The sequence below is a fragment of the Flavobacterium sp. YO12 genome (genome assembly GCF_004119495.1).
GTDB lineage: Bacteria > Bacteroidota > Bacteroidia > Flavobacteriales > Flavobacteriaceae > Flavobacterium.
Window position 1 is genome coordinate 1 of sequence record NZ_NRQU01000019.1, and the last position, 57671, is coordinate 57671.

Sequence of the window (57671 nt, forward strand, 5' to 3'; positions counted from 1 at the left end):
ATAATATAGTATTTAGATATAGTTTCTTATTTTTAATTAAAAATTAAAGCTATGGAAATTAATTGGGTTGTAATGGCGGTTGTTGCAGTACTAGTAGTTATTTTAGTTGTACTTACAATCAGAAAAAATCAAAAAGAGAAAAAGAAACTAACAGATTTGTTGAATAATGATTTCAAGAAAGCTGTAAAAGATAGAATAGACGCCGATGACGCGGCAAATGAGAAATAAGAAGAAACTATAAATAAAAAGAGTTCTCGAATTAACAACGAGAACTCTTTTTTGCTTTTGTATTGCTGGTTTTATTTATGGCCTAAAGAATATCCATTTCCAGTTAATTTTTTTATAATGTTCATGGCAGTAACGTCTTGGCTCATTTTGTAACCAATAAAATTTCCTCCGTTATTAAATTCTACTTTAAAAACTTTTCCATCGTAAGTATAAATTTCTTGATTTAAAGCTTTGCTGTAACCTTGAACCATTCCAAACTTTCCATACCAAGTTCCAATTACTTTGTAATCTAGATTTGTTACTTCGTATTTTTCAACAGCACCACTGGTAGTTCCATTGTTTGTAATCATTCTGATATAACCGATTTTTTCTTTTTTACTAAAAACATTTCCGTTATCATCAATTGTTAAGGCCAATGCATCTGTTATTGCTTTTTCTGCACTTTGTTGTTTACACCCGTATTTTTCGCCTAAACCAGTTGGTTCGCCATTTAAAAAAGTGTTTACTTGTTCTAATTGAATTCCGTTTTCTGTAATCATACCTTTTGCAAATAAGGTTTGAATAATGCTTCGGTCAACGTTGAAAGGTGAATATTTTGCAAAATCAAGATCGTTTGCTTTCTTCTCTTCATTAGCAATTTCAATATAAGCTTTTCCAGGTGCAGGATTTTCACAGACTCTCATGTATGCTGTAATTGTATTTGTTCCGTCCAGATTTGAAATTTCATATTGGCGAAGTACTTTAGCTGACATTTTAGCAATAGGTTTACCATCTAGTAAAACTTCACCTTTTTTAACTTTGAACTCTTGTGCAAAAGAGCTTGCGCCAGCTAGAGTAAGTAATGCAATCAGAATGCTTTTTTTCATGGGGTTTTGTGTTGGTTTAAAGTTGATTGTGTTTAAAATAAATCATAAAAAAAAACCGTATTTCAATTAAGTAATACAGTTTTTGTGGAGAATATCGGATTCGAACCGATCACCTCTACGCTGCCAGCGTAGCGCTCTAGCCAAATGAGCTAATCCCCCAAAGTCATAGCAAATAAAGTCAATTAATTTTCAATAAACAAATTTAGAAAAGGATCTGAGTAAAAATAGTTGTCAAAACCGTAACTTTACATTTAAAACTATTTTTATGAGTTTAGAAACAACAAAAGGATCGCTTTCGACTTCTTTTCAAGATACAATTGCAACGGTGCAATTTGGGCATCCTGCAAGTAATTCTTTTCCGCGAGAATTATTAAATAAACTTACATTAGAAATTAATTCATTGAGCCGAAACGATGCAGTTTCCCTTATTGTTTTGAAGAGCGAAGGCGAAAAAGCTTTTTGTTCCGGCGCTTCGTTTGATGAACTTCTGCAGGTAGAAAATGAAGAACAAGGAACAGAATTTTTTTCTGGTTTTGCACATTTGCTAAATGCTATGCGCAGCTGCAGCAAGCTTATAATTGGGCGAGTTCAAGGAAAAGCAGTTGGAGGCGGAGTAGGAATAATTGCGGCGTGCGATTATGTTTTTGCAACTCCTCAAAGTGATATCAAATTATCTGAACTTGCAATTGGTATTGGTCCGTTTGTAATTGAGCCGGCTGTGTCTCGAAAAATCGGAAAAACTGCGATGACAAACATGACATTAGCCGCACATGAATGGAAATCGGCAGATTGGGCTTTTGAAAAAGGGTTATATTCTGTTTTGATTGATTCAGAAAATCTGGATAAAGAAGTAGAAAATTTTGCTCAAAAATTAAGTTCATACAATCCAGAAGCATTGCACGAAATGAAAAAGATCATTTGGGAAAATACTGAAAACTGGGAATCACTGCTTTTTGAACGTGCCGCTATTACAGGTAAATTGGTTCTATCTGATTTTAGCAGAAATGCTTTAATGCAGTTTAAAAAATAGGCATGACATAAGTCATTGATTTTATACAAATAGTAACATAGTTTTGAAAAAGGATTTAAAACCAACTTTTCATCATATAAATTATTGAATATGACTATTATTTCTTTATTCCAAAAGGGTGATGTGGCAGAGAAAATTAAAAACGCTCCAGACAGCGGATATCAAATAGGTGTTGTTATAGGATCGTTTATTCCGTTTGTCGTTTTAGTAGGAATTGCCTATTGGATGTATAACCGTGCTAAAAAAAGAGACGAAAACGGTTATTAATTTGTAAATTTGCAAGCTTAAATTAAAAATCGATGAGTAATATTAGAATTACAAAACAATTTAGTTTCGAAACTGGACATGCATTGTACGGTTACGACGGAAAATGCAAGAACGTTCACGGACACAGTTATAAATTGTCGGTAACTGTTATTGGTTCGCCAATTACAGATCGATCGAATGTGAAATTCGGAATGGTAATTGACTTTTCTGATTTAAAGAAAATTGTAAAAGAAGAAATCGTCGATCAATTTGATCATGCGACTGTATTTAATCAAACAACGCCGCATATCGAATTAGCAAATGAATTGAAAAATCGCGGACATCACGTAATATTGGTTGATTATCAGCCAACAAGCGAAAATATGGTAGTTGATTTTGCTGATAGAATTATCGCAAGACTGCCAAAAGGAATTTCGCTTTTCTCTCTTAAACTTCAAGAAACGGAATCGTCGTTTGCAGAGTGGTATGCAAGTGATAACATTTAATATTCAAAAAAAGAAATTCCAAACTCTTCGACTTCGCTCAGAGAGACAAAAGTCTAAAATTCTAAGAAGTCCAGTAATCTAAAAATCTAAATGAAAAAAGTATATTTTGCTTCAGATCAGCATTTTGGTGCGCCGACTCCTGAATTGAGTCTACCGCGCGAAAAGAAATTTGTGGCTTGGTTAGATGAGGTTAAAGAAGATGCCGAGGCGATTTTTTTACTTGGTGATTTATTTGATTTTTGGTTTGAATATAAAACAGTTGTACCAAAAGGTTTTGTTCGAATTTTAGGAAAATTGGCTGAAATTCGCGACAGCGGTATTCCAATTTACTTTTTTGTTGGAAATCATGATCTTTGGATGAATGATTATTTTGAAACCGAATTGAATATTCCGGTTTATCATGATAACAAAGAATTTACTTTTAACGGGAAAACTTTCCTGATTGGTCATGGTGACGGAAAAGGTCCTGGCGATAAAGGTTATAAAAGAATGAAAAAGGTGTTTACTAACCCGTTTTCAAAATGGCTTTTTCGATGGCTTCATCCTGATGTCGGCGTGAGTTTAGCGCAGTATTTATCGGTTAAAAATAAACTGATTTCTGGTGACGAAGATGTAAAATTTCTTGGTGAAGAAAACGAATGGCTCGTGTTGTACGCCAAGCGCAAACTCGAAACCAAACATTATAATTACTTTATTTTTGGACATCGCCATTTACCAATGATTATTCCTGTTGGCGAAGATTCTAATTATGTAAATCTAGGCGATTGGATTGGTTATTTTACCTATGGCGTTTTTGACGGTGAGAATTTTGAACTTAAAAAATTCGAGAAATAAGTAAGTCAAAAGTCGAAAGTTGCAGGTCGCAAAGTTGAGGCTTAGTGGCTAAAACCAAAAGCTAAAAAATGTCTTATTTTGTACTTGTTGGATAAATCCCAATTTTGTGCGTTCTCAAAATATATTCTGAAAGTTGCTTGCTGTTAGAAAGTTGAAATTTAATTGCTCCTGATGCTTTTTTCGGCATATGACATTCCACACAATTAGCAGCCAGTAATTTTTCAGGCATCGTTTTTAAAGTCGTTTCATTGTGTTTTAAACCTTGATGACAACTCATACAAATTTTAGAATATGATGCCATATTCTTAGAAGCATTTTCATGCGGATTATGGCAAGTTATACAATCCATTTTGTCACTTTTTATAAAACACTTACTTTGCGCCATTAAGCGAAATTGGTTTCCGTGAACATCAAATTTCGCGGTATCAGTTACGCTTCTTGTTTCTCTATAAAAATCAGAAAGATTATCACCCGGTTTGAAGTCAAAGCGAGATTTCATTTTCATTCCGTCATTTCCAGCGTGGCAAAGCGCACAGGCATCTAATTTTTGTTGTCTGTTAAGCGTTTTAAAACTAGTAATGCTATTTGCAACTTTGATATTTGGGTTTTTTAGATGAAAATCAACATGCTTTTTCGCTGGCCCGTGACAGCGTTCACAATCAATTCCGTAAACAATCGTTTTTTTATCAATAATATCTTCAACCTCCATCGATAAAAAGTTTTTATCTGTAGAATTCTGATTAACATTTCTGCTGCTGATGTTTGAACTATGACAAGAATAACAGTCTTTTACGACCATACGGTCAAAATAAGGTTTATCGGCTGGAAATCCTGGACTTGTCGCCCAATTGTTTATTGATCTATAATAAGAAACGGGTAATTCGTAGGTATTGCGATCTCGCCAATATACTGAAGTTTGTGCATGTTTAATTCCAAAAACAATCTCAAAACGATGCGCTTCAACCTCTTTTCCGTTTTTATATAGAACTTGATACAAGCTGTCGTTGCGTTTTTCCATGACAATTTTGGTGTTTTTATCATAGATAAAAGTGTGATTTGCCTTGTCAAAATCACCTAAAATATTTGCCGGAATTGCGGGAGCAGTTGCTTTAAAGTGAGCGCTTTTTACTGCCATGTCATATTGAGTCTGGTGACATTGAATACAGCTTTCAGAGCCTGCATAATCAGTGCCTCGCGGATCAATATACTCTTCAGAAGCGTCTTTGCAGTTTGTAAAAAAGAGTGCTAGAATAGTAAAGGCAATAAGAATGCTTATTTTTTTCATTGCCGTAAATATACTTTTTTTTGAATAAAATCAAAATATATTTCAATAATGAAAAAATGTTGTTAAAATATTTAGAATGTTTCTTAGTTTAATCCAGGACCATAAACATATTCGTCTAATTCGATTTTAAACAAAGAGCCTTCAACTAAATCTTTAATTGATTTTAGTTCTGTCATTGAAACCGCTAAATCTATTGACGAACAAGGAGTTTTTAGTAAAAATTTATGACAAGAATATTTTAACTCACAAGCTTCGCAACAAGCGTTCTCGATAATGCTGTCTTCGATTAAATCGCAAAACATATTCAATTCTGAAACTGTAAAATAGAAGCCTGTTTCTTTAAAAACCAACTGTACTTTGTCAAGAATTGTCTGGCTGTTTTGTTTCCAGTAAAAGGCTATGCCGAAGCTGTTGTGATATATTTGTTGTATTTCTCTCATTGTAAATCCTTTTATTCCAGCAAATATAAATATTATTTATATTAATTCTAAATAAAAAAATCATAAAAATTTGAAAAATGTTTTACCATATAAGTACTATAAGTTCGTAGTAAAGGCTTTCTTGTTTTTGCTGGATGCAAAAATAAAAAGACCTCCAATAAAATGGAGGTCTCTAAAATTAAGATCCATTTTTTAAATGAACTTATATATAATTTATATGGTTTAAAAATTAATTACTCCAATTTGTGATGTTCTTCCATATCTTTATGAAGATCTAAATCTCTAAAAGTTGGAGATATAAAACCAAAACCTAAAACGGTCAAAAGTGTAACGCTTCCGCCAAACACAACAGATGTTACTGCTCCCATTAATTTGGCAGTTGCACCACTCTCAAACGCACCTAATTCATTAGAAGAGCCAACAAAAATCGAATTTACAGCACCAACACGTCCACGCATATGATCAGGAGTTTTAAGCTGTAAAATGGTCTGGCGAATTACTACCGAAATTCCATCAGCAAGTCCGCTCAAGAATAAAGCAAAAACAGAAAGCCAGAATGACGTAGAAAGTCCAAATAAAATAATCGACAATCCAAAAACAAATATGGCTACTAAAAGTTTTTTTCCGGCATTTTTGTATAAAGGGATATACGCCGAAACAATCATCGTAATAAAAGCACCCACGGCAGGCGCGGCTCTTAATATACCAAAACCTTCAGAACCCACTTTTAAAATATCTTGTGCAAAAACAGGTAACAATGCTACTGCACCTCCAAAAAGTACCGCAATCATATCAAGTGACAAAGCACCTAAAACAATTTGGTTTTTAAATACAAAAGTCAAACCTTCTGTAAGACTGTCTTTTATGGATTCTCCGATCTTCGGATTTATGATTGGTTTTTTACTAATTTGTGATAAGGCAATTAAGGAAAGAATTGAGAATCCGAAAACGAGACACATTGACCAGTGAACACCAATCCAGTTAATTGAAAATCCTGCAAGTGCCGGTCCCATAACCGCACCAATCTGCCAAACCGAACTGCTCCAAGTAGCGGCATTTGGATATGCTTTTTTAGGGATAATAAGTGATAGTAGTGAGAAAATAGTAGGGCCAAGAAAAGCACGAACTAATCCGCCAAGAAATACTAAAAAGTAAATGGAGTATAAGATAGACTCTGTCGACCAACCGCTGACAATTTTTGGCCAAGTGAGTAAAAATAATCCAAAACTAATTACTGAAAATCCTAGAATACATTTTACCAATAATCCTTTCTTTTCTCTTTGATCAACAATATGTCCTGCAAACAATGCCATTGAAACCGCTGGAATCACTTCCATTAAACCTATAATTCCTAACGAAAGCGGATTTTTAGTTAAACTGTAAACCTCCCATTCAATAACAATAAACTGCATCGACCAAGCAAAAACCATCGCAAAGCGCAATAGTAAAAATATATTAAACTCTCTATAGCGAAGCGCTTGATACGGATCTGGTTTTGTTGATTTAGTTGTCATTTGTTCTGATGTCTTTCAGCATAAGCTGTGTTGATATGGTTCCGTTCCATTCGTTTTCAGCTAAAGAATAAGCCAGCTGAAACAGATTCTGATTTTGCGCTATACTTAATTTTTTTCCGAGTCCAAAGCCAATTGCTGCAATTCCATCTGAATTAGATTGTTTTACAAAAAGCCTTAGATGTTCTTCCTCAGAACCTAAAGTTTTGGCGTAACCAGTATCTTTTATATTTTTTGTCATGAAAACCGGCGTCATGTTCTGCGGGCCAAAAGGTTCAAATTGTTTAAGAATACGGATGAGTTTTGGAGTAATATCAGAGAAATTAATTTCAGCATCAATTTCGATTTCAGGAGTTTGCATTTCAGGTAGGATAGTTGAGGAAACCTGTTTTTCGAAAGCGTCTTTAAAAATCTGATAATTTTCAGCTTTTAAAGTCATTCCCGCCGCGTACATATGACCTCCAAATTGTTCCAAATGTTCTGCGCAGGCATCTAATGCATTATAAACATCAAATCCTTTTACAGATCGGGCAGAAGCCGCATATTTATCGCCGCTTTTGGTAAAAACTAAAGTTGGTCGATAATAGGTTTCAATTAATCGAGAAGCAACAATTCCAATAACGCCTTTGTGCCAGTCTTCTTGAAAAACAACGGTAGAAAAACGTTCTTCCTCATTGTTTTCTGTAATTTGCAGAAAAGCTTCTTTTGTGATTTTTTTATCGAGATCTTTTCGATCAGCATTATATTGTTCAATTTCAGATGCAAACTGCTGTGCTTGTTCAAAATCAAATTCGGTCAATAACTCAACCGCATGATTTCCGTGTTTGATTCTTCCAGCTGCGTTTATTCTTGGTGAAATAATAAAAACAACATCGGTAATGTCTAAAACTGTCTTCTTAACCTGATGAACCAAAGCTTTAATTCCAGGTCTTGGTTCGCTGTTAATTACTTTTAAACCGAAATAAGCTAAAACACGATTTTCTCCTGTAATAGGAACAATATCTGCAGCAATTGCAGTTGCAACCAAATCTAAATATGGAACTAAATCCTCAATCGTTTCATTTCGGTTTTGGCCTAAAGCCTGAATCAATTTAAAACCAACTCCACAGCCGCATAACTCATCATACGGATAAGAGCAGTCTTCTCTTTTTGGATCAAGAATCGCAACCGCGTCTGGAAGAAATTCACCAGGTCTGTGGTGATCACAAACAATAAAATCGATGTTTTTTGCTTTTGCGTAAGCGATATGATCTATAGATTTTATGCCGCAATCGAGTGCAATAATCAATGAAAAGCCATTATCGTCAGCAAAGTCAATTCCTTTAAAAGAGATTCCGTAACCTTCATCATAACGATCCGGAATATAAGTTGCAATATTTGAATAGTATGATTTTAAATACGAAGAAACCAAAGAAACCGCCGTTGTTCCGTCAACATCATAATCGCCAAAAACTAAAATGTTTTCCTGATTTTCAATTGCCAATTCTATTCTTGCAACCGCTTTCTCCATATCTTTCATCAGATAAGGATCGTGAAGATGTTCTAAAGAGGGACGAAAGAAATTTTTAGCATCTTCAAAAGTTTCAATGCCGCGCTGAATCAAAAGCGTTGCAACAAAATCTTCTACATTTAAGGCTTGCGCCAAATGTTTGATTTTATCCTCAGAAGGTTTTGGTTTTAAAGTCCAACGCATTTTCATTGTAGATTTTAGATCTTAGATTTTAGATTGAAGAAATCGAAAATCGTTTAATCTGGATAGGTAATTTTTTTTGCCACTCACGATAGCTATCGGGATAGAGGACTTAAAAGTTTTTTTAATCTGTGTTAATCAGTGAAATCTGTGGCAGAATATTTTGTGTTATTTCGCTTCTAAAGCATTTCCTTCAAACTTAATTCCGTCCCAGCCTAAGTTGATGAAATTTCTAATATTTTGGTGATTTGTTCCGTTTGGATCTCCTAAAACTTCTTCAAAATAGAAAGCGCCAAAACAAGCCAAAGTTTCTTCTTTGCTTAAGTTTTGCAGTTTTGCAAACGAAAATAATTTACAAGAACCAGAATTTTCTCCGGCAGTGTTATGCTGTGTTCCGTTTTGAAAAGCAGTTGGAGTAAAGCTGTAATTTTCTTCGATTACGGCAATAGTTTCAGGAAATGTGATTTGTGTTGGAGTTTGTTTTACTTTTTCTAAAAAGGCTTGAATGCTCATGATTTGTATTGTTTATCTGCTTTGCAGTTTAGGTTTTTGCCACAGATTAAAATGATTAGAATGATTTTTATTGTTTTTTCGCCACGAATTGCACTAATTTACACTAATTTAATTCGTGCTAATTCGTGGCGACTTAATTTTTAATCTGTGTTAATCTTTTTAATCTGTGGCTTAAATAAATTATTCTTCATCCTTAGAAAACTTACTTTTCTTAGGTTCTTTTGTTATTGTTTTTCCTGCAACCACAACTACGATTTCGCCGCGTGGAGCTGTTTTTTCAAAATGTGCTAAAACTTCTTTCGCTGTTCCGCGTACATTTTCTTCGTGCAATTTTGATAATTCTCTTGAAACGCAAACTTGTCTGTCTTCTCCAAAATATTGAATAAATTCACTTAAGGTTTTAACGAGTTTATGTGGAGAAACGTATAAAATCATTGTTCTGGTTTCTTCGGCTAAAGCCAAAAATCGAGTCTGACGTCCTTTTTTATCAGGAAGAAAACCTTCGAAAACAAACTTGTCATTTGGAAGTCCGCTGTTTACAAGAGCTGGAACAAAAGCCGTTGCGCCCGGAAGACATTCTACTTCAATTTTATTTTCGACACAAGCGCGTGTTAACAAAAATCCAGGATCTGAAATTGCCGGAGTTCCTGCATCAGAAATTAAAGCTATAGTTTCGCCGGCTTTTAAACGGGCAATTAAATTTTCGGTGGTTTTGTGTTCGTTGTGCATATGATGGCTGTGCATGTGCGTGCCAATTTCAAAATGCTTCAACAATTTTCCGCTCGTTCTCGTGTCTTCTGCCAAAATCAAATCGACTTCTTTCAAAACTCTAATAGCTCTGAAAGTCATGTCTTCAAGATTGCCAATTGGCGTTGGAACGATATATAATTTTGACATAGTTGTTTTTAATATTTAAACACAGATTACACGAATTAACACGAATAACTAAAGTGTTGAAATTTAACGAATATAAATTAGTGTAAATCTGTGGAATTCGGGTTTATGCGAATTTCTTCTCGATAATTCCAAGGAAACGTTCTGCATAATCATCTTTTCCGTCCCAATTGTTGTAATCAGGTTTTACCATATCGTCAATAAATTCTTTAGCTTCTGCATAAGAATCAAATGTTAAAAGCTGATTTAGAACACGACTGTAATCTTCAGAACTGTTTCCGAAAAGGTTTTTTGTAAATGCAATTCGATCATTCAAATCAACATGGAAACCTTTTGCCAGTTTTTCGTTTAATGTAACAGTTTTAGGTTCTGCTGGAGTTTCTAAAATGGCTGTTTCCGTATTTTTTTTCTCTTTAGATTCTGTAGTAGTTGTGTTTGCAGAAACATTCTCAAAACTATCAACTTTCACAAATTGAGCATCAGCATAGTTTACGCCTAAAAGCTCTTCTAAAGTCATATGAACTGCTTGAGGTTTTGTCTCTGTTTCGATTTTTGGCTCTTCTTTGATTTCTGCAACTATTTCTTCCGTTTCTAATTCGAAAGCAGGTATGAAATCAGGAATTGGCTTTAAATCGCTGATAGTAGTAAACGAAAGTTCGTCAGCGGCTTCGATATCTTTTTTGGCTTCAAAAATAGGCTCTTCAATTTCTTCCGCTTCAGGTTCTTCATTGATTTCTGCAACAGTTTCAGGAATAGTCTCAACTTCAGTTTCTAAAATGATTTCCTCAGAGATTTCCGCAATAATTTCAGGTACAGTCTCTTCTATAACCTCTTCGGTTTTTGTTTCTTCCGCAATTACGGTTTCAGTTACAGTTTCTTCAACTGCAATTGGTTCTTTGGCTTTAGCTTCTGTAGGAATAATCTCTTCTTTTTCAAAAATAGTTTCGATTTCAGAAGTAATTTCACTGTGGTTTATTGTAGGTTTTAGGCTGTCGAAATTTTCATCAACAAATTTTAACACCGCTAGTTTCTCATATAATTTCTGAGTTTCAAGATATAATTGATTGATATCGGATTTGTTTTTAAGTTTTAAAATTCGATGTGCAATGCTGATTAAGTCGGCTTCCAATTTTTTTTTCATAACTGTTGAAATTATAGTGAATAGGGTAATTTATTATGTTTTGTATCTGAATGTCTTTATTCTGGGAGAAAATCAACGAATTAATTTTTTATTTCTGTTAATAAGCGATTGCGAATCTCCGTTTTGATAAAAATTTTCTACTTTTGAAAAACCGAAAAACAGCAGTTTTTTGCGTCAATTTATTACCAGTACAAAGTAATAAAAACTATTCATTTTTAAAGGTAGAAAAATACAAAATGTTTCTCGAAAATACAGTAAATCACAAAGAACAATTTGGTTGGATTGAAGTTATTTGTGGATCAATGTTTTCGGGTAAGACCGAGGAGTTAATCCGCAGATTAAAACGCGCCCAATTTGCCAAACAAAGAGTCGAAATTTTTAAACCCGCAATCGATACTCGCTATCATGACGAAATGGTGGTGTCTCACGATGCCAACGAAATCCGTTCTACGCCAGTTCCTGCCGCTGCCAATATCTTAATTTTAGCACAAGGCTGCGATGTTATTGGTATTGACGAAGCTCAGTTTTTTGATGATGAAATTATTACGGTTTGTAATGATCTTGCCAATCAGGGAATTCGTGTAATTGTTGCAGGACTTGATATGGATTTTAAAGGAAATCCTTTTGGACCAATGCCGGGGCTTATGGCAACTGCAGAATATGTTACCAAAGTTCATGCGGTTTGTACGAGAACAGGAAATCTTGCCAATTATAGTTTTCGTAAAACAGATAATGATAAGTTAGTAATGCTTGGGGAAACAGAAGAATATGAGCCATTAAGTCGTGCAGCTTATTTTAACGCTATGAAAAAGAGTCAAGAAAAATAGATTTAAAATTCATTTAAGCCTGATAAACCATGCAAGAAAAGCAAAGTAAAAGAAAACAGAATATCATACTATTAGTTATAATTGGAATTGCGATAGCTCTGGCTGTTTATTTTCAATTTTTTCTTTCTGAAAAGGCAGATGAAGTAAATACAGAAATAACAACATTAGTTGAAAAATACAACAAAAACTGTCCGCTGAAAATTCAAGAAGGGATTCGTCTCGACAGCGTAAGTTTGCCTGAAGAGAGAGTTGTTCAGTATAATTTGACACTGTTGAATGTAGAAAAAGTAACTGCTGAAGTCGATGTAATACAAGTAGAAATGGAAAAAAGTCTTTTAAGTACCGCGAAAGCAAATACGGGACTGCAGGTTTTTAGAGATAATGATTATACTTTGATTTACAGCTACAGCGATAAAAAGAAGACGTTTTTATTTAATGTGAAGATATTGCCAGATCAATATAAATAAATTAACGTTCTCTAAGACGTTGTTAAAACGTTTGTCACCCTGAGCGAAGTCGAAGGCTCGATTAATGAAAAAAGGTTTCTCCCGAAGCCTCGGGATCGCTCCGCCTGACAAACTTAATCTTTAGATTGTAAAAATACTTATAAAACAAAACCCGACAAGTGTTAAACCTGTCGGGTTTTGTTTTTTTATACTTTCGTTTTTTAAACTGGATTAAAATCCGGCCCTACAAAATAATTCGTTCCTTCGGAACTAAGAAAGAGCCAAAGGCTGGATCCATATTGTAGAGCTGGACTTCAGTCCAGTTTAATAGTATGAATAAGAAAGGAAAAACAAAACCCGACAGTTTTTTAAACTATCGGGTTTGTTTTTTTAAATGAACTTATATTTCTTATATGGTTTAACAAAAAAAATCTAAATCTTCTTTCTCATTCTTGCCACTGGAATATCTAATTGTTCGCGGTATTTTGCAATTGTTCTTCTTGCAATTGGATATCCTTTTTCTTTTAAGATTTCTGCCAATTGATCGTCCGGAAGTGGTTTCTTTTTGTCTTCTTCTTCAATTGTATTCTTAAGAATCTTTTTGATTTCTAAAGTTGAAACATCTTCTCCTTGGTCATTTTTCATCGCTTCAGAGAAGAATTCTTTAATCAGTTTTGTTCCGTAAGGTGTTTCAACATATTTACTGTTGGCAACACGTGAAATTGTCGAAATATCCAAACCAACCATATCGGCAATGTCTTTTAAGATCATTGGTTTAAGCTTGGTTTCGTCGCCATCAAGGAAATATTCTTCCTGATAATGCATAATCGCATTCATCGTTACAAAAAGTGTTTCCTGACGTTGTCTGATTGCATCGATAAACCATTTTGCCGAATCCAGTTTTTGTTTGATAAACTGAACCGCATCTTTTTGTGCCGACGATTTATCACGAGAATCTTTGTACGTCTGCATCATTTCCTGATAATCTTTAGAAACGTGCAGGGAAGGAGCATTTCTTCCGTTTAAGGTTAATTCTAATTCGCCGTCCACAATTCTGATCGCGAAATCAGGAACTACGTTTTCAGTGACTTTATTATTTCCTGTAAAAGATCCGCCCGGTTTTGGGTTTAATCTTTCGATTTCGTGAATCGCTTTTTTAAGCTGTTCGTTCGAAACACTGTATTTCTGTAAAAGTTTATCGTAATGTTTCTTCGTAAAAGCATCAAACTGATTTTCGATAATATCAATCGCCAAATCAACATATTCGGTTGGTGTTTTATGCTTTAATTGCAGTAATAAACATTCTTGCAAGTCACGCGCTCCAACTCCCGAAGGTTCAAGTTCGTGAATTACAGTCAACATTTTTTCGACCATTGCTTCATCAGTATAAATTCCCTGAGTAAAAGCCATGTCGTCTACAATATCTGGAACGCTTCTGCGGATGTAACCCATATCATCAATACTTCCAACAAGGAATTCGGCGATTTCGCGTTCTTCATCATTCAAAATAAAAGTATTCAACTGATTGATTAAATCCTGATGAAAGCTAATTGGTGAAGCAAAAGGCGTTTCGCGTTCTTCATCGTCACTGTAATTATTCACCTGAGTTTTGTAATCAGGCGTATCGTCGTCGCTTAGATATTCGTCAATGTTAATGTCGTCTGCTTCGATTCTGTCTGATTCTGCATCATCATAATCGTCGTAGTCTTCATTAGCAAATTCATCCGCTTCGTATTCATCTTCTTTTCCAGCTTCAAGAGCTGGATTTTCGTTCATTTCTTCTAATAAACGCTGTTCAAAAGCTTGCGTAGGCAATTGAATTAACTTCATCAGCTGAATTTGCTGTGGAGATAATTTTTGGGATAATTTTAAATTTAAAAATTGCTTTAGCATTTATACTGTTTAATCGTTTATTTGTTTAATCGTTAATTCGTTTAATCGTTAATTCGTTTCTTCGTGAAAATCGGTTAACCGAATGAACGATTAACCGATTAAACTTTTTTAGAATTCTGCGCTACCAGGAGTTCTTGGGAAAGGAATTACGTCTCTAATGTTTGTCATTCCTGTTACAAACAATACCAAACGTTCAAATCCTAAACCGAAACCTGCGTGAGTTGCTGATCCAAATCTTCTGGTGTCTAGATACCAGTATAATTCTTCTTCGTCGATTTCTAAAGCTTTCATTTTTTCGATTAAAACGTCGTAACGCTCTTCTCTTTCAGAACCACCTACGATTTCTCCAATTCCAGGGAAAAGGATATCCATTGCGCGAACGGTTTCTCTTCCTGGTTCAGTGTTGTCGTTCAAACGCATATAAAACGCTTTAATGTTTGCTGGATAATCAAATAAAATTACCGGACATTTAAAGTGTTTTTCAACTAAATAACGCTCGTGTTCTGATTGTAAATCAGCGCCCCATTCGTTAATGATATATTGGAATTTCTTCTTTTTATTTGGCGTTGAATCTCTTAAAATATCAATTGCTTCCGTATAAGAAACACGTTTGAAGTTATTCTCTAAAACAAAGTTCAGTTTCTCTAACAAAGCCATTTCGCTTCTTTCAGCCTGTGGTTTTGATTTTTCTTCTTCAAGAAGTCTTCCTTCTAAGAATTTCAAATCATCTCCACAATTGTCTAAAGCATATTTAATTACATACTGAATAAAATCTTCAGCCAAATCCATGTTGTCATCAAGGTTGTTGAAAGCAACTTCCGGCTCAATCATCCAGAATTCTGCTAAGTGACGAGAAGTGTTTGAGTTCTCAGCTCTAAACGTTGGTCCAAAAGTATAAATCTGACCCAAAGCCATTGCAAAAGTTTCACCTTCTAACTGTCCAGAAACCGTTAAGTTGGTATGTTTTCCGAAGAAATCTTTTTTGAAATCAATGTTTCCTTCTTCGTTTTTTGGAAGATTATCCAAAGGCAATGAAGTTACCTGAAACATTTCTCCAGCACCTTCAGCATCTGCTCCAGTGATAATTGGCGTGTTTACATACACAAAACCTTTTTCCTGAAAATATTTGTGAACTGCAAATGACAATACTGAACGCACACGCATAATCGCACCAAAAGCATTTGTGCGTACACGCAAGTGAGCGTTTTCACGTAAAAACTCTAAAGAGTGTTTTTTAGGCTGCATTGGGAATTTCTCCGCATCAGAATCTCCAAGGATTTCAAGTTTGTTCACCTGAATTTCATATTTCTGACCTGCACCTTTACTTTCAACCAAAGTTCCAATTACAGAAACCGCAGCTCCAGTCGTGATTCTTTTTAAAGTTTCTTCAGGTGTATTTTCAAAATCAACAACACATTGTATATTATTAATGGTAGAACCGTCATTTAGCGCGATGAACTGATTATTTCTAAAAGTTCTCACCCATCCTTTTGCATTCACTTCCTGTAGCGTCGTCGTACTGTTTAATAAGTCTTTAACCTTTGTGTGTTTCATTTTATATAATATTGATATTAAATTATTTGTTTTTCAACAACTGCAAATATAAACGATAATAATTAATTTTTGAAGCTGTTTCCTGCTATCCGCTGTATCTTTATGTTTTTAAAGAAAAAACATAAAGGATGCCGCTTCTATCAGGGCTAGGGCACTCGGTTTCAGGATAGGTAATTCTTTTTATGAATTTATATTTATCCTCATTATTGTCATTTCGACGAAGGAGAAATCTTCGTAAGAAACTCGACAAAGTTTGGAATTGCAGTGCGGAGCTACTTGCGAAGATTTCTCCTTCGTCGAAATGACAAACTGTGTGTCAACCTTTGATAAAGGTTTTTTATTTTTAATTCGTGTTAATTCGTGAAATTTGTGAAATTTGTGGCAAAAAAAATTTTCTTATCCAAATTCTCCAATTCCTCTTTCTTAGTTTTCTTCTTCTCAAAAGTCAAAACCAACGAAGGTAAAACCACCAAATTCGCAAACATTGCAAAAGCCAAAGTACATGAAATTAATCCTCCAAGTGCAATAGTTCCGCTAAAGCTTGATAAAGTAAAAGTTGCAAAACCTAAAATCAAAACTACTGATGTGTAAAAAGTACTAATTCCAGTTTCTCTTAAAGCACTGAAAACTGATTTCTTTACCTTTCCGCCGCTTTGAAGCAGATCATGTTTGTATTTTGCCATAAACTGAATCGCATTATCGACCGAAATTCCAAATGCAATACTGAACACTAAAATTGTTGACGGTTTTAACGGAATTCCGAAATAACCCATCAATCCAGATGTAATGCAAAGCGGTAAAATATTTGTGATTACAGATGCCATTACCATTTTAAATGATCTGAACAAATATAACATCAATATGGCGATAACTGCGATTGCAAAAATCAGTGATTCGATTAAATTATCTACTAAATACGACGTTCCTTTTTGGAAAACCAATGCTTTTCCGGTAACAGTTACTTCATAACGGTCTTTTGGAAAAATTTCATCTATTTTAGTATGAAGTTTTTTCTCCACTTTTGCCATTTCATCCGTACCAATATCTTTCATGAAAGTGGTGATTCGGGCATATTGTCCAGTCGAATCAACGTAAGCTTTCATTAGATTTTCTTTGCTGTTTTTAGTTGCGTTTTTAGCGTAACTTAAAATAAAAGCCTGTTCTTGCGAAGTTGGTAATTGATAATATTCTGGATTTCCGTTGTAGAAAGCCTGTTTCGAATATTTAACTAAATTTACAATTGAAACTGGTTTAGCTAATTCTGGAATCTCTGCAATTGTAGTTTGCAATTCATCCATTTTGCGAATGGTTGATGCTTTCATAACACCTTTTTTCTTTTTGGTGTCAATCATAATTTCCAAAGGCATTACTCCGTTGAATTCTTTTTCGTAGAATAAAATATCTTTAAAGAAAGAAGCGCTTTTTGGCATTTCGCCTATCAAACTTCCCGAAACTTTCATTTGCGAAACTCCAATTACACTGAAAACTAAAAGTAAACCGTAAACAATATATACTATTTTACGTTTTGTTTTAACTAGATTTTCAACAACATTTAAAAGTGTCGAAATATATGTTTTAGTTAAATGATATAAGTGTTTTTCTTTTGGCAATGGCATAAAACTGTATATAATCGGCACAATAAAAAGTGTCAATAAATACACAGAAATTACGTTGATTGAAGTTACCAGACCAAATTCAAAAAGCAAATCATTTCCTGTAATCATAAAGGTTGCGAAACCAATTGCTGTTGTTAAATTCGTCATTAAAGTCGAAACTCCAATTTTTGAAATTACACGCTGCAATGCTTTTGCCTGATTATTATGTAATTTGATTTCCTGCTGGTATTTGTTGATCAGGAAAATACAGTTTGTAATACCAATTACGATAATTAACGGTGGAATAATGGCTGTTAAAATCGTGATTTTATAACCAAATAATCCCAGCGTTCCAAAAGACCAGATTACGCCAACAATTAAAATACAAATTGAAATGAATGTTGCTCTGAACGAACGGAAAAAGAAAAAGAATATTAAAGAAACAGTAAGTAAAGCTGCACCGATAAAAAGACCAATTTCACCTTTCATATTGTCCGCATTGATCGTTCTGATATAAGGCATTCCAGAAACGCGAAGATCAATTCCGGTAGTTTTCTCAAATTTATCGATTTTCGGAACTAAATTTTCTAGGATAAAAGTCTTTCTTTCAGCAGTATTTACTAATGCTTTATTGATATAAATTGCAGAACGAACACTACCGCTTTCTTTATTGAATAAAAGACCTTCGTAAAAAGGTAAATTATGAAATAAATCGTATTGAACTGTTTTTAAATAAGCTGGATCTAAAGCTTTACTTTGATCAATAAACGGTGATAAAACAAATTTTTCGTTAACGGTATCTTTTTCAAGTTTCTTTAAATCATTTAATGAAACTACTAAATCAACTTCCTTAGATTTTTTTAAACCCGTCATAAGCTCATTCCAAGCCGCATAATTTTTTGGAGTAAAAAATTTAGGATCTTTAAAACCAATTACCACAAGATTTCCTTCTTCACCAAACTTGTCTAGAAATTTTTGATAATCTTTATTTGCAATATGGTCTTTCGGAAGCAGATTTGCTTCGGTATAAGTCATTGAAAGATTCTTCCATTGCAAAGCAAGGAAAATGGTTAAAGCAGAAAGTACAATTAGAATTGTTATTCTGTTTTTAAGTATAATTCGGGCCAGTTTCTCCCAAAATCCAACTTGGATAGTGTTTTTCATAAATTCTTTAAAAATGGATGCAAATGTAGTGAAAAGTGCTCAAAATCATAAACAATAGATTGTATTTTACTTAATGTTAACACAAATATTCATATCGTTTTTTGTGATAAATTTCTTTCTTTTCACTGTTTAATCATCAGCTTTTCTCATATTTGCAATTAATTTAAAAGGAAAAGAAAATGAGTTGGATTTTATTAATTATAGCAGGACTTTTTGAAGTTGGCTTCGCATCATGTCTTGGAAAAGCAAAAGAAACAGCAGGAATGGTGTCTACTTACTGGATGATTGGTTTTTTTGTATGCCTTTCGATCAGTATGATTTTATTATATAAAGCGACACAGGTACTGCCAATTGGAACGGCTTATGCGGTTTGGACAGGGATTGGAGCTGTTGGAACTGTTCTGGTTGGAATTTTAATTTTTAAGGAACCAGCTACTTTTTGGAGAATATTTTTCCTTTCAACATTAATTGCCTCAATTATTGGGTTGAAATTCGTTTCTAGTCATTAAAAAAAATAAGCCACAGATTACAGTGATTCTCACAGATTTTTTTAAGTATAGAAAAAAAATCATTTTAATCGTTTTAATCAGTGGCATAAAAACAAATTAACCAATGCAAGAAAACAATACCACAACATTTATTTTTTTAGCGATTCTTTTACTTCTCATCATCATAATTTGTTTTATGATTTACCAATTAATGCAGGCGAAGAAGGCAAAAGACGATGCCGAAAGGAGTTTTTATGCGCTTGAAGTTAAGGTGAATGATTTACAGTTAGAAACATTAGAGTCCAAACTCAATCCGCATTTGTTTAAGAATATTCTAAATTCAATTCAGTCACACGCTTATCAAACCTATTTTGCTTTAGATAAACTGGCGAATGTTTTGGACTATATTTTATACGAAAGCAAAAAGAAATTTGTTACCGCAAAAGAAGAAATTGATTTTGCATTGAATTTAATCGAAATCAATAAAATCAAGATTAGTCCGCTTTTCGAATTGAAGATAAAAACCAACATTAATAAGGAAGATAAATTGTACGATCAGCCTTTGCTGGCGCCTTTAATTTCGATTGACTTAATTGAAAATGCCTTTAAACATGCTGATTTGCAAAGTGCAGATGCTTTTATATCAGTTGTTTTTGAGTTTCGTGATAATGCTTTTTTTATGACGGTTTCAAATAAAATCTCAGATAAAAAAGTACTTAAAAAAGAACGAAGCGGTTTTGGTCATGCTACTTTGGAACATCGTTTACGAATTATCTATAAAAATAATTTCAAACTGGACAGGTTTGTAGAAAACGATATTTATATTGCTCATCTAAAAATTGATCTCCTTGAATACAAAACTGAAATGCTTGCTGCTGGACGATGAGCTTCCCGGATTAACGTACTTAAAAATGCTTTGTGAACAAATTCATGAAGTCGAAATTGTAAAAACGTATAATAATCCTGAGAAACTTTTATCAGATATTCCGAATCTCGATTTTGATCTGTTAATATCAGATATTGAAATGCCGGGGATGGATGGACTTCATTTAGCGGAAATGCTCAGTGATAAAATGGTTATTTTCTGCACGGCTTACAAAGAGTATGCAGCCGACGCTTTTAATATTGATGCGATAGATTATATTACAAAACCTGTAAAATTAGAACGTCTGCAAAAAGCAATTACAAAAGCTGTAGAACATTTCGAAAAGCCTGATGCAGCTAAAAAGTTTATTCAGCTCAATACAGATAAAGGCAAAACACTGCTTTACTTTAATCAAATTCAATATATAAAAACGGCTTCAAGCGATAGTCGTGATAAAACGGTTTTGCTTACAGATGGAAGTTTCTTGAACTTGAAGAATGTTAAATTCGCTACACTTTTAGAGGAGCTGCCTGATGCCGATTTTTGCCGCGCAAATAAAAAAGAAATTGTGGCTGTAAAAGCCATAAAATTCTTTAATCATAATGAAATTGTATTGCATCATACGGATGAAAACAACAAAAATGGCACTATAATTTTAAGTGAAACGTATCGTTCTGATTTTTTGAAAAAAGTAAAACTATAGCCACTTGTAATAAATTGTTTTCTGTAATCCTGAGCATATTCTAAGCCCGATGAAGAGTGTTAAGCCTTCGACTTCGCTCAGGATGACAATCATTTTTATAACTTATTACAAAGTTTTTCCCACTTGTTACATACATTGAAAATTAGGTGTAGTTTTCCTTTTTCACTTAAACCTCAGTTATGATATTTGCTGCAATAAATCAAAAGAACGAGTTATGAATAACATTAAAAACTCTTTATTTTACGTTACAATTATCGGCGGTTTTACAGCGCTGATATATTGGGTAATTTCAAAAGGCGCAGCGCTAGAAGTGGGGCGTAATATCGTTAAGAAAAAGATCGAAAGTAATCATTGGAATGATTTCCTACATTCAATGGTCGAAAACTTGCAGCATCCGTTAGCTATATTATTAGCACAGATCGTTACTATTATTTTAGTAGCACGTTTGTTTGGGTGGGTTTTTAGAAAAATAGGACAGCCATCTGTAATTGGCGAAATGATTGCGGGTATTGTTTTAGGACCGTCACTGGTTGGAATGTATTTTCCAGAGTTTTCGGCAGCTTTATTTCCAAAAGAATCCTTAGGTAATTTACAATTTTTAAGCCAGATTGGTTTAATCCTTTTTATGTTTGTTATAGGTATGGAACTGGATTTAAAGGTTCTAAAAAATAAAGCACATGACGCCGTTGTTATCAGTCACGCAAGTATTGTAATTCCGTTCGCCTTAGGATTAAGTTTAGCCTATTATATTTACCATACGTTTGCGCCAGTTGGTGTTGAGTTCTCTTCTTTTGGACTTTTTATGGGAATTGCCATGAGTATTACTGCGTTTCCAGTTCTAGCTAGAATTGTACAGGAACGCGGAATGCAGAAAACAAAACTAGGAACCATTGCCATAACCTGTGCTGCGGCCGATGATATTACGGCTTGGTGTATTTTGGCAGTTGTAATTGCGATTGTAAAAGCGGGTTCTTTTACCAGTGCTTTATATGTTATTGGACTGGCCATTTTGTACGTAATTATAATGTTGAAAATTGTTCGCCCGTTCCTAAAACGTGTTGGAGATTTAAATTCAACAAGAGAAAGTTTAAATAAACCTGTTGTTGCTATTTTCTTTATTACCCTTCTTATTTCTGCGTATGCAGCAGAGTTAATTGGTATTCATGCTTTATTTGGTGCTTTTTTAGCAGGAGCTATTATGCCAGAAAATAACAAGTTCAGAAATATATTTATCGAAAAAGTTGAAGACGTTTCTATAATTGTATTATTGCCATTATTCTTCGTGTTTACAGGTTTACGTACTCAAATTGGGTTGTTGAACGATCCTGCTTTATGGAAAATTACAGGATTGATTATCGCTGTTGCCGTTGCAGGTAAATTCTTTGGAAGTGCATTGGCTGCAAAGTTCGTAGGACAAAACTGGAAAGATAGTTTAGCTATTGGAGCCTTAATGAATACTCGTGGTTTAATGGAATTGGTCGTGTTAAACATTGGTTACGATCTTGGAGTTTTATCTACAGAGATTTTTACTATGATGGTAATTATGGCTTTAGTAACGACTTTTATGACTGGTCCAGCTTTAGATTTTATCGGATTTATATTTAAAGATAAAGAAACAGTCGTGCCGCAGGAAATAGGAAATAAAAGCAAATACAAGATTTTATTGTCGTTTGCAACTCCTGAAAGAGGTAAGAAACTGTTGAAGATCGCAAATAGTTTGGTTAAAAAACAAGGCGACAATTCGATCGTAACAGCAATGCATTTATCGTTGAGTACAGAAATACATTCGTTTGATATAAAAGATCATGAACGTAAAATGTTGGTGCCTGTTGTTGAAGAATCTCAGCGTTTGAATCAGAACATGGTAAGTGTTTTTAAAGTTACCAATGATATTGATGCCGAAATTATTGATTCAGCAAACCAAGGGGAATATGATTTATTGCTAGTTGGTTTAGGACAATCTATTTTTGAAGGTACATTGCTGGGAAAAATACTTGGGTTTACCACCAGAATAGTAAATCCAGATCGTTTAATAGATAAGTTTACAGGAAAAGAAGGATTGTTCGAAAATTCTCCTTTTGATGAAAGAACGCGTCATATTATTGCCAAAACTAAAATGCCGGTTGGTATACTTATCGATAAAGATTTAGAAGAAGTCAATCAGATTTTTATGCCTGTTTTTAGTAAAGAAGATGCTTTTTTAATTGAATATGCTAAGAAATTAATCAATAATAATGGTTCACAGATTACAGTTTTGGATGCCAGCGGTGATGTAAAAAATACTCGCGAGATTCAAGAAACAATTCGATCTATTGAACAAATTGCCCCAAATCATATTATGATTATGCATGACAGAACAATTAAAAAAGAGTTTATTGAAAGCCAGAATTTAATGATTATTAGTTTAGACAGCTGGAAAAAACTAATAGAATCTCAAAGTACTTGGCTGAATAACACGCCTTCAGTTTTGATTTTGAAGCCATAAATTTTTTAGAAATTACAATTTAGAAATCCCAAACTCCAATTTTACGATTGGAGTTTGGGTTTTTTTCTGTTTTGTCATTTCGACTGAAAGGAGAAATCACACTAGAAATTCCGCAAATAAAATCGCCAATCTTTGTCGAGTTACGAGTGTGATTTCTCCTTCAGTCGAAATGACAAATAATATGTGAAATTAAAATCTTATAACCCTAAATCAATCACATAAGAAATCTTAACGGCTATATTATCTTCAAACTTCATAAGTTGATTTGGTCCATAACGGTAGAATCCGCCTAAACCAAAACCTTTGAAAATTTTATTTAACTCAATTCCCGATTCAAAAAAGCCTTTGTCTAATGTTTTGTAAGTTGGTCCTACGTGTTGTTCGGGATTTTCCATATTTCCCCAAGCCATTCGTGTTACTAAAACCAAAGAAGGACGTACTTTTTTCATAATCTTGATTCTATCAAAACCATGTTTAACTTGAAAGAATACATATTGACTAGAGAAAAACTCATTAAAAAACATGGTTTCAAAACTGTTTCGTCCTGCAAAAGTAATACGCTGAATTACGGTTTCTTTAGTTAAGTTATTCGGCATTGTATTGTATAAATGCGTAATTGGAACATCGCCAATTGCATAACCTCCCTGCAGTAAAACACTGGTTTTTTGACCGTTTAAGTATTGTTTTTCGTACTCCGTTTTAAAATCTATTTTTCCAAAAGTAAAATCATTATCTAAAACATTTGGCAGGGATTGCGTGAATTGAAAAGTAAACCTTGGAAACTTTTTATCAGATTCATTTCTTCCTGTCGGCGTTTGCATAAAATTACTGAACGGAGCCCAAACAATCGAGAGCATTGCTGTTGTCATTACATAACTAGAATACAGCTGACCGTTGTAGTTAAAGAGATAATCAAATTTGGGTTCTACAAAGCTTCTTGATAATTCGAAAACAGCTTCTGTCTTAGGAATAATTTTCGTTTGAACATTTGCTTTCCAACTGTCGTATTTATAGAACGTACTAATGTTGATTGGTCTTGGATCATAGATTTTAAATACCCGTTTATCAACAGCAAAAAAAGTACTCGCAATTTCCCTGACATCATCAGTATAAGATCCGTTTAGCCAAGTATTGGTGCTTTTATCAAGCAATACACCTACACCTAAATTATATTTAAGAGCCCCGTCTTTTGTACCATAAGCTGTATATCCTTCAATTCTGAAGTTTTTAGAAAAACGATCGTTTGTTATACCGCCAAGTCCTAATCGGAAACCTTCGTAGTTATTGTAACTGATTATTTTTTTTAAATCAAGATCAATTGGTCCAATTGGCAGATAACCATTGATGATTTTTCGCCCAAGTCCCAAGCGTTTTTCAATTCTCTTGCTTACAGATAAACTGTCTAGTAATTGATACGTTTTTTGACCTTTTAAATCTAAGCTGTCTTTTCGGTATTCGTTCCAGAAGCTTTCGGGTTTTTTATTAGCATCGTCTTTAATTTCGATATAAAGCGAAGGATTTTTTATAGACGGATTTGTGTTGTAATGAATGTCAAAATTATTACTCTCAGAAAGCAAATACGTAAAATCTGAAGCTGTTTTTTTTCGCGGTTCGTAATTGTCTGCAACATCTCCGTCAAACTGAATCGTTCCGCCTAGAATCTTAATGTCATCATCATTTTTCCCTTTTACAATTTTAAAAGTGGTGTTACTCTGGAACCATATTTTCTCTTTTGGAACATATTCAAATTCATGAATTCCGCTAATGTCCAGAACGCCTTTTATACGCATAACAGCTTTTGCAATACCAAAGTTTTCTGCGTCAATATATAATACGCCTTCTAATCCAGAAGCTTTTCGTTTTTGCTTGTTTTTAAAATAAATCATAAAAGTTTCTCGACCTTTTATGTTCACTGTATCCAGCAGTTTATAATTGTAATTTGAAGGTGCCGATCTCGAAATTGGATTTTCATATTTGGTTTCAAACAGCTCGTATTTATTGTCATAAATAGATATAGATTGCAGGTTGAAAGCAAGAACTTCGTAAATCGGGTTTTTAAAACCTGCAATTTTAGTCGCCAAAACAGTTTCTTTCAGCTTGTTTTCTCCAAATTGATATTGTGATACTTTTTCAGTTTGAAACAAATGCTGTTTGCTTATAATTTCTTTAAATTTATAATCAGATGAATCGATGTTAATCTTCTTTTTATTAAAGTCTTTATATACGGCAGAAGAATCTATCCTTCCGTCGATAGAATCAGGATTTGCAGTAACGAGCAGTTTGTTATAGGTTTTGTATTCAAAGCTGCTGAGTTTTTTTTGTGGATCGTTTTTGTCTTTATTGGCGATTACTTTTCTAATAATCGTTAAAGCAGGATTTTCATTTGAAACAATAACTTCTTGTAAAGCGTCTGTTTTTTGAGATAACGAAATTGGATAGAATTTTTTATTTTCTGTAATACTTATGATTTTAGTTTGAAAACCAATGTATGAAACCGCAAAACTTCCCGTTTTTGAGTCGATGTTAAAAATAAATTTTCCATCTACATCCGTAATTGTGTTACTGCTGTTTGAAGTAGTTATTGTAGCAAACGGAAGTGCTTTGTTGTTTGAGTCAGTTACAATTCCGCTTATTTGAACTTGCGCCTGTATGCTAAGCGTAAAAAGTAAAGTCAATAAGCAAAATAGCCTCATAGAGAATAATATAGATTCAAAAACGAAAAATATGTCATTTAAGTATGCAAAAATAAGAATAAAAAAATCCGTTTGGTAAAATTTAACCAAACGGATTTTATTTTGTTATGAAATACAATTACACCTTCATGATTTCAGCTTCTTTTTCAGCTAATAATTCATCAATTTTTTTAATGTATGTATTGGTTAGATTTTGAACTTCTTCTTCAGCAGATTTACAAATGTCTTCTGATGTTCCGTCTTTTTCTAATTTTTTAATTTCGTTGTTAGCGTCTTTACGTACGTTACGAACACCAATTTTAGCATCTTCAGCTTCAGATTTTGCTTGTTTTGCTAAATCACGACGACGCTCTTCAGTTAAAGGCGGTACGCTTATGATAATAACATCTCCGTTATTCATTGGGTTAAAACCAATATTAGCAACCATAATTGCTTTTTCAATAACTTGCAGCATATTTTTTTCAAACGGCTGTAAAGTGATTGTTCTTGCATCAGGAACACTGATTTTTGAAACTTGCGAAAGCGGAGTTGCTGAACCATAATAATCTACAAAAACACTTCCCAACATAGCTGGAGAAGCTTTTCCTGCACGAATGTTTAGAAATTCTTTTTCTAAGTGTGCAATAGAACCGTTCATTGATTCTTCAGTACTTTCTAATATAAAATCGATTTCTTCAGTCATTTTTTTATTTTTTTAGATTTTTAAACGATTGGATTTTAGATTAAAACAGATCATTTAATTTACTAACTAATATAATTTTATTTTTTGTTTTTGAAGATTATTAGAATTTCAATCTAACAATCTAAAGCAGCTTAAACGTTTACTACAGTTCCAATGTTTTCGCCTTCACAGATTTTCAATAGGTTTCCTATTTTATTCATATCAAAAACAACAATTGGTAATTTATTTTCCTGGCTTAATGTAAAAGCTGTTGTATCCATTACGTTTAGTCCTTTTTTAAGAACATCATCAAACGAAATCATATCAAATTTTACCGCTGATGCATTTTTTTCAGGATCAGAATCGTATACACCATCAACACGAGTTCCTTTTAGGATAACATCTGCATTAATTTCGATTCCTCTTAAAACCGCTGCTGTATCAGTTGTAAAATATGGATTTCCTGTTCCGGCACCAAAAATTACGATTCTTCCTTTTTCAAGGTGACGGTCTGCTCTTCTTTTAATATAAGGTTCTGCAATAGACTCCATTTTCAAAGCCGTTTGTAAACGCGTCTTCATTCCTTTGTCTTCAAGTGCGCCTTGCAAAGCCATTCCGTTAATTACAGTAGCAAGCATTCCCATATAATCGCCCTGTACTCTATCCATTCCTGCGCTTGCACCAGCAACGCCTCTAAAAATATTTCCTCCTCCAATAACGATAGCAATTTCTACTCCTTTTGCGTGAATCTGCTTAATTTCGTCTGCATATTCGCCTAATCTTTTAGGGTCAATTCCGTATTGTAAATCACCCATTAAGGCCTCGCCGCTAAGTTTTAGAAGAATTCTTTTATATTTCATGTTTGTGTTGCGTTAATTTGTGCAAATATAGACATATTCTGATTTTTAAAAATAATGTTTACAAAAAATTAATTGCTCTTTTGTTTTAATTTATGCGGGTTTTGATTTTTTTCTATGGAATGTGATAAAAGTCATTTCTGCATCTTCTTAAAATCCGTATTTTTATAGTAATCAAATAATTATTTATGAAAAACTTTATAGCAAAAGCATTATTCAATAGCCATTCCTATGCCGAATATCGAAAAATAGTCACTGATTTGTTGTATGAAGGAAAGTCAACAGGCAACGAACAGTCTGAAAGTTTGACCAATTATTCAAAGTTGAACGAGGCTAGAATGAATCGGCTGGATAAAACAGTCAAGATTTCTGAAGAAGTGATTTCGAAGCTTCAAAATTTAGACAATCATTATTTTTGGCTGGTTATTTCTGAAGGCTGGTGTGGTGATGCGGCGCAGATTCTTCCAATTTTAAATAAAATGGCGCATGATTCGAATAAAAAAATAGATCTTCGAATTGTCTTTCGTGATGAGAACACGGAGTTGATGGATCATTATTTAACAAATGGAGGAAGAGCGATACCTAAAGTAATTATTGTTTGTAAAGAAGCCGGAATTGTTCGTGCAGATTGGGGACCAAGACCTAAAGGAGCGTCTGAATTGATGGAAAACTATAAAAAAGAGTTTGGTGTAATCGACGAAAAAATTAAAACAGATCTTCAGTTATGGTATTTGGCTGATAAAGGAATTTCTGTTCAGGAAGAATTAATAGAGATTATGGAGAATATCAAATACGATAGACTTTAATTTTGAATATTTTTAAAATGAATTCTTAAGCTGATTGTTTGTAACTTGTTGATAACAAATGTTATAATGCTCTTAAAAACGTATTTGTATTCTTTTTTTTAGCATTATTTTTGTATCTTAGTAAAGCAATCCCACTTCTATTATTTACTTTTTGATTTACTCTTTTTATTGGTGTTTATTTAATGTCTAACAATTAAAAAATGCACTATTATGAAAAAGTTATTCGAAAGGTTTTACGATTTTTTTTCGACCTTTTTATTTGGAGGAAAGAATGTTCATCATTATTAACTCCAAAAGGAATTGCGTATGAAATAACACTACTTTAATTAAAGAGGTGGCACATTACGGTTTGATTTGTAATGTGCTTTTTTTATTCAGCCGTTTGAAATTCGATCAAATACGGTTTTAATCTTACTCCGTTTTGCTTTCTGAAATTACTTGTAATTAAGATTTGATATTTTTTGTTTGGGAGCAAATCAGCTTTGAAAGTCCATGTTTTTTTATCAGAAGACCAGATTTTTTCAGAACTTAACTTTGGACAAAATTCTTTGCCAAGTGGACCAAAATCAATACCTGTATTACGGCCGTTTAACGGTTCTGAAAATGTAATTGTAATGTCTCTTAATCCTGATTTTACTTTTTTACTTCCGTTTTTAAAACCAGATATTGTTAGTACAGTTGGTCGTTGTTTTTCGTAATCCTGATTTAATTTCTTTACACTTTTTGAAAATAATTTTGAGGCATCAACGATTTGCTCCATTTCTTTTTCGTTGTGGTAATCAAGCTCAATAAGCGTTTTTATGGCTTTTGCTTTGTCTTTTGATGAATTGTAATAACGTTCAGAAATTTCATAGCCAATATAATAACCGAGATCTCTAATTTTTAAATCATTTCTGTTTTCACCCCATAACCAATTATAATTATTGCTCATGATATACAAATCGGCAATAAACTGATTGATTACTTTTTCCTGGTTGTTTTTTCCAAATTCTATTGCAGGACTGCTAGATTTTTTGCCAGTTACTTTGCAGGAAATAAATTCTGCGACACCTTCATACAAACACATAGCAAGCAAGTTTTCCACTAATTCTTTTTGCTGCGTATGAACATATTCATGAGTGCATAATAAAGCAATGTTTTTTCTTGGATTATATTCTTTATAAAAAGGCTGTCTCCATGCAGGAAGTTCGTCGATAATAGTAGTTTCATCTGCTAATGAGAGTTCGCTTCCAATTAAAATGCGATCATTTTGTATCGTTCCGTTTGTTCTAAAAGCACCAATTGAAAAATAAATAGTCGATGGTTTTAATTCAGGATATGCTTCTTTTAATTTACGAATGTCAGTTTCGATTTCAGGATAGAGATTGCCGACATTTGTGGTATTTGCTTTTAATGAATTCCAGAATTTTGGGTATTTTGTAATTGAGTTAAGAAACTCTTTTGGAGTGTAATTACGAACTTCAATAAGGCTTTTTAAACCAAGCGAGGCTTTGTCAAGATAAAATTCATTTAGAAATTGGTATTGTTTTATACTGTCAGAGGTAGAAATAACCTTTTCATATGCTTTCCAAAAATTGTCGATATCAGTTGATACAAATTTTTGGTCAGCGGTTTGACTAAAAGAAACTTTTGCGGAGATTAAAAATAACGCTAAAAAGAAATTTTTCATTTTGTAAATTTTAAAGCAAACGACTAAATTACAAAAATCAAAAAAATATAATGTTATAGATTTTCCTCAAAAAGAGTAATATCAATTGCGTTTTTTACATCGTAATCGCCAATCTTAGTTCGGCGTAAAACAGTTAAATGCGATCCTGAATTCATGGCTTTTCCAAAATCGTAAGCAAGAGAACGAATATAAGTTCCTTTACTGCAAACTACTCTAAAATCAATTTCAGGTAATGCTATTCGGGTAATTTCAAATTCGTGAATTGTAGTTTTTCTGCTCGCAATTTCGACAGTTTCACCAGCACGTGCATGCTCGTATAAACGAACTCCGTCTTTTTTAATAGCAGAAAATATTGGCGGTTTTTGATCGATTTCGCCTAGAAACTGTTTAACTGTTTCATGAATAAGCGCTTCATCGATATGTTCCGTTGGAAAAGTCTGATCGATTTCAGTCTCTAAATCGTAAGATGGAGTAGTAGCTCCAATATAAAATGTTCCAGTATATTCTTTGGCTTGACCTTGAAGCTCAGAAATTCTTTTGGTAAATTTTCCAGTACAAATTAATAAAAGCCCAGAAGCCAAAGGATCTAAGGTTCCAGCATGACCAATTTTAAACTTTTTTGGCAGGCCGACTTTATTAATTAAAAGGTATTTTAATTTATTGACAGCTTGAAACGAACTCCATTTTAAAGGTTTGTCTATCAGTAAAACTTGTCCGTCTAAATATTCTTCAGGTGTCATTATATAATGGTAAGCGGGTGAATGAAAAAGTGAATCAATAATAAAATGATTCCAGCAATAATTCGGTAATAACCAAAAACCTTGAATCCGTTTTTAGTTAAAAATCCAATAAAGGTTTTGATAGCAAGAAGCGCCACAATAAAAGCAACAATGTTTCCTATTATCAATAAGTTGATTTGATCGTGAGATAATTCGAATCCCGCTTTGTAATAATCGTAACATTTTTTTACCGTTGCACCCAACATTGTCGGTACAGCAAGAAAAAATGAAAACTCAGCAGCAGTAGTTCTTGATAATTTTTGAGACATTCCGCCCACGATACTTGCACCGCTGCGAGAAACGCCGGGAATCATGGCAAGACATTGAAATAAACCAATTTTAAAAGCTTGTAAATAGCTGATTTCTTGTGAAGTTTCGGTACTGTTTGGTGTATTAAACCATTCGTCGACTTTTAATAGAATTAAACCTCCAATTAAAAGAGAAATTGCTACAGTTACTGGATTTTCTAATAAACCATCAATAAAATCACTTAATAATAATCCTAAAACAACGGCAGGAATAAAAGCAACTAAAAGTTTAAAGTAAAAATCAAGTGTTTGAAAGAAACGTTTGAAATATAGAATTACAACCGAAAGAATTGCTCCAAGTTGAATAACAATAGTAAAAAGTTTAGTGAAATCGTCGTGTGCAATTCCAAAAAAAGAAGAGGCAATAATCATGTGTCCAGTTGAAGAAACAGGTAAAAATTCTGTGATTCCTTCAATAATAGCAAGAACGATAGCTTGTAATGTATTCATTTATTAGATTGTTAGATTATTAGAATGTTAGACTTCTTAGATTTTTTTAGAAAAGAATATTCTAAAGATCTAAGTTGTCTAAGATGTCTAAGTTGTCTATTTTGATTTTTTGAAAATAGAATAAATCGTAATTCCAAAACCAATTAAAACGGTAGTTGGAGCTAAACGAATACGTCTGAAATTAAAAATATCTTCATTAAAAACATTTGGATCATGACTTCCTCCGCCCGACATTAAAATAAAGCCTAAAGCGATAACAGCAATTCCGATCAATAAGATTTTGTAATTGACACTGTCAAAAAGGAATTCGTGTTTTGGAGTTTCTTCTGTATTATTGTTTTTCATTTTTATTTATTTTGTGAGCCTGTAAAACCCAATGTTTTAGGATAAGGCAATTATTTTAATCTAAAATCTAAAATTAGTAAAGATCATCAGTTCTTAAATTCAAGAAACGTTGCGTTGCAAAGTGTGTACTTACCCACGTAATTAAAACTCCTAATCCAAAAACGGCTAATAAAACCAATCCAATTAAAGCCTTATCTTCTAGAATTCCTAAACCAGGAAAATTAGTTTCAACGTAGAATAAAAGTCCAATTAAAGCAATAATTGCCAATCCAGCACCCAACATTCCTAGTTTTACACTTCGCATTACAAAAGGTTTACGAATAAACGATTTGGTTGCGCCAACCATTTGCATGGTTTTAATAATAAAACGGTTTGAGTGAATAGAAAGACGCAATGAACTGTTGATTAATAAAACTGCAATTATCGCTAAGAAACCGCTGATAATCAAAATCCACATACTTACTTTCTTGATGTTATCATTTACCAGATTTACCAATTGTTTGTCGTAAACAATATCTTCGATCATAGTATTTTTACGCAAACTGCTTTCGATTTGCAGAATGCTGTCTCTTTCAACATAATCTGCTTTTAAATGAATGTCGTATGAATTCAATAAAGGATTCTCGCCTAAAAATGTCAGGAAATCTTCTCCAATAATATCAGTATGTTCTTTTGCTGCTTTTTCTTTAGAAACATAAGCATAAGATCTCGCAAAAGGCGCTCTTTTTAATTCCGTATTAAATGCTTTGATAACGCTGTCGTTTGCTTCATTTTTAAAGAAAACCGTCATAGCAATTTTTTCTTTAAAATCGTTTGCCAGTTTTTTAGAGTTAATAATAAATAATCCTAATACTCCCAAAAGGAATAATACTAGAAATACACTTAATACTACCGAAAAATAAGAGGAAATTAACCTGCGTTTTTGAAATTTATCAAAGTTAGAACTCATAGTTTGCTTAAATTATGTGGTAAAAATAATAAAGAATTTCTTTATTTAAAGTTATTAACGAACTTTTATACCATAAATGTACAATTCCATATTGAATAAAAGTTTATTTAACAGCAAAGTGCATAAAATTTTTGTTGATTTAAGTAGAAAGTGCATTATGGTTTATTTGATGATAATAAAAAATTCGCAAAGCTTTTTGTAGATCAGCTTTGCGAACTTTGCGGTTAAATAGTAGAAAAAACTTTCAGCCTTAGAATCTCAGAACCTTAGAATCTCAGAGCCTTACTTAACTCTATAAACCTCAATACTTTTTAGCCAGTAAACATGACGAGGCCCAGTTTTAATATCATTTTTGCAAATAGCAATCATTTCGCCGCTTTTTAGTGGTTTTCCGTTTTCCTCAAAAAGAACAAAAGCATTTTCTCCGGTTGGATTGTTGAAAATTTCTGCCCATGAAAAAGTGGCTTTGTAATCATCAGAAGCTCGAGCCACAATATAAAAATTGCGGTCCTTATGTCCGTCTTGTTTGATTTTTGCCTTCTCTAAAATATCTTTCAAAAGAACACCTTTGCATACTTTATTGTCTTTTTTAACTTCGCCGCTTTGGCAAACAACCTTAAAATTATCAATAGTTACCACTTTCATCTTTTTTAAAGAATCAACACTTAATTGAAGTGGAAATTCGACATCGCCTTTAACTTCAATAGTGTGATTTACCATTTTTAAGCTGTCAGCCGGCGTAAGAACAGCATGTTTATCATTGTCTGTTTTAGACACCTTTTCTGTAGCAATCGAATCTTCTTTTTCCTTTTTAGATGAATTGCACATTGTGCATGAAAATGCAATAAGAAGTACGAGAATATAATTTTGAGCTTTCATATAAAATTATTTTTTAGGTTTAGTTATTAAAAAAACGAAGTGTTACAAAAAAGTTGCGGCCTTCTTCAGGATAACCTTCAACAAGGCAATAGTTTTTATCGAAGATGTTATTAATTCCCGCATCGATGCTGAAATTTTTAGCTATTTTGCCCGAAGCATAAAAATTTAAAAGCGTGTAATCAGGAACTCTTGCACCATAACTCGTGCTGAAACGAGATGAGTTAAATTCAGAATTAGCAATTAATCGCAATATTTTAATCGGTTTATATTCTAAAGTTCCCATAACCTTAGTATTTGGAACATCGGTAAAATGAATATTCGGATTTGTAATATTGTTTCGTTCAATGTAAGTGTAGTTTACATTAAGCGATAAATTAGATAAGATTTCGTAGTTTATTTGAGCTTCAACGCCAAGATATTCTGCTTCGCCAAAATTTTGCATTTGAGATTTTCCAGGTTGAACGTTGCTTACATTTAAGATCGCATCAGAAAGTTTGCTGTAAAAAAGCGCAGTCTGAAAAGTAACTTTATTAAAAAGTCCCGCCGTATAATTCAATTCGTAATTTACAGCTTTTTCAGGTTTTAAGTCCGGATTTGGGATTGCAGTTCCCATTCTGTACGAATAACGATCTTTGATTGTTGCAAATCTTGTTTTTTGTGAAACTGTTGCGCCCAACTTCTGCGCTTCATTCAACTGATAAAAAAATCCAATTTGAGCATTAAAAGCATCACTCGCACCAGCGGATGGATAATCTGAAATCACTTTTGTAGTACTGTTGTAATCTTCTGCTTCAGTATTTTTTCTAATGTTGTAACTCACACCCGGAATAACAGTAAATTTTGGAGTAACTTTATAAATATCTTCAATTCCTACCAAAACCGTATTGTCTATAAAATGGCGAACAGGTTCACCAAGATTGTTTTCGCGGTGTACATCTTCTTTAAAATGAAAAGCAATTTTCAAATCATTTTTTGGAATAAACTTCGTGTTGTATTCTAGATTTCCACCGTAAGTGTAATCATTGTAAATACTTTCAAAAGCATACGGTTTGGTTTGTTTCGTATAAGTTGCGTCATCATAACTGTCAAGAGTATTCTTGAAACGGTCAAAATACAACCTTGTTTTTAAGCTGTTTTTGTCATCAAAATTAGAATTTGAGATGAAGTAAAAGCTTTCTTTATCCCAGTTTGGCCATTGCCAGTAACGAGGTTTTAGTAAAAGTGAATTCAAAGGATCGCTTCCTGTATAAACTGGATTTCCTTTTTCGCCCTGCTGATTGATGTAGCCAATCGCATATTCGCTTTTTTCAGTTGGAGTCCATCCAATTTTAAAACTAATTTTCTGATCCGTGCGATATGAATTGTCTCTTTGTCCGCCGTTTTCATTTGCTGTTGGAACAAAATTAGATGACATTCTAGTTGAATTTCTATCCAAATACGAAAATCCACCTTGAAAATAAAACTTTCCAATGTTAGAACCAATGTTGAGGTTTCCTTTATAGCCATTTTCATTAATCATTCCAAGCGAGCCGTCATATTCTAATTTTTGAGAAGGTTTTCTAGAAACTAAATTTATAGCGCCGCCAAGTGAGTTAGGACCATAAAGTACAGACGAAAATCCTTTTGAAACATCAATTGCAGCGAGATCAAAAGTGGTAAATCTTGCCAAGTCAACGTAACCGTCATAAGGAACATAAACAGGAATACCGTCCATATAAACCGGAACCTGTCTTAAATCGAAACCACGTACAGAAACCATCGATTCGTTTCGTGGTCCAGAAGCCGTTAATGTAATTCCTGGCAGCATATTTAAAGCTCTCGAAACATCCATTTTGTTTTGAGAAACCATTGTTTTTGAAGTTACTCTGTTTAAAGTGTCTTTGTTTTGATGATTGGTAACAATTACTTCTCCCAGCATAAAAACGTTTGATGGTTTTATGGAATCTGTTGGCGTTGAATTGTTTTGTTGGGAAAATCCGATTAGCGGAAAGAGTAAAAAGGCGATAAATTTTAGTTTCATAAGGATACGATTTTTCAGTATGTTTTAAAATGAATACTGATAATTAAGAAATTTGTTTTTGGTTTGTATGTTTTTTAAAATAAAAATTCAGTGTGTTTTTTCAGGAATACTGATTTGCACGACAAAAAAAGCAATTTCTACACATTTAAATTATGACCAAAATCATATTTGTGAATTTCAATGAAAACGATCTATGAAATTGAAGCTGTTTAAAACTTCAAATTTTGAGTTTCCTTTTCGGCGAAATCTTTAATGCGTTTTTCTACTTCATAAAAAACTGCAATCGCTTTTTCTCCAGCATCAGTCAATTTTGCACCGCCGCCGCCTTTTCCGCCCAATAATTTTTCGACTAACGGACTTTGAGCACGCTGATTCATTTCTTCGACCAACTGCCAAGCCTGTCTGTATGCCATTTTCATCTCCTTAGCTGCATTTGTTATAGAGCCTGTTTTGCGAATATTTTCTAAAAGCCAGATTTTTCCAATACCTAAAAACGGACCTTCAGCTTCTTCAATCCAAAGTCGTACTTCAATAGAATATTTTTTATCATTACCCATTTCATTCTTAAATATATCCTTGTAAAAATAATTGTTTTTACTGTAATAGTATTCTTCTATTATTAAAAAATAAACAATTAAAAACACCTTGGCTAAGTATTGTCATTACAAATATAAGTATTTTTACTTAATTTAAAATACGTATTTTGTTATTTTATTTGTTTGTCAGTGAAATAGCTTTGGTACAAACGACAATAAATGTAAATTTGCGCCTAATAATTAATTTAGTGAAAAGCCTTAGAACCTTAGTAACTTAGAATCTTAGTCACTTAGAAATGAAGTACAATCCAAACGAAATTGACGCCAAATGGCAAAAATATTGGGCAGAAAATCAAACTTTTGCAGCAAAAAACAACTCTGAAAAACCGAAACATTATGTACTCGATATGTTTCCTTATCCATCTGGAGCAGGACTGCACGTTGGGCATCCGCTTGGTTATATAGCTTCAGATGTGTATTCTCGTTTCAAAAGACACCAAGGTTTCAATGTTTTGCATCCAATGGGTTATGATAGTTTCGGATTACCGGCAGAACAATATGCGATTCAGACAGGACAACGTCCAGAAGATACAACACGCGTAAATATTGATGGCGGCGTAGACAAAGAAGGAAAACAAATTGCAGGATACAGAAAACAATTGGATAAAATTGGTTTCTCATTTGACTGGGCGCGTGAAGTGCGAACTTCAAATCCTGATTATTACAAACATACACAATGGATTTTTATTCAATTGTTTAATTCTTGGTATTGCAAAAAACAAGGAAAAGCTTTTGAAATTTCAGAGCTTGTAAAAGTTTTTGAAGAAAGCGGAAATGCATTAGTTGAAGCAGTTTGCGATGATAATGTTGCGATTTTTACTGCTGCGGAATGGAACTCTTATTCTGAAGATCAAAAAGAAAAAATCCTTTTGCAATACAGAATGACGTATTTGGCTGAAACCGAAGTAAACTGGTGTCCCGGTTTAGGAACTGTTTTGGCAAATGACGAAATTGTAAACGGAGTTTCTGAGCGTGGAGGCTTTCCTGTTATAAGAAAAAAAATGACACAATGGAGTATGCGAATTTCTGCTTATGCCGAACGCTTACTTCAAGGTTTAAATGATATCGATTGGAGCGAGTCTATTAAAGAATCTCAAAGAAACTGGATCGGTAAATCGGTTGGGGCTTTGGTGACTTTTAATGTAAAAAATCACGATGAAGTTATCGAAGTTTTTACCACTCGTCCTGATACTATTTTTGGAGTAACGTTTATGACTTTGGCGCCAGAACATGATTTGGTTGCTAAAATTACAACTCCAGAACAAAAAGCGGCAATTGAAGCTTATATCGAAAAAACATCAAAGCGTTCTGAGCGTGAGCGTATGGCCGATGTAAAAACAATTTCTGGAGTATTTACAGGAGCGTATGCAGAACATCCATTTACAAAAGAAGCGATTCCGGTTTGGATTGGAGATTATGTTTTGGCAGGTTACGGAACTGGTGCTGTAATGGCGGTTCCTTGCGGAGACGAAAGAGATTATGCTTTTGCTAATTTCTTTAAAGGTCAAAACGGAATGCAGGAAATTAAAAACATTTTTGCAAATGTTGATATTTCTGAAGCCGCTTACGGATCAAAAGATAACGTTGAAATCGCTAATTCTGATTTCTTAAACGGACTAAATTATAAAGAGGCAACTCAAAAAGCAATCGCTGAATTAGAAAAATTAGGACAAGGAAAAGGAAAAACAAATTACCGTTTGCGTGATGCTGTTTTCTCTCGTCAGCGTTATTGGGGTGAACCGTTTCCGGTTTACTACGTAAACGGATTGCCTAAAATGATCGATGCGCAGCACTTGCCAATTATTTTACCAGAAGTAGAAAAATATTTACCAACAGAAGACGGTTTGCCTCCATTAGGAAACGCAGCTGTTTGGGCTTGGGATACAAAACAAAATAAAGTTGTCAATACAGATTTAGTTGACAATGTTTCAATTTTTCCTTTAGAATTAAATACTATGCCAGGTTGGGCAGGAAGTTCATGGTATTGGATGCGTTATATGGATGCGCACAACGAAAATGAATTTGCAAGCAAAGAAGCTTTGGCTTACTGGGAAAGTGTAGATTTATATATTGGAGGAAGCGAACACGCAACGGGTCACTTATTGTATTCTCGTTTTTGGAACAAATTCTTAAAAGATAAAGGTTTTGCTCCAACCGAAGAACCATTCAAAAAACTGATTAATCAGGGGATGATTTTAGGAACTAGTGCTTATGTTTATAGAATATTACCATTTCTCCATGTAAAAAGTTTAGATATTAGGTTTGTATTACAACCAAACAATGATTTGTCTTTCTTTATTACAGCAAAATATAATGATCCTATAAAATTTCGCGATGTTATTGAAAAACAAGTCATTTCAAAAGGCTTCAATAAAATAATAGATCGTTTACTTAATGATGAAGTTCTTTTTAAATTTAAAGAGGAGATATTGAATTTAAAAGAAGATGATATTTCTTTGGAGAATATTCAAATTAATGCACTTCGTGTTGATGTTTCAATGGTAAATTCTTCTGATGAGTTAGATGTAGAAAAATTTAAGGCGTGGAGAGAAGATTATGTAGGTGCAGAATTTATTACTGTAGATAACCCAAAATACATTGTAGGCCGTGAAGTCGAAAAAATGTCGAAATCATACTATAATGTAGTAACGCCAGATGATATTTGTAATGAATATGGAGCAGATACATTACGTTTATACGAAATGTTCTTAGGTCCGTTAGAGCAGGCAAAACCTTGGAATACTGCTGGAATTTCGGGAGTTTTTGGTTTCTTGAAAAAATTATGGAGATTGTATTTTGATGATAATGGTTTAATTGTAAACAATGACGAACCAACAAAAGACAACTTGAAATCATTACATAAAACAATCAAAAAAGCAGCAGAAGATATCGAGAATTTCTCTTTCAATACTTCGGTTTCTCAGTTTATGATTTGTGTAAATGAATTGTCTGCTCAAAACTGTCATTCAAGAGCCATTTTAGAGCCGTTAGCAGTTTTGGTTTCTCCTTACGCTCCTCATATTGCAGAAGAATTATGGTCGCAGTTAGGACATACAACTTCAATTTCAGAAGTTGCTTTCCCTGCTTTTGAAGCAAAACATCTAATTGAAACAAATAAAGAATATCCAGTTTCTTTCAACGGAAAAATGCGTTTTACAATCGAATTGCCTTTGGATTTAACCAAAGAACAAATCGAAGAAATTGTAATGAAAGACGAAAGAACTCAAAAACAATTAGACGGCAGAACACCAAATAAGGTGATTATCGTTCCTGGTAAAATTATCAATTTGGTTGGGTAAACCAGTTTGATTCTTAAATATTAAAAATTCCAAATTCCAATTTTACGATTGGGGTTTGGGATTTTTTTTTGTCTTGCTTTGTCAGTCTGAGCGAAGTCGAAGACCACACAAGTAACTCTACAAAGATTGGCGATTTTGATTGTGGAGCTTCTCGCTGGTCTTCGACTTCGCTCAGACTAACACTGTGAATACGCATAGTTTGTCATTTCGACGAAGGAGAAATCTTCGCAAGTAACTCCGTTCCAATAAGTCAATCTTTGTCGAGTTTCTCGTGGAGATTTCTCCTTCGTCGAAATGACAAACTATGTGTTTTTTCGAAATGAAAATTAGTGAAAATTCGCGTAATTAGTGGCAAAAAACCTAGCGTTCCTTGCGTAAACCTTTGCGCACTTTGCGGTTAAAAACCCGCACCAACATTGGGATTTCAAACTTAATGATTAAAAATTTAAAAACTTTTGTAACATTTTAATAGTTCTCGTATCCAAAAGGCGGATCCGATTAAATTAACAACTTAAAACTATTAAAAAATGAAAAAGTATATCATCTTAATTATCGCATTCTTATTCTCAGCTTTATGTCTAAATGTTTTTGCACAAACAAAATCATATCCTTTCGAAGTTATTAAAACGGGAAAAGGAAAACAATCAATAATTTTCATTCCTGGATTTGCTTCTTCTGGAGAGGTGTGGAATGAAACCAAAACAGCTTTCGAAAAAGACTATACTTGTTATACGCTTACAATGGCAGGATTTGCGGGAGCAAAACCACAACAGAATCCATCATTCGAAAATTGGAAGACAGAAATTGCAAATTATATTAAAGACAATAAAATTGAAAAGCCAATTTTAATTGGTCACAGTATGGGTGGCGGACTTGCACTTGCAATCGCGGCAGATTATCCAGAATTAATTGGAAAAATTATAGTTGTAGATGCGCTTCCGTGTTTGGCAGCATTGATGGATACTTCTTTTAAATCAAAAGAAAATAATGATTGTACGGCAATGGTAAGTCAAATGACTGGAATGACAGATGCGCAGTTTCTTGAAATGCAGAAAAAAACAATGCCAAGGCTTTTGGCAGATACTTCAAAAATGGGTACAGTTGTAGACTGGAGTGTAAAATCAGACCGAAAAACATTTGCTCAAATGTATTGTGATTTTTCAAATACCGATTTGAGAAATAAAATTGCTGCTATAAAATGCCAGTCATTAATTTTATTAGAATCTTATTTTATAAATTTAAAACCAGCAATCGAGGAACAATATAAAAATTTAAAAACAGCTGATTTTCAGTATGCGAGCAAAGGTCTGCATTTTATTATGTATGATGATACGGCTTGGTACTTGGCGCAATTAAACACTTTTGTAAAATCGTAAGGATGGAATTTGAAGAAATCTATAAGACTTATTGGGATAGAATATTCAGGCTTTGCATGGGTTTCGTAAATGATTATGATGCGGCACAGGATTTGGCTCAAGAAACCTTTATAATTGTATGGCAGAAATTGGAAACTTTTCGAAACGAATCGGCTATTGGAACTTGGATTTTTAGAATTGCGTCTAACAATTGTTTAAGGCAGATTGAAAAAGAAAAGCGTTTCCCGAAATCCGATTTACCAATTCATCTTTCAGAAGAGAAACAAACTTCGATAGAACCGCAAATTCAGTTTTTGTATAAATGCATAGCCGAATTGCCTGAAACGGAACGTATCATTATTTCGTTGGAATTAGAAGAAGTTAAGCAGTCAGAAATTGCCAAAATCGTTGGACTTTCTGATGCTAATGTTAGAGTGAAAATTCACAGAATAAAAGAAAAACTGACCGAAAAATTTAAAGAAAATGGACAACGATAACAATATAGATTTTAAAGATTTATGGAAAAGACAATCTGTAAGTCAGCCAGACATGAAAGATTTGCTGTCGAGAGTGAGTAAATTTAAAAAAGCAGGTTTAAGAAGTTTATGGATAACAAATGTTTTGCTTTTTTTGACAACCGCATTTATTGTTTTTATATGGATATATTATCAGCCAGAGTTTATTTCGACTAAAATGGGGATTGTTTTAACGATTTTGGCGATGGTTATTTATGTGTTTGCTTTTAATAAATTGTTTGCTCCGTATAGAAATATTGATGCGACACAAACGAATCAGGAATATTTACAAAAACTGATTTTGATTAAAAAGAAACAGCAGTTTATGCAGACAAAAATGATGACTTTGTACTTTCTGCTGCTTACAACTGGAATTTGCTTGTATATGTATGAATATGCCAGCAGAATGAGTGCTTTGGGTGCAAGTTTGTGTTACGGAATAACATTGCTTTGGATGGCGTTTAATTGGTTTTATATTCGCCCGAAACAAATTAAAAAACAGCAGTCCAAAATAAATACCTTGATTAAGAAGTTTGAAGAAGTAAATAATCAGCTGCTTTAAGGGATGATTTATGACCGTACTGTACAGACGCACCGAAGTGCGTCTTTTTTTGTTAAATTTTTAATATTTCTACTGCCGTAATTACTGTTTTAGATGTCAAAATGTCATTTTTTGAGTTTGGTTCAGAAATTGTGATTTGTTTTGTAACTTTAGAAATCAATCAAAAAAAGATAAAAATATGGGAAGTGGATATTTAATTATTGCCGGAGCTATAATGTTATTCAGCTGGCTGGTAAGTTCAAGACTAAAAAGTAAATTCGAATTATATTCTAAACTGCAATTACGAAACGGAATGAGCGGTGCGGAAATCGCTGAAAAAATGCTTGCTGATAATGGTATTACAGATGTTCGTGTAATTTCGACTCCAGGTCAACTAACAGATCATTATAATCCTGCAGATAAAACAGTTAATTTAAGCGAAGCGGTTTACAATCATCGTAACGCGGCTGCGGCGGCTGTTGCGGCGCACGAGTGCGGGCACGCAGTTCAGCATGCTATTGGTTATGAGTGGTTAACAATGCGTTCTAAATTAGTGCCTATTGTAAGTGTGGCTTCAAATTATGTGCAATGGATTTTGCTTGCGGGAATCTTAATGATTAGAACTTTTCCTCAATTACTGCTAATTGGGATTGTTATTTTTGCGGCAACTACATTGTTTACAATTATTACGCTGCCAGTAGAATATGATGCAAGTAACAGAGCCTTGGCTTGGTTAGAAAATAAACATATGTTGACTCAGCAAGAACAGGCTGGAGCGAAAGATGCCTTAAAATGGGCGGCACGAACTTATGTTGTTGCGGCTATAGGTTCAATTGCAACGCTGTTGTACTATATCTCGATTTATTCAGGAAGCAGAAGGAATTAATTTGATAATTGAGATAATTAGTCAATTAGATAATTTGTAGCAAACCCGACAGGTTTTTAAAACCTGTCGGGTTTTGTTTTTTTATTTAGCTTTCATTTAATTGCAGAAGAACAAAAAGTAAAGCCCAAAGTCCTGCAAGGGTATAAATGGAATATAAATATTGATTTTCTTCAGATTTATATAATTTGTAAAAAAGAACAATAGTATAAATTATGCTTATCGGAATTGCAAGAAGAAATAGAAAAGCACCCATTCCGGGAGCACATGGACCTCCTGCATCAATTTTGGTATAAATAAAGGTTATTGAGAAATAAACAATGAAAAAGAATATGGTCTTGTATTCTGATCTAATATTTAACATGTAACAGTGAATTATCTAATTATCAAATTTTCTCATTGACACATTTATAATTGTATCTGCCTATCAATCTGTTGATCTAACGATATAAAAGTTTCAGTTCTTGAAACACCTTCAATCGCCTGAATTTTGGTATTTAAAAGCTGCATTAAATGTTCGTTGTCGCGACAGATAATTTTAATTAATACAGACCAGTTTCCTGTGGTATAATGGCACTCTAGAACTTCTGGAATTTTTCTAAGATCTTTTACAGCTTCGGAGTTTCGAGAAGCTTTGTCAAGATAAACGCCAACAAAAGCCATAGTATTGTAGCCTAAAACTTTTGGGTTAACAGTAAACTTAGATCCTGAAATAACGCCGGATTGTTCTAGTTTTTTTAAACGCTGATGAATTGCAGCTCCCGAAATGCCAATTTTATTGGCAATTTGCAAAATAGGTTTTCGGGCATCATCCATTAAGTAGCGAAGTATTTCTTTGTCGATACCGTCAATTTCAATTAATAAGGAGTTGATTTTCATAACTTGTAATTTGAAACTAATTCTTTTAATTTGGTTTAGAATAGAAATCAAATATAGTTAAAAGGAGGGGAAAATAAAATTCCAATTTTTTAAATCCCAAATTCCAAAAATACAGCTCGTGGTTTCAACCATGGGAAACGAAAGGGTGTAAAACAAAAATTCCAAATCCCAAGTGATTAAGTTGGAATTTGGAATTTTAATATTTTGTATTCTTAAGGTTTTATTTTCCTTTGTTTGCTTCGGCGATGTATTTTTCAAGAGCCATTGTCATAGAAGGCGTTTCAGGTGTTGGAGCAAGAATATCAATTCTTAAACCGTGATCTAAAGCTTCTTTTTGAGTTGTGCTTCCAAATACAGCGATTCTGGTATTGTTTTGTTTAAAGTCTGGGAAGTTTTTAAACAATGATTTAATTCCTGTTGGGCTGAAAAATGCCAAAACATCATAATAAACATCTGCAAGATCAGATAAGTCGCTCATTACAGTTCTGTAAAAAACAGCTTGTGCCCAATCTACTTTTAGACTATTTAATGTTATTGGAGCGTCTGCATTTAATTGGTCAGATGCTGGAAGTAAAAACTTCTCGTCTTTGTATTTTTTAATTAGAGGCGATAAATCAGCAAAATCTTTAGCACCAACGTAAATTTTACGTTTTCTGTATACTACATACTTTTGCAGATAAAAGGCAACTGCTTCAGATTGACAAAAATATTTCAATCCTTCAGGAACTTTGTAGCGCATTTCATCAGCCACTCTAAAAAAATGATCTACAGCATTTCGACTTGTTAAAATGATAGCAGTATAGTGGTTAAGGTCGATTTTTTGTAATCGAATCTCTTTTGCACTAACCCCTTCCACATGAATAAATGGTCTGAAATCAATTTTTATTTTGTGTTTTTGTTGGAGCTCAAAGTAAGGAGAATTCTCCACTTTAGGTTCAGGCTGTGACACCAAAATTGTTTTCACTTTCATATTATAAACATTTACTAAGCACTCCCTTTTGTCATCCAATAATAGAGAAAATAATAAGGGGCTATTTCAAGAGCGCAAAGATATAAAATAAAATAAAACAACTTGTCGATAATTGCGTTTTGATACGTTTTAATTGAAATAAAATATGAGTATAGGCTGATACACAGTGAAATACCTATGATCGCAAACGGAACAATTATTGGAATATTGTTATAATAGAACAAAATAGCATTGATAGGAAGTATTAAAACACCAATGTAAGTTCGGTAGGTTACTTTTTGTAAGTTAAAAAGTTCCATAAATTCATCAATATTGAACGAAGCTGCTACAATTTTTTCGATCAAATATTTTGCAAGAATAAAATAAAGAAGAAAAGTTGCAATTCGAATAAACAATAAATAATCTGTTTTTGATGCCGTTCCATAAATGCTCATCGTAAGTTGAATAAAAAAAGCAAATGAAATAATTTGTACAAAAAACAAACCAACAGTAAAGCTGCTGTTTATATGATTATTGTCGCGATAAATTTTAGCGTATTTATCTGAGAAAATCAGCCTGCTGAACTCAGAAAAGCGAGTTTCGTATGCTGATTTTGTTATAGCAACAATCGCAAAGGTCAGGATGAATAAAACAGTTGCCCAATCTTTGTTTTCAATAATTCGAGGATGAAGTTGTTCAATCATAGCGCACAAAATTAGTAATTTTTTGGATCAATACTTTTATTATGTATTTATTATGAACCAAATGCTATAAAAAGTTTACTTTTGCGGTGAAATTACCAAGAAAAATGAGTGATAGTATTGTCATAATTCCAACTTATAACGAAATTGAAAATATTGAAAGTATTGTGAGAGCGGTACTTTCGCAGCATAAAGCGTTTCATCTTTTAATAATCGATGATAATTCTCCAGACCATACTGCTGATAAAGTGATTGTGCTGCAAGAAGAATTTTCTGGAAGATTATTTCTTGAAAAAAGAGCCAAAAAAGCGGGTTTAGGAACAGCTTATGTTCATGGTTTTAAGTGGGCTTTGGAGCGTAAATATGATTTCATTTTTGAAATGGACGCTGACTTTTCGCATAACCCAAATGATTTAGAGAAATTATATGATGCTTGTCATTTTGGCGGAGCTGATTTGGCTATTGGTTCCCGTTATGTAAAAGGTGTAAATGTGGTAAATTGGCCATTAAGTCGTGTATTGATGTCGTACTTCGCTTCAGTTTACGTAAAGTTTATTACCGGAATGAAAATACATGATGCAACTGCAGGTTTCGTTTGTTATAAAAGAGAGGTTTTGGAGAAAATCAATCTTAACAAAATAAAGTTTGTGGGATATGCGTTTCAAATCGAAATGAAGTACAGAACTTATTGTGCTCAATTTGAAATTAAAGAAGTTCCAATTATTTTTACAGATAGAACAAAAGGAGTTTCGAAAATGAGTAACGCCATTATCAAAGAAGCAATTCTTGGAGTGATTTCGTTAAGATTAAAAAAATTAGTCAATACATTATAAAGATAGAACATGAATAGGATTTTAATTAAAAATGCAAAAATTGTAAACGAAGGGTCTATTTTTGATGGAGATGTTTTTATAGAAAACGACATGATTGTTGAAGTCGCTGATAGTATCAGTTTAAAATCATCTGATTGTATTGTTGTAGATGCCGAAGGAAGTTATTTAATACCGGGCGCAATCGATGATCAAGTTCATTTTAGAGAACCAGGTTTAACGCATAAAGGCGATATTGAATCAGAATCAAGAGCTGCGGTTGCGGGAGGAATTACTTCTTTTATCGAACAGCCAAATACAGTTCCAAATGCCGTTACACAAGAAATATTAGAAGATAAATATCAAATCGCTGCTCAAAAATCATATGCGAACTATTCGTTTATGATGGGAGCTACTAACGATAACTTAGAAGAGGTTTTAAAAACGAATCCTAAAAATGTTGCTGGAATTAAGATATTTCTAGGTTCTTCAACAGGAAATATGCTGGTTGACAAAGAAGAAACTTTAGAAAAAATTTTCTCAAGCACACCAATGTTAATCGCTGTGCATTGCGAAGATGAAACTACTATTCAAAATAACTTAGCAGAGTTCAAAGAAAAATATGGTGAAGATGTTCCGGTAACAGCGCATAATTTAATTAGAAGTGCTGAAGCTTGTTATATTTCGTCTTCAAAAGCCGTGGCTTTGGCAAAAAGAACTGGAGCGCGTTTGCATATTTTTCATTTATCGACAGCAAAAGAAATGGAATTGTTTACAAACAAAATTCCATTAGAAGATAAAAAAATTACTGCTGAGGTTTGTGTGCATCATCTTTGGTTTACCGATGAAGATTATAAAACAAAAGGAAATTTCATTAAATGGAATCCTGCTGTAAAAACCGAAAGTGATAGAAAAGCACTTTGGGAAGCTTTGAATGATGGTAGAATTGATGTTATTGCAACAGATCATGCTCCTCATACAAAAGAAGAAAAATTACAATCTTATTTAAAAGCACCTTCTGGAGGTCCGCTTGTGCAGCATGCCGTTGTAGCAATGTTCGAAGCGCATCATCAAGGTAAAATAAGCGTAGAGAAAATTGTAGAAAAAATGTGTCATAATCCTGCAAAAATCTTTAAAATTGAAAAAAGAGGTTTTATTAAAGAGGGTTATTATGCTGACTTGGTAATTGTAAATCCGAGTTTGCCTTGGAGTGTAAATCAAGATAATATCTTATATAAATGCGGTTGGTCTCCTTTTGAAGGCACAGCTTTTAAATCGAGAATTACGTACACTTTTGTAAATGGTGAAATGGTTTACAATAACTTTAAAGTAAAAGATATCCGTGCTGGAAAACGTTTATTGTTTGATAGATAAAAAGACGAAATGAAAAATTGTTTTGTAATAGTATTGGTTATATTTCTTTCTGTAAGTTGTAAAAGAGAGGTTGTAAAACAGCCTGCTAAACTTATTGAGAAAGATAAAATGATTGATATTATGTATGATTTGTCTCTTCTGGAAGCAATGAAATATCAAAATCCAATTTCGTTAGATTCTACAGAAACAAATCCAACGAAGTTTATTTTAAAGAAATACAAAGTAGACAGTCTTCAATTTGCTCAAAATAATATGTATTATGCTGCAGATTATGAGAACTACAAAGAGATGTTTGATGAGGTTGGAAAACGATTAGCAAAAAATCAAAGAGACACAGATTCGATCGTTAAAATTGAAGAGAAAAAAGCGATGAAAGCGGTGAATCTTAAGGATAAAGAAAAACCTAAAGATTCGATTAAAAAGACAAAGAGTCAAATAAATCTTGACTCGATAAGACGACAAATGAAACCGCAGCCAAAAAAATAATTCTATAGTTTAGAAATATCCTTTACATATTGATGTACATCTGTAAAAACCGTTCCTAGAGCGGTTTTTATTTTTTCATTTGAATACAAATTTTTAGAATAAGAAGCTTTTGCAGTTGCTTTTGTCAGGCGTCTTTTTTGAAAAAACAGAGTTGAAAATATTCCGTCAGCCATCCATAGGAAATTCATAAATAAAGGTTTTGCATGACGGCTTGGTTTTTTTACTTTCAAAACCTCGGCAATTGTATCAAGAATATCTTTAAAAACAATATTATCAGCTATTAAAGTAAAACGCTCATTTTTAATTTCACTATGCATTAATTGACGAGAAATTTTTACAACATCGTCAACGGTAATAAAACCAGTGCTTCCAAGAGTGTAAAACGAAAGACCATTAGCAACTTTTAAGTACAATTCGGCGCTTCCCTGCTGTTTGTTTTTTGTTTTCGGAATTGGTCCTAAAATTACACCGGGATTTACAATTATAACATCCAAACCTTCTTGATGAGCGCGCCATACTTCCATTTCAGAACCGTATTTAGAAATAGAGTAATCGCTGTGTGGTTTTTCAGGATTCCAGTCTGTTTCCTCAGTAATATAAGTTTCGTGCGATGCCAAATCGCCAAGTGCAGCAATAGAACTTACAAAGCAAAATTTCTTTATACCTAGTGCAATCGAAAAATTAACCATATTAGCAGTTCCTTCGATGTTTATTTTTCGAAGTGCTTCTTCGTCTTTTGGGTCAAATGAAATTAAAGCGGCGCAGTGGTAAACGTAATCAATATCAATAAAAGCAGTTTCTAAAGAAGGAACATCCAAAATATCGGCTTCAAGCCATTCTATTTTTTCAAATAAAGCTTCTTTTTTATAAAGTTCAAAAATCGATTTTGCTTTTTGAATGTTGTTTTTGGTTCTGTAAATTGCCCGAACATTTTCTCCATTTTCGATTAAATGAAGCAATAAATGTGAGCCTACTAAACCTGTTCCGCCAGTTACTAATACCATTTTGTAAATATAAGTTTTTGTTGGAAAGGTGCAAAGCTGCAGAGAGACAAAGTTGCAAAGGTTTTTTGCAAAGGTTCAAAGTTGTAGAGGAACAAAGTTGCAAAGGTTTTTTGGTTTTTGCCGCAAAGGCGCAAAGTTTTGATTTTTTTGAAATAATATTTGTGTCTTAGCGCCTTAGTGGCATAAGTTTTTGCCATTGCGATTACCATTGATTATATTTGCGCAAAATATTTTAAAAATGAAGAATCTAGTTGAAGAATTAAAGTGGCGCGGTTTGTACCATGATAGCATGCCAGGAACGGAAGAACAATTGCTAAAAGAGGTAACTTCGGCATATATTGGTTTTGATCCAACAGCAGATTCACTGCATATAGGCAGTATGGTTCAGATTATTTTATTGGTTCATTTAAAGAATTTTGGTCATCAGCCAATCGCTCTTGTGGGCGGCGCGACTGGAATGATTGGTGATCCTTCTGGAAAATCTGACGAAAGAAATTTGTTGAACGAAGAGGCTTTGGCTAAAAACGTTGCCGGAATTAAAAGTGTTCTGTCTCGTTTCCTAGACTTTAATTCAAAAGAAGCAAATGCTCCAGTAATGGTAAATAACTATGACTGGATGAAAGAATTCTCGTTTATTGATTTTGCTCGTGAAGTTGGAAAACGTATCACGGTAAATTATATGATGGCGAAGGATTCTGTTAAAAAGAGATTTAGCGGAGAAGGTGAAGGAATGTCTTTTACCGAATTTACATATCAATTAATTCAAGGGTACGATTTTTATCATTTGTATAAAAACAACAATTGCGTTTTGCAAATGGGAGGTTCTGACCAATGGGGAAATATTACTACAGGTACAGAATTAGTGCGCAGAATGGGTGGAGAAGGAGCAAAGGCTTTTGCTTTGACAACACCTTTAATTACAAAAGCAGACGGATCTAAATTTGGAAAATCTGAAGGTGGAAATGTTTGGTTAGATGCTGATAAAACTTCGGTATATAAGTTTTACCAATTTTGGGTAAATTCAACTGATGTTGATGCTGAAAAATACATTAAAATCTTTACATTCTTAGACAAAGAAACTATTGAGGCTTTAATTGCTGAGCATCAAACGGCGCCGCATTTAAGAATCTTGCAAAAGAAATTGGCGGAAGAAATCACGATTTTTGTTCATAGTAAAGAAGAATTAGAAAAAGCGATTCAGGCTTCGAATATTTTGTTTGGAAATTCTACTGCTGATGATTTGAAAAAATTAGATGAAGTGACTTTCTTAGAAGTTTTTGATGGAGTGCCGCAAGCTGAAATTGCACAAGCTGATTTGGAAAACGGATTAGATATTGTAACGGTTTTAAACGAAAAAACAGGTTTCTTTAAATCAAACGGAGAAGCTAGACGCGCGTTGACTGCTAACTCTATTTCTGTAAACAGAGAAAAAATAAAAGAAGATTTTGTATTAACTGCAAATGATTTGATTAACAATCAATTTGTGTTATTACAAAGTGGAAAGAAAAACTATTTTGTGATTAGAGTGGTCTAAATGGTTTAACTGTTTAATCGGTTAATTGTTTAATCGAGTTTTATGCTGATTAAACGATTTAACAAATCAACGATTAAACATTAAAGCACCATCAAATTACAGCCACGAATATCAGAATTATCAAAACGTCCCAATACCTCGAAAGAGTTGTTGGGATTTTTTTTGCCTAAATCCTGCGTTGCAATAAAAGAACAAGAATTGATATTGGCTAAATCAATAACGTTGATTCCGCCGGTTTTTCCGTCTTTTATATATGTCAAAGCATCTTCTGGATCGCGAACTAAAATATGCATCCAAGAAGGGCATTCAAATACACCTTCGCCTAAAGAATAAGCTTGCGCTAAAAGTTCTGTCATTCCGTATTCTGAATGAATTGCATTTACACCAAATCCTTTACAGAGTTGTTCGTGTAGTTCTTCGCGAATCATTTCTTTGCGTTTTCCTTTCATTCCTCCAGTTTCCATAATAATGGTATTTTGAAGGTTGAATTGGTGTTTTTCTATTAAATCTAACAAAGCATAAGTAACACCAATTAAAATTACGTTTTGACCTGATTCGTCAAGTTCAGTCAGTTTTTTAATTAAGTCGTCGTGATTGTGCAGATAAAACCCGCTTTCAGGCTGATTGGATAGTTTTATTAAGTCTTCGACCATATAAATAAGCGAAGATCCCTCGCGCTCTAAATAGGACGGTAAAAGGGCTAAAACAACATAATCTTCGATATTGCCATAGAATTGAGAAAATCCTTTTCGGTAACTTTCTTCATAAAGAGAAACATCAGTTACCAAATGCCTGCTGGTAATCATTCCAGTCGTACCGCTGCTGGTAAAAGTAACTTCGGCAGGATTGGTGTTTGATACTACGTCATGGCTTTTAAAAAACTGAATAGGTAAAAATGGAATTTGTGCCAATGTTTTTACCTGCTGTACATTTGTTTTAAGGAAATCACAAAAATCACGATATACTGGATTGTTTTCATATTGAAAGCGAAACACTTTTAGTGCTGTTTTTTCAAATTGCTTATGGCTGGAAATCGTAAATATATCGCTGGCTGTAATCAAAACTTTTTTTGTGCAAAGATATTTATTTTTTGGCGTTCAGTGTTGCCTTTTTTAGTTTCAGTATTCTTAAGTATCAAATTTCGTAAACGATAATGAGGCTAAATACTAAAAAGCGGAACACCGTAAACACAAAAAAAGCTCCATAAGAGCTTTTTTGTTTTATCGAATAATGAGCTTTCGGGTTGCCGTAGCATTTTGCTCGCTTATTTTTATAATGTAAACGCCTGGGACAAGATCTGAAACGTTTAGTTCTTTTGAGCTTAGATGCGTTTGTAATACTCTTTTTCCTAAGATGTCAAAAATGATGATTTCTTTTTCTAAATCATTTTTTGAGGTAATATATACTTTTCCATTGACCACTGGGTTAGGGTACAAGCTGAGACCCTCAATTCCTACGGACTCTTGAGTTTTTGGTAATTGCTTACTGTCTTGTGCTGAAACACTTACAGTAAAGAAAAAAGCCAATAAAAAAATAATATAAAAGTAGTTTTTTGCCATCGCATTTATTTGGATGAGTAAATATACAAAAAAAATTACAAAAACTAAGCCAAAAAAAACATCCTAAATTATTAGGATGTTTTTAACATTTTATATTTTAACTAATTAGAAACCTACTGACCATCCAGCAGCCCATGTTGGTTTAGCAATACCGTTTCCAGCTCCAGTTGCAGCTGCAGATTCAGTAATTACACCAGTAACACTAGCAGAAGTTCCATCTGTTTTCTTTCCTTTAGTTTTTGCAGGTACATCAGCAAGGAATAAGATGTTTGATACTTTTAAATCTGTACCAACGAAAGCGATAGTTTCATCGTTTTCAACATCAACACCAGTTGCCCAAGCACTAACTACTACGTTAGAGATTTTAGCTTTAGTTCCTCTTCTTAATTTGATAGCTTGATTTTCAGCAAAGTTAGCTGTAGCAGCAGTACTTCCAGGTCCAACAAGAGTTAAGTTTGTGATTGTTGGGTTAGAGATTGGAGCAAATGCATATCCAAATTCGAAGTTATCAGCTTCAATTCCTCTGTTTCCTTTTCCGAAATCTAATTTACCATACCAGTTTTCGTTTGTTCCGCTCCAACCTTCAGTCCAGTCAAATTGGTCATCCTCGTTACCGATAGAGATTAAGTTTTTTGTATTTACAGTTCCTCCGAAGAATTCGAAACCATCATCAGCACCGTAGTAAGCTTGTACGTTTTCTACAATTGTACCTGAACCAACTCCAAAGAATGAAAGTCCGTTGAATTCTTTTTCAGTATTGAAAGCAGCACCAGCGTACTCAATTCTTAAATATTTAATAGAACCAGAATTATCATTAGCAACAGTTCCACCATAAGTCAACTCAGCAACCTCAGATGTTGCAGTAGTAGTTTTACCATTATCACGGTTGATTGGCGCTTTTCCACAAATTACTAATCCACCCCATTTACCAGCAGCTTTAGTTGAAGCAGTCATTACAACTGGTTTGTCAGCTGTACCGTTTACGTTGATTTTACCACCTTGAGCAACTGCGATATAAGAAGCAGTTCCTCCTGTTCCTTCAATTGTTGTTCCAGCAGGAATTGTCAAAGTAGCACCATTTTCTACTCTTATTCCTCCAGTCAATTTGTACGTTTTAGTAGGATCAAGAATTACTTCGCCATCAGTAATTTTTCCTTGAAAATTAGCAGGATCTGCCGTAAACGAAGAACTTGGTTTTTTTTCGTCATCATTAGAAGAACAGCTTGTAAGCAAAACTCCTGATAAAGCAAAAACTGTAACGAAATTTAAAATTGATTTTTTCATAATCGTTTTAATAATTTTTTTGTGTGTTTAATTTCTTGTTGCAAAGATGGATTAGAAATCTTTTTTAGATGTTAAGCAAGTGTGATTGTTAGTTTAATAAAAAGCAGCTTTTATATTAACTAAATGTTAACGACTTAACACGTTGTTTATAGTTGAAAATGCGCAAAAAAAAGACAGCTCTAAAGCTGTCTTTTACTAATTAAACGGTATGTTTTATTTAAAATTCATAGCTAAATTGTAAGCTTAGGTTTAACCCTTTTTTGTAGCTCAAAATGTCAACATCTCCAGATTGATTTTCCTGAACTCTTTTTATAGTTGGATCAAGCATGTTTTTTACAACTAAACCAAGGCTGTAGTTTTTGTTTAGTTTTGATTTTGCAATGAAGTCTAATGAACCAGCAGCTTTGTCAACTAAATCACCTTTTTCTAAAGTACCAATTGCATTAACACGGTCAGAGAAATAAGTATAAGCTAAAGTTGTTGTTAAGTTGCTTTTTTTATCATTCCATTCATTGAAGAAAGATAAGTCAGCATTTAATAACAAAGGAGAAGCTCCTGTAAATTTACCAGTTGTATTAGTAAAAGTAGTTGGACGAGTTCCTTGTGTTTCTTCTTGAACTTTTTCGTTGTTTAATTCTTGTTTGCTATACAAATATGATACGTTGATTCCTCCAGTTAATTTTTTAGTGTTTTCACTGTCAAAAGTAAAAAGTGTTTTCTTGTATTCTAATTCAGCACCTGCTACATAACCATAATCTCCAGAGTTTACGTAAGAGATATCATTTGTAGAAGAGTTGATAACCACCTCGTTGATTGGGTTTAAGATGTATTTTCCGAAACCTGTTACAGAAAGAACTTCGTCGCTGTTAGGGAAAATTTCCCATTTTAAGTCAAAGTTGTAATCATCTGAAGCGTATAAAAATGGGTTACCAATTTTTGCTTGTAAAAATTCCTCATAGATAAAAGGAGATCTTTCCTTGAACTGTGGAAGTGTATATGTTTTACTGAATCCAAAACGTAAATTTTGTTTTTCGTTAAGTTCGTATTTTAATACCAAACTTGGCAAGAAAGCTGTTTTTTCTAGTTTGTCGCTTCCTCCAGCAGGATCCAATTGTGTACTCCAGTCAACATTTTGTATGATAACTTCAGCTCTTAATCCTAAAACTGCAGTTAATTTGTTGAATTTGTATTCAGTATTTAAAAAACCGCCATTGATAGTCAAATCACCGCTGTATGTTTGTGGATCAAGTGCGTTTGGAACTTCTGGTCCTCCACGGAAAGTTGAAATCGTAAAGAAGTTGTTGTCTAGATTTTGTTGGTTATAGAATAAATCCAGGTTGTTAGGATCTACGATATCACCTGTATGAGAAACAGGGAATGTTGTAGTTTTAAAGTTGAATTGAGTTGCCTCGAAATCTCTGTTTTTGAATCTTCCATTGTAACCTGCAGTAAATTTTCCTCTATAATCTCCATCATCATTTTTGCTGAATTTGTAGTTTACAGATAAATTTGCCGCCAATTCGTTTTCTTTTAATGTTTGGAAATAACGGTGGTTATTTGGAGCAGATTGAGAGTTAATTACATAACCGCCGTCAACAAGATTCATTGTATTGTATGTTCTGTCTGGAATATCTTGTTTTACAGTATTAAAAGAACCTCCCCAGTTCAAAGTGCTTCTTTCGCTCAATTTATGTTCTCCCAATAATTGGTTTACCCATAAAGCTGATTTCTCATATTCATTTCTGCGGATGTAACCGTTTCCTTCGTTTGCTAAGTCAACAATGTATCCTCTTGATTCTTCTTTTCTTTGTGAAGACGTGTTGATGTACAAACTATTGAAGTTAATTTTGTTTCTGTTGTTGATTTTGTAACCAACATTAAACATTCCAGTAGTATTGGTATTGTATGAAAGATAGTTGTAATCTAGATCTTTTCCGGCAACACCCGCAGCATTAACACTTCCTCTTGCAATACCTTGTGTTCTTGAAGCATATTCATTTGTGAAAGATGCAGTTCCGAAGATGTTGATTTTTCCTGCTTCACCAACATTATAAGAATCACCACCCGAAATTCCGAAAGAACCTCCAATTGGTGTTTTTTTGTCGAATTGTAAAGTACCGTAATTGTATTGCGTTAAAGGATTGCTTGGAATTTCAGCTTTACTGAATCCAAAAGCGTTTGGTCCTTTTTGTAAAGTAAAATTGTTTTCTCCAAGAGCATTCGTATTGCCTTTAGATTCTAAATCAATTTTGAAGAACCCGTTTCCTTTGTAATCTTTTGAAACGATATCAACATTTCCTCCAGCGAAATCTCCAAAGAATTTTCCGTTGTATACTTTGTCGATAGAAACGTACTCGATAATGTCTGTTGAGAAAATATCTAAGTTGATGTTTTTCTTTTCTGGATCGTTTGAAGGAATTGGAAGTCCATTCATTGTTGTAGAGTTGTAACGGTCTCCCAAACCTCTCACAAAAATGTTATTTGTTCCTTCTTGTTTTGTAATACCAGTAGTTTTTACAACTGCATTTGCAACATCACTTACTCCTTTTTTAGAAAGTTCTTGTGCACCAATTGCTTGTTTAATGTCGACAGCATTTTTTTGTTCCAGTAAAAGAGCAGTTTCTTTTTGTCTGTTTACTGCAGCCGATTTTACCACTACATCTTTAAGAGTGAAACTTCCCGAAGAAAGCGCTTGATTAACCACTACAGTTTCGTTTGCTTTTACCGCAACTGGAGTTTCTTTAGATTCATATCCTAAAAAACTATAAATAACGATATAATTTCCTGGATTTACGCTTAACGAATATTTTCCGTCAACGTCAGTATTTACGCTAATGTTTGTACCTTTAATTAAAACATTTGCAAAAGGTAAGGCTTCGTTGTTCATTTCTTTGTCGGTTAAAACGCCAGAAATCGTACCTTTGTTTTGTGCGATCGAAATCGTACAGATAAATAATGCAATAAATAGAAATTTTAAATTGAATTTCATTTCAGTGTTGTGTTTGATTTATTTTTGTGCAAAGAAATAACTGGGCTGTGAAGTCGATGTTACGAACTTGTTATGTTTTTGTGTGCTAAAGATTATCAAATTGTTACCAGATTAAATTACCGTTAACAGCAATTTTTAACGATTCATTTATTACTATATTTACCCTGTGAAATAAAAAACATCGGATATATATTAAAGAGAATTTGATGTAAAAATCTCAATTTTTGCTATTTATGAAAAAAACACAAACCAAGATTTTATTAGTTGACGACGAACCAGATATCTTAGAAATCGTTGGCTATAACCTTGCTCAAGAAGGCTATCAGATTGTTACAGCTTCTAACGGAAAAGATGCTATAGCAAAAGCTCAGAAAGAATTGCCAGAATTAATTATTATGGACGTGATGATGGCTGAAATGGATGGTATGGAAGCTTGTGAGCACATCAGAAAAATCCCCGAATTAAATAATGTTATCATAACATTTCTTACCGCAAGAAGTGAAGACTATTCGCAAGTAGCTGGTTTTGATGCTGGTGCTGATGATTATATTACGAAACCAATCAAACCAAAATTGTTAGTCTCAAAAGTAAAGGCTCTGTTAAGAAGGTTAAAAGAACAAGAAGTAGTTAGTGATACTATAAATGTTGGAGGAATCGAGATTAACCGCGAAGAGTATAAAATTATCAAAGGCAATGTAGAAATTGCACTTCCTAGAAAAGAATTCGAATTGTTTTATTTATTAGCTTCAAAACCAGGTAAAGTTTTTAAAAGAGATGAAATTCTTGATAAAGTCTGGGGGAACGAAGTGGTAGTTGGAGGAAGAACAATTGATGTTCATATTAGAAAACTACGCGAAAAAATAGGCGAAGATCTTTTTAAAACCATAAAAGGTGTAGGCTACAAATTTGAAGTTTAAGGATTCAATAGTAAGGAAACCATATAAGTGATATAAGCTCATTTAATTTCTGGTTTACCAATATTCACAATAATTATCTTTGTCAAAGTTCTGAACTTTGACAAAGATTTGCTTTTTTAAGTTCTTATGTAAATGCACACAATTAAGTTTTACTTTTAAATGAATTTATATCACTTATATGGTGAAAAAAATAATCCGTTAATGGTTCAATATTTTCAATGAAAATCAATTTTAAAAAAACATACAAATTTGCTGTAAAATCGGCATTATATATAAGTCTATTTGCAACAGGATTTGTACTCATATTGATGTCTTTATTTTATAAAGGTCAATTGAAACACCAAATTGCATTTGGAATAATTTTTTTAATCTCAATT

54 protein-coding genes and 1 tRNA gene (1 of these 55 running past the window's edge) are annotated in these 57671 nt (G+C 33.4%); 23 read left to right on the forward strand and 32 right to left on the reverse strand.

Features of this window, described 5'->3' with window-relative positions:
• Positions 1-51 precede the first annotated feature (51 nt).
• Positions 52-228 (forward strand): hypothetical protein, encoded by a 177-nt coding sequence (locus BOW55_RS20805; protein ID WP_164973663.1) that lies wholly within the window; start codon positions 52-54, stop codon positions 226-228.
• 71 nt (positions 229-299) lie between these two features.
• On the opposite strand, the gene BOW55_RS08265 is transcribed toward BOW55_RS20805, so the two are convergent.
• Together BOW55_RS08265 and BOW55_RS08270 are read right to left on the reverse strand one after the other, a co-directional pair.
• A complete protein-coding gene (locus BOW55_RS08265) occupies positions 300-1094 on the reverse strand; it encodes a hypothetical protein (protein ID WP_129023739.1) in 795 nt (264 codons plus the stop codon).
• 85 nt (positions 1095-1179) lie between these two features.
• Positions 1180-1253, reverse strand: a tRNA-Ala gene (locus BOW55_RS08270).
• A gap of 106 nt (positions 1254-1359) precedes the next feature.
• On the opposite strand from BOW55_RS08270, the gene BOW55_RS08275 reads away from it, so the two are divergent.
• The 4 genes from BOW55_RS08275 (at position 1360) to BOW55_RS08285 (ending at position 3710) form a co-directional block, all read left to right on the forward strand.
• Complete coding sequence (locus BOW55_RS08275; RefSeq protein ID WP_129023740.1) at positions 1360-2124, forward strand: enoyl-CoA hydratase/isomerase family protein; 765 nt, start codon at positions 1360-1362, stop codon at positions 2122-2124.
• A gap of 90 nt (positions 2125-2214) precedes the next feature.
• Positions 2215-2391, forward strand: coding sequence for a hypothetical protein (locus tag BOW55_RS20810; RefSeq protein ID WP_164975016.1), 177 nt, complete (start codon positions 2215-2217; stop codon positions 2389-2391).
• Positions 2392-2423: 32 nt separating this feature from the next.
• Positions 2424-2876 carry a 6-carboxytetrahydropterin synthase gene (locus BOW55_RS08280; protein WP_089054343.1) on the forward strand — a complete coding sequence of 151 codons (453 nt, stop codon included), beginning with the start codon at positions 2424-2426 and terminating at the stop codon, positions 2874-2876.
• A 90-nt stretch (positions 2877-2966) separates the two neighbouring features.
• On the forward strand, positions 2967-3710 hold the full coding sequence (locus BOW55_RS08285; RefSeq protein WP_129023741.1) for a UDP-2,3-diacylglucosamine diphosphatase: 744 nt from the start codon (positions 2967-2969) through the stop codon (positions 3708-3710).
• 73 nt (positions 3711-3783) lie between these two features.
• Here BOW55_RS08285 and BOW55_RS08290 read toward each other — a convergent pair whose 3' ends face one another.
• The 7 genes from BOW55_RS08290 to BOW55_RS08320 all read right to left on the reverse strand — a co-directional run bounded on the left by BOW55_RS08290 (position 3784) and on the right by BOW55_RS08320 (position 11184).
• Positions 3784-4995, reverse strand: a complete 1212-nt coding sequence (locus tag BOW55_RS08290) for a cytochrome c3 family protein (RefSeq protein WP_129023742.1) — start codon at positions 4993-4995, stop codon at positions 3784-3786.
• A gap of 83 nt (positions 4996-5078) precedes the next feature.
• Positions 5079-5435 (reverse strand): hypothetical protein, encoded by a 357-nt coding sequence (locus BOW55_RS08295; RefSeq protein WP_089054340.1) that lies wholly within the window; start codon positions 5433-5435, stop codon positions 5079-5081.
• Positions 5436-5668: 233 nt separating this feature from the next.
• Positions 5669-6949: an MFS transporter gene (locus tag BOW55_RS08300; protein ID WP_129023743.1), complete on the reverse strand. Its 1281-nt coding sequence runs from the start codon at positions 6947-6949 to the stop codon at positions 5669-5671.
• Positions 6939-8639, reverse strand: a complete 1701-nt coding sequence (gene recJ / locus BOW55_RS08305) for a single-stranded-DNA-specific exonuclease RecJ (RefSeq protein WP_129023744.1) — start codon at positions 8637-8639, stop codon at positions 6939-6941. Before recJ ends, BOW55_RS08300 begins: the two co-directional genes overlap by 11 nt.
• 165 nt (positions 8640-8804) lie before the next feature.
• A complete protein-coding gene (locus BOW55_RS08310; protein ID WP_129023745.1) occupies positions 8805-9149 on the reverse strand; it encodes a HopJ type III effector protein in 345 nt (114 codons plus the stop codon).
• 180 nt (positions 9150-9329) lie between these two features.
• Positions 9330-10046 carry a 16S rRNA (cytidine(1402)-2'-O)-methyltransferase gene (gene rsmI / locus BOW55_RS08315; protein ID WP_129023746.1) on the reverse strand — a complete coding sequence of 239 codons (717 nt, stop codon included), beginning with the start codon at positions 10044-10046 and terminating at the stop codon, positions 9330-9332.
• Between the two features lie 103 nt (positions 10047-10149).
• Complete coding sequence (locus BOW55_RS08320; protein ID WP_129023747.1) at positions 10150-11184, reverse strand: hypothetical protein; 1035 nt, start codon at positions 11182-11184, stop codon at positions 10150-10152.
• A 236-nt stretch (positions 11185-11420) separates the two neighbouring features.
• Here BOW55_RS08320 and BOW55_RS08325 point away from each other — a divergent pair, with 236 nt between their 5' ends.
• Both BOW55_RS08325 and BOW55_RS08330 read left to right on the forward strand, forming a co-directional pair.
• Complete coding sequence (locus BOW55_RS08325; protein WP_089054374.1) at positions 11421-12011, forward strand: thymidine kinase; 591 nt, start codon at positions 11421-11423, stop codon at positions 12009-12011.
• Positions 12012-12040: 29 nt separating this feature from the next.
• Positions 12041-12478: a hypothetical protein gene (locus tag BOW55_RS08330; protein WP_129023748.1), complete on the forward strand. Its 438-nt coding sequence runs from the start codon at positions 12041-12043 to the stop codon at positions 12476-12478.
• Between the two features lie 411 nt (positions 12479-12889).
• On the opposite strand, the gene rpoN is transcribed toward BOW55_RS08330, so the two are convergent.
• From rpoN to BOW55_RS08345, 3 genes are all read right to left on the reverse strand, one after another.
• The gene (gene rpoN, locus BOW55_RS08335) at positions 12890-14350 is read right to left on the reverse strand and encodes an RNA polymerase factor sigma-54 (protein ID WP_089054333.1); all 1461 of its coding nucleotides are present in this window, start codon (positions 14348-14350) and stop codon (positions 12890-12892) included.
• A gap of 108 nt (positions 14351-14458) precedes the next feature.
• On the reverse strand, positions 14459-15904 hold the full coding sequence (asnS, locus tag BOW55_RS08340) for an asparagine--tRNA ligase (RefSeq protein ID WP_129023749.1): 1446 nt from the start codon (positions 15902-15904) through the stop codon (positions 14459-14461).
• Positions 15905-16257: 353 nt separating this feature from the next.
• Positions 16258-18663 (reverse strand): RND family transporter, encoded by a 2406-nt coding sequence (locus BOW55_RS08345; protein ID WP_129023750.1) that lies wholly within the window; start codon positions 18661-18663, stop codon positions 16258-16260.
• A gap of 179 nt (positions 18664-18842) precedes the next feature.
• On the opposite strand from BOW55_RS08345, the gene BOW55_RS08350 reads away from it, so the two are divergent.
• From BOW55_RS08350 to BOW55_RS08365, 4 genes are all read left to right on the forward strand, one after another.
• Positions 18843-19172 (forward strand): multidrug efflux SMR transporter, encoded by a 330-nt coding sequence (locus BOW55_RS08350; RefSeq protein ID WP_089054330.1) that lies wholly within the window; start codon positions 18843-18845, stop codon positions 19170-19172.
• 103 nt (positions 19173-19275) lie between these two features.
• Positions 19276-20037: a sensor histidine kinase gene (locus BOW55_RS08355; RefSeq protein WP_089058414.1), complete on the forward strand. Its 762-nt coding sequence runs from the start codon at positions 19276-19278 to the stop codon at positions 20035-20037.
• A complete protein-coding gene (locus tag BOW55_RS08360; RefSeq protein ID WP_129023751.1) occupies positions 20000-20719 on the forward strand; it encodes a LytTR family DNA-binding domain-containing protein in 720 nt (239 codons plus the stop codon). The genes BOW55_RS08355 and BOW55_RS08360 overlap by 38 nt, the downstream gene beginning before the upstream one ends.
• A gap of 214 nt (positions 20720-20933) precedes the next feature.
• Positions 20934-23204: a cation:proton antiporter gene (locus BOW55_RS08365; protein WP_129023752.1), complete on the forward strand. Its 2271-nt coding sequence runs from the start codon at positions 20934-20936 to the stop codon at positions 23202-23204.
• Between the two features lie 197 nt (positions 23205-23401).
• On the opposite strand, the gene BOW55_RS08370 is transcribed toward BOW55_RS08365, so the two are convergent.
• From BOW55_RS08370 to pyrH, 3 genes are all read right to left on the reverse strand, one after another.
• On the reverse strand, positions 23402-25897 hold the full coding sequence (locus tag BOW55_RS08370; protein ID WP_129023753.1) for a DUF5686 family protein: 2496 nt from the start codon (positions 25895-25897) through the stop codon (positions 23402-23404).
• Positions 25898-26015: 118 nt separating this feature from the next.
• Complete coding sequence (frr, locus tag BOW55_RS08375) at positions 26016-26579, reverse strand: ribosome recycling factor (protein WP_089054324.1); 564 nt, start codon at positions 26577-26579, stop codon at positions 26016-26018.
• Positions 26580-26710: 131 nt separating this feature from the next.
• The gene (pyrH, locus tag BOW55_RS08380; protein WP_089054323.1) at positions 26711-27418 is read right to left on the reverse strand and encodes a UMP kinase; all 708 of its coding nucleotides are present in this window, start codon (positions 27416-27418) and stop codon (positions 26711-26713) included.
• A gap of 185 nt (positions 27419-27603) precedes the next feature.
• Here pyrH and BOW55_RS08385 point away from each other — a divergent pair, with 185 nt between their 5' ends.
• Positions 27604-28221, forward strand: coding sequence for a thioredoxin family protein (locus BOW55_RS08385; RefSeq protein WP_129023754.1), 618 nt, complete (start codon positions 27604-27606; stop codon positions 28219-28221).
• 370 nt (positions 28222-28591) lie between these two features.
• Here the strand turns inward: BOW55_RS08385 and BOW55_RS08390 are convergent, their stop codons facing one another.
• From BOW55_RS08390 to BOW55_RS08425, 8 genes are all read right to left on the reverse strand, one after another.
• The gene (locus tag BOW55_RS08390; protein ID WP_129023755.1) at positions 28592-29890 is read right to left on the reverse strand and encodes an Ig-like domain-containing protein; all 1299 of its coding nucleotides are present in this window, start codon (positions 29888-29890) and stop codon (positions 28592-28594) included.
• Positions 29891-29943: 53 nt separating this feature from the next.
• Entirely contained in the window at positions 29944-30630 is a 687-nt protein-coding gene (truB, locus tag BOW55_RS08395; protein WP_129023756.1) for a tRNA pseudouridine(55) synthase TruB, read from the reverse strand.
• Positions 30630-31427, reverse strand: a complete 798-nt coding sequence (locus tag BOW55_RS08400; RefSeq protein WP_089054319.1) for an undecaprenyl-diphosphate phosphatase — start codon at positions 31425-31427, stop codon at positions 30630-30632. Before BOW55_RS08400 ends, truB begins: the two co-directional genes overlap by 1 nt.
• A 96-nt stretch (positions 31428-31523) precedes the next feature.
• The gene (locus BOW55_RS08405) at positions 31524-31772 is read right to left on the reverse strand and encodes a DUF3098 domain-containing protein (protein WP_089058422.1); all 249 of its coding nucleotides are present in this window, start codon (positions 31770-31772) and stop codon (positions 31524-31526) included.
• Between the two features lie 73 nt (positions 31773-31845).
• Positions 31846-32721: an ABC transporter permease gene (locus BOW55_RS08410; RefSeq protein ID WP_089058423.1), complete on the reverse strand. Its 876-nt coding sequence runs from the start codon at positions 32719-32721 to the stop codon at positions 31846-31848.
• A gap of 282 nt (positions 32722-33003) precedes the next feature.
• Positions 33004-33600 (reverse strand): molybdopterin-dependent oxidoreductase, encoded by a 597-nt coding sequence (locus BOW55_RS08415; protein ID WP_164975017.1) that lies wholly within the window; start codon positions 33598-33600, stop codon positions 33004-33006.
• A gap of 19 nt (positions 33601-33619) precedes the next feature.
• Entirely contained in the window at positions 33620-35620 is a 2001-nt protein-coding gene (locus tag BOW55_RS08420; RefSeq protein WP_129023757.1) for a TonB-dependent siderophore receptor, read from the reverse strand.
• A 209-nt stretch (positions 35621-35829) separates the two neighbouring features.
• Positions 35830-36177: a winged helix-turn-helix domain-containing protein gene (locus BOW55_RS08425; RefSeq protein WP_129023758.1), complete on the reverse strand. Its 348-nt coding sequence runs from the start codon at positions 36175-36177 to the stop codon at positions 35830-35832.
• A 275-nt stretch (positions 36178-36452) separates the two neighbouring features.
• Between BOW55_RS08425 and BOW55_RS08430 the strand changes: the two genes are divergently transcribed.
• From BOW55_RS08430 to BOW55_RS08450, 5 genes are all read left to right on the forward strand, one after another.
• Positions 36453-39515 (forward strand): leucine--tRNA ligase, encoded by a 3063-nt coding sequence (locus tag BOW55_RS08430; RefSeq protein ID WP_129023759.1) that lies wholly within the window; start codon positions 36453-36455, stop codon positions 39513-39515.
• 527 nt (positions 39516-40042) lie between these two features.
• Positions 40043-40891 (forward strand): alpha/beta fold hydrolase, encoded by an 849-nt coding sequence (locus tag BOW55_RS08435; protein ID WP_129023760.1) that lies wholly within the window; start codon positions 40043-40045, stop codon positions 40889-40891.
• A 2-nt stretch (positions 40892-40893) separates the two neighbouring features.
• Positions 40894-41367 carry an RNA polymerase sigma factor gene (locus BOW55_RS08440; protein WP_089054312.1) on the forward strand — a complete coding sequence of 158 codons (474 nt, stop codon included), beginning with the start codon at positions 40894-40896 and terminating at the stop codon, positions 41365-41367.
• Positions 41354-41947: a hypothetical protein gene (locus BOW55_RS08445; protein ID WP_129023761.1), complete on the forward strand. Its 594-nt coding sequence runs from the start codon at positions 41354-41356 to the stop codon at positions 41945-41947. Before BOW55_RS08440 ends, BOW55_RS08445 begins: the two co-directional genes overlap by 14 nt.
• Before the next feature lie 178 nt (positions 41948-42125).
• A complete protein-coding gene (locus BOW55_RS08450) occupies positions 42126-42812 on the forward strand; it encodes a zinc metallopeptidase (protein WP_089054310.1) in 687 nt (228 codons plus the stop codon).
• A gap of 85 nt (positions 42813-42897) precedes the next feature.
• Here the strand turns inward: BOW55_RS08450 and BOW55_RS08455 are convergent, their stop codons facing one another.
• The 4 genes from BOW55_RS08455 to BOW55_RS08470 all read right to left on the reverse strand — a co-directional run bounded on the left by BOW55_RS08455 (position 42898) and on the right by BOW55_RS08470 (position 45341).
• Complete coding sequence (locus tag BOW55_RS08455) at positions 42898-43173, reverse strand: hypothetical protein (protein ID WP_129023762.1); 276 nt, start codon at positions 43171-43173, stop codon at positions 42898-42900.
• A 44-nt stretch (positions 43174-43217) separates the two neighbouring features.
• On the reverse strand, positions 43218-43688 hold the full coding sequence (locus BOW55_RS08460; protein ID WP_089054372.1) for an Lrp/AsnC family transcriptional regulator: 471 nt from the start codon (positions 43686-43688) through the stop codon (positions 43218-43220).
• A 220-nt stretch (positions 43689-43908) separates the two neighbouring features.
• Entirely contained in the window at positions 43909-44658 is a 750-nt protein-coding gene (locus tag BOW55_RS08465) for a uroporphyrinogen-III synthase (RefSeq protein WP_089054309.1), read from the reverse strand.
• A gap of 14 nt (positions 44659-44672) precedes the next feature.
• On the reverse strand, positions 44673-45341 hold the full coding sequence (locus BOW55_RS08470; RefSeq protein ID WP_129023763.1) for a DUF4271 domain-containing protein: 669 nt from the start codon (positions 45339-45341) through the stop codon (positions 44673-44675).
• A gap of 104 nt (positions 45342-45445) precedes the next feature.
• Here BOW55_RS08470 and BOW55_RS08475 point away from each other — a divergent pair, with 104 nt between their 5' ends.
• Genes BOW55_RS08475 through BOW55_RS08485 form a run of 3 tightly spaced genes read left to right on the forward strand, consistent with a single transcriptional unit; the run spans position 45446 to position 48007 of the window.
• A complete protein-coding gene (locus tag BOW55_RS08475; RefSeq protein ID WP_129023764.1) occupies positions 45446-46171 on the forward strand; it encodes a polyprenol monophosphomannose synthase in 726 nt (241 codons plus the stop codon).
• Positions 46172-46180: 9 nt separating this feature from the next.
• Positions 46181-47521, forward strand: a complete 1341-nt coding sequence (locus BOW55_RS08480) for a dihydroorotase (protein ID WP_129023765.1) — start codon at positions 46181-46183, stop codon at positions 47519-47521.
• 9 nt (positions 47522-47530) lie between these two features.
• The gene (locus BOW55_RS08485) at positions 47531-48007 is read left to right on the forward strand and encodes a DUF4296 domain-containing protein (protein WP_089054305.1); all 477 of its coding nucleotides are present in this window, start codon (positions 47531-47533) and stop codon (positions 48005-48007) included.
• A 2-nt stretch (positions 48008-48009) separates the two neighbouring features.
• On the opposite strand, the gene BOW55_RS08490 is transcribed toward BOW55_RS08485, so the two are convergent.
• Entirely contained in the window at positions 48010-49011 is a 1002-nt protein-coding gene (locus BOW55_RS08490; RefSeq protein ID WP_129023766.1) for an NAD-dependent epimerase/dehydratase family protein, read from the reverse strand.
• 238 nt (positions 49012-49249) lie between these two features.
• Here BOW55_RS08490 and tyrS point away from each other — a divergent pair, with 238 nt between their 5' ends.
• A complete protein-coding gene (tyrS, locus tag BOW55_RS08495) occupies positions 49250-50545 on the forward strand; it encodes a tyrosine--tRNA ligase (RefSeq protein ID WP_129023767.1) in 1296 nt (431 codons plus the stop codon).
• A gap of 80 nt (positions 50546-50625) precedes the next feature.
• Here the strand turns inward: tyrS and BOW55_RS08500 are convergent, their stop codons facing one another.
• The 4 genes from BOW55_RS08500 to BOW55_RS08515 all read right to left on the reverse strand — a co-directional run bounded on the left by BOW55_RS08500 (position 50626) and on the right by BOW55_RS08515 (position 56377).
• Positions 50626-51606 (reverse strand): acyl transferase, encoded by a 981-nt coding sequence (locus BOW55_RS08500; protein ID WP_129023768.1) that lies wholly within the window; start codon positions 51604-51606, stop codon positions 50626-50628.
• Between the two features lie 159 nt (positions 51607-51765).
• Complete coding sequence (locus BOW55_RS08505) at positions 51766-52104, reverse strand: T9SS type A sorting domain-containing protein (protein ID WP_129023769.1); 339 nt, start codon at positions 52102-52104, stop codon at positions 51766-51768.
• Between the two features lie 105 nt (positions 52105-52209).
• On the reverse strand, positions 52210-53388 hold the full coding sequence (locus BOW55_RS08510; RefSeq protein WP_129023770.1) for a hypothetical protein: 1179 nt from the start codon (positions 53386-53388) through the stop codon (positions 52210-52212).
• Positions 53389-53605: 217 nt separating this feature from the next.
• Positions 53606-56377, reverse strand: a complete 2772-nt coding sequence (locus BOW55_RS08515; protein ID WP_129023771.1) for a TonB-dependent receptor — start codon at positions 56375-56377, stop codon at positions 53606-53608.
• Between the two features lie 233 nt (positions 56378-56610).
• Between BOW55_RS08515 and BOW55_RS08520 the strand changes: the two genes are divergently transcribed.
• Positions 56611-57294 (forward strand): response regulator transcription factor, encoded by a 684-nt coding sequence (locus BOW55_RS08520; protein ID WP_089054298.1) that lies wholly within the window; start codon positions 56611-56613, stop codon positions 57292-57294.
• A gap of 218 nt (positions 57295-57512) precedes the next feature.
• Positions 57513-57671, forward strand: partial view of a cell wall metabolism sensor histidine kinase WalK gene (locus BOW55_RS08525; RefSeq protein WP_089058439.1) — the start only. The gene runs 927 nt beyond the window's last position; only the first 159 of its 1086 coding nucleotides appear in the window; its start codon is at positions 57513-57515; the stop codon falls past the right edge of the window.

What these genes read in the sequence shown, in the direction of transcription:
- BOW55_RS08345 (WP_129023750.1), bottom strand. Translation starts at nt 18,663, where the DNA reads ATGAAAAACACTATCCAAGTTGGATTTTGGGAGAAACTGGCCCGAATT.
- BOW55_RS08280 (WP_089054343.1), top strand. Translation starts at nt 2,424, where the DNA reads ATGAGTAATATTAGAATTACAAAACAATTTAGTTTCGAAACTGGACAT.
- BOW55_RS08510 (WP_129023770.1), bottom strand. Translation starts at nt 53,388, where the DNA reads ATGAAAAAATCAATTTTAAATTTCGTTACAGTTTTTGCTTTATCAGGA.
- BOW55_RS08420 (WP_129023757.1), bottom strand. Translation starts at nt 35,620, where the DNA reads ATGAAACTAAAATTTATCGCCTTTTTACTCTTTCCGCTAATCGGATTT.
- BOW55_RS08400 (WP_089054319.1), bottom strand. Translation starts at nt 31,427, where the DNA reads ATGAATACATTACAAGCTATCGTTCTTGCTATTATTGAAGGAATCACA.
- rpoN (WP_089054333.1), bottom strand. Translation starts at nt 14,350, where the DNA reads ATGCTAAAGCAATTTTTAAATTTAAAATTATCCCAAAAATTATCTCCA.
- BOW55_RS08455 (WP_129023762.1), bottom strand. Translation starts at nt 43,173, where the DNA reads ATGTTAAATATTAGATCAGAATACAAGACCATATTCTTTTTCATTGTT.
- BOW55_RS08445 (WP_129023761.1), top strand. Translation starts at nt 41,354, where the DNA reads ATGGACAACGATAACAATATAGATTTTAAAGATTTATGGAAAAGACAA.
- BOW55_RS08405 (WP_089058422.1), bottom strand. Translation starts at nt 31,772, where the DNA reads ATGAAAAACAATAATACAGAAGAAACTCCAAAACACGAATTCCTTTTT.
- BOW55_RS08385 (WP_129023754.1), top strand. Translation starts at nt 27,604, where the DNA reads ATGAAAAACTTTATAGCAAAAGCATTATTCAATAGCCATTCCTATGCC.
- BOW55_RS08275 (WP_129023740.1), top strand. Translation starts at nt 1,360, where the DNA reads ATGAGTTTAGAAACAACAAAAGGATCGCTTTCGACTTCTTTTCAAGAT.
- pyrH (WP_089054323.1), bottom strand. Translation starts at nt 27,418, where the DNA reads ATGAAATATAAAAGAATTCTTCTAAAACTTAGCGGCGAGGCCTTAATG.
- BOW55_RS08470 (WP_129023763.1), bottom strand. Translation starts at nt 45,341, where the DNA reads ATGATTGAACAACTTCATCCTCGAATTATTGAAAACAAAGATTGGGCA.
- BOW55_RS20810 (WP_164975016.1), top strand. Translation starts at nt 2,215, where the DNA reads ATGACTATTATTTCTTTATTCCAAAAGGGTGATGTGGCAGAGAAAATT.
- BOW55_RS08325 (WP_089054374.1), top strand. Translation starts at nt 11,421, where the DNA reads ATGTTTCTCGAAAATACAGTAAATCACAAAGAACAATTTGGTTGGATT.
- rsmI (WP_129023746.1), bottom strand. Translation starts at nt 10,046, where the DNA reads ATGTCAAAATTATATATCGTTCCAACGCCAATTGGCAATCTTGAAGAC.
- BOW55_RS08515 (WP_129023771.1), bottom strand. Translation starts at nt 56,377, where the DNA reads ATGAAATTCAATTTAAAATTTCTATTTATTGCATTATTTATCTGTACG.
- BOW55_RS08520 (WP_089054298.1), top strand. Translation starts at nt 56,611, where the DNA reads ATGAAAAAAACACAAACCAAGATTTTATTAGTTGACGACGAACCAGAT.
- BOW55_RS08350 (WP_089054330.1), top strand. Translation starts at nt 18,843, where the DNA reads ATGAGTTGGATTTTATTAATTATAGCAGGACTTTTTGAAGTTGGCTTC.
- BOW55_RS08410 (WP_089058423.1), bottom strand. Translation starts at nt 32,721, where the DNA reads ATGAGTTCTAACTTTGATAAATTTCAAAAACGCAGGTTAATTTCCTCT.
- BOW55_RS08440 (WP_089054312.1), top strand. Translation starts at nt 40,894, where the DNA reads ATGGAATTTGAAGAAATCTATAAGACTTATTGGGATAGAATATTCAGG.
- BOW55_RS08425 (WP_129023758.1), bottom strand. Translation starts at nt 36,177, where the DNA reads ATGGGTAATGATAAAAAATATTCTATTGAAGTACGACTTTGGATTGAA.
- BOW55_RS08490 (WP_129023766.1), bottom strand. Translation starts at nt 49,011, where the DNA reads ATGGTATTAGTAACTGGCGGAACAGGTTTAGTAGGCTCACATTTATTG.
- BOW55_RS08390 (WP_129023755.1), bottom strand. Translation starts at nt 29,890, where the DNA reads ATGAAAAATTTCTTTTTAGCGTTATTTTTAATCTCCGCAAAAGTTTCT.
- BOW55_RS08435 (WP_129023760.1), top strand. Translation starts at nt 40,043, where the DNA reads ATGAAAAAGTATATCATCTTAATTATCGCATTCTTATTCTCAGCTTTA.
- BOW55_RS08295 (WP_089054340.1), bottom strand. Translation starts at nt 5,435, where the DNA reads ATGAGAGAAATACAACAAATATATCACAACAGCTTCGGCATAGCCTTT.
- BOW55_RS08505 (WP_129023769.1), bottom strand. Translation starts at nt 52,104, where the DNA reads ATGGCAAAAAACTACTTTTATATTATTTTTTTATTGGCTTTTTTCTTT.
- recJ (WP_129023744.1), bottom strand. Translation starts at nt 8,639, where the DNA reads ATGCGTTGGACTTTAAAACCAAAACCTTCTGAGGATAAAATCAAACAT.
- BOW55_RS08465 (WP_089054309.1), bottom strand. Translation starts at nt 44,658, where the DNA reads ATGAAAGTGAAAACAATTTTGGTGTCACAGCCTGAACCTAAAGTGGAG.
- BOW55_RS08430 (WP_129023759.1), top strand. Translation starts at nt 36,453, where the DNA reads ATGAAGTACAATCCAAACGAAATTGACGCCAAATGGCAAAAATATTGG.
- BOW55_RS08370 (WP_129023753.1), bottom strand. Translation starts at nt 25,897, where the DNA reads ATGAGGCTATTTTGCTTATTGACTTTACTTTTTACGCTTAGCATACAG.
- BOW55_RS08365 (WP_129023752.1), top strand. Translation starts at nt 20,934, where the DNA reads ATGAATAACATTAAAAACTCTTTATTTTACGTTACAATTATCGGCGGT.
- BOW55_RS08290 (WP_129023742.1), bottom strand. Translation starts at nt 4,995, where the DNA reads ATGAAAAAAATAAGCATTCTTATTGCCTTTACTATTCTAGCACTCTTT.
- BOW55_RS08475 (WP_129023764.1), top strand. Translation starts at nt 45,446, where the DNA reads ATGAGTGATAGTATTGTCATAATTCCAACTTATAACGAAATTGAAAAT.
- BOW55_RS08300 (WP_129023743.1), bottom strand. Translation starts at nt 6,949, where the DNA reads ATGACAACTAAATCAACAAAACCAGATCCGTATCAAGCGCTTCGCTAT.
- BOW55_RS08355 (WP_089058414.1), top strand. Translation starts at nt 19,276, where the DNA reads ATGCAAGAAAACAATACCACAACATTTATTTTTTTAGCGATTCTTTTA.
- tyrS (WP_129023767.1), top strand. Translation starts at nt 49,250, where the DNA reads ATGAAGAATCTAGTTGAAGAATTAAAGTGGCGCGGTTTGTACCATGAT.
- BOW55_RS08265 (WP_129023739.1), bottom strand. Translation starts at nt 1,094, where the DNA reads ATGAAAAAAAGCATTCTGATTGCATTACTTACTCTAGCTGGCGCAAGC.
- BOW55_RS08310 (WP_129023745.1), bottom strand. Translation starts at nt 9,149, where the DNA reads ATGAGCATTCAAGCCTTTTTAGAAAAAGTAAAACAAACTCCAACACAA.
- BOW55_RS08285 (WP_129023741.1), top strand. Translation starts at nt 2,967, where the DNA reads ATGAAAAAAGTATATTTTGCTTCAGATCAGCATTTTGGTGCGCCGACT.
- BOW55_RS08460 (WP_089054372.1), bottom strand. Translation starts at nt 43,688, where the DNA reads ATGAAAATCAACTCCTTATTAATTGAAATTGACGGTATCGACAAAGAA.
- BOW55_RS08485 (WP_089054305.1), top strand. Translation starts at nt 47,531, where the DNA reads ATGAAAAATTGTTTTGTAATAGTATTGGTTATATTTCTTTCTGTAAGT.
- BOW55_RS08415 (WP_164975017.1), bottom strand. Translation starts at nt 33,600, where the DNA reads ATGAAAGCTCAAAATTATATTCTCGTACTTCTTATTGCATTTTCATGC.
- BOW55_RS08330 (WP_129023748.1), top strand. Translation starts at nt 12,041, where the DNA reads ATGCAAGAAAAGCAAAGTAAAAGAAAACAGAATATCATACTATTAGTT.
- BOW55_RS20805 (WP_164973663.1), top strand. Translation starts at nt 52, where the DNA reads ATGGAAATTAATTGGGTTGTAATGGCGGTTGTTGCAGTACTAGTAGTT.
- truB (WP_129023756.1), bottom strand. Translation starts at nt 30,630, where the DNA reads ATGACACCTGAAGAATATTTAGACGGACAAGTTTTACTGATAGACAAA.
- BOW55_RS08450 (WP_089054310.1), top strand. Translation starts at nt 42,126, where the DNA reads ATGGGAAGTGGATATTTAATTATTGCCGGAGCTATAATGTTATTCAGC.
- frr (WP_089054324.1), bottom strand. Translation starts at nt 26,579, where the DNA reads ATGACTGAAGAAATCGATTTTATATTAGAAAGTACTGAAGAATCAATG.
- BOW55_RS08320 (WP_129023747.1), bottom strand. Translation starts at nt 11,184, where the DNA reads ATGAAAAAAAAATTGGAAGCCGACTTAATCAGCATTGCACATCGAATT.
- BOW55_RS08480 (WP_129023765.1), top strand. Translation starts at nt 46,181, where the DNA reads ATGAATAGGATTTTAATTAAAAATGCAAAAATTGTAAACGAAGGGTCT.
- asnS (WP_129023749.1), bottom strand. Translation starts at nt 15,904, where the DNA reads ATGAAACACACAAAGGTTAAAGACTTATTAAACAGTACGACGACGCTA.